Genomic DNA, 41912 nt, shown 5'->3' on the forward strand with positions numbered 1-41912 from the left:
GAGAAGATCTAGTTGAAAACTTAAATGAAAGTAATGTGAGCAATCGTTGTGCAGAATGGTTGCGATGGCTTTCTTTCGAAGCGCTTAGGTTTCGTTCGAGTACAGTGGGCTGGTTTTGGTATGCGAACCCCCACTTTCCAATTGTGAACGAAGAGAATCCGTGGTCCGGTGGCATGGTGCCAAAATTCCCTGAAATGATCGTCCGTCCGTCCACGCCGCTACCTAGTTGGGAAGGTGAACCATTGCCATTGAGTGGAGACCAATACCTCGATCACAGTTGAGCGAGTGATTTAGCGGCGGTTCCACCGGCTGATTTTCGAGCGACGATCACATATCCTCATTCGACTGTCACCAAGAAGATGAACAATCCACAGCAGTTGCTCATTGCGATCGAAGAGTGGATACCGACGCACCCGGCTTTCATACCATGTGTGGAAACCATCTGATTGAGACGTCCGCCACAATAAAAGGCATGCCCACGCAAGCGAGAGCATGGCACCCCCACAATAATGTGATCAGGGATGTACCTATGTGTGACAGATTTACCTCGATTTAGTATTGAAGCATACCAGGCTTCTGCGTCTCTTTTGAGAAAGAATCTGCTCATGGAACGATCGCCGAATCAAGCGATTGATATCATCGTTGACATATACCGTGAACTAAATGGAGGTCAATTCAACCTTGAGAAAATCTTGAAGAGTCTCATCGATGATTTTGGTGTCGATGGAGAAGAACTTACTGCAGTAGAACTCAAGAATGCCTTGCAAGGAAGCATGAATGCGAAATGGTTCGATATCAACTTTGCATGCGAATCAGCTTTAGCGACTTACAGCGTGTCTGAATGCTCCAACGACGAGTTTATTCGATCCATCGCGGCAATGTGTTTGCTGGCGAACTGTATCCAGAGAAATGTCGGGGAGCTTGAATTTTTTCTCGATTATGTACTTACGATTCTTCTAGAAAACAGAACGAAATCCTCCTTCTCCGTTCGAGAACGAGTGATGAGACTTCTTTTATGCAATAGACACAAACAAGAAGAAAAGTAGTCCATCCTCCATCACTGGATGTCACCCTGAATGGCGGAGAGGAACTGGTGTTTGAAGCGACCGTATCCAGCGGTGAAGAGCCAATGGGCACGTTGGCACTGAGATGTTGTTCTTTTTTACGCTACCTGCCAAGTCTCGTTGTCGCGACGCATCCGGTTTGCGGGTGGCCGGAGCACGCATTCAGCGGCGAGGGCTTTTGAGACTGCTGCCCCCCTGTGTGTACGTCGAACACCACTTCGAGTAGGCGGGACGGAGAACTCCGAGAGAATGGCGGGTTCCCTTTGAGCAGCCAGCCAGAGGCTGTTTGAAGCGTGCCACTTCTAAGAAGACAACGCGAAGCTCTGTCAAGAAGTGAGCGAAGCGGAGAGGGGGGGATTCGAACCCCCGGTCCCTTGCAGGACACTGGTTTTCGAGACCAGCACAATCGGCCACTCTGTCACCTCTCCGGGGCCACGAACATATCGCCCGCGCGGGATGGTGTCAAATCCCTGATCGGCCATCACACTGAAATTGAGGAGTCGTGACCAGTTCTCCCGGTTGAAAGGGGGCGATTGGATTGGATTTTTCAACAAAACCTTGCTGTCATCCAAACATCGGAACTCTTCGTGATCGTCAAAATTTTGCAGCGTGTTTGGATCTTCGGAAGTCATTTCGTTTTCTCTGTTTCCGGCTGGGTGCTCGCGAAATCTGAGAAATGATGACTCGATCTGATGGAGCCTGTTGCGGCGATTTGCTAGCTTGTGCCGCTTCCTCAGAACGCATGAATGAAACGCTACACTCTCGATTTGACCGTTCCACATCAACGATGATTGCTGCTTCGCTCCCGTCCTGACATTCTGTCAGCGGAGGGTCGTGAGAATCTGGAACGGCCAGCGGTGCGGAACGAATTCTCACTGCTCTGCGATTGTGGACAAATATGGTGGCAGACACAAAAGATGGACCTTTCGCACCTCAACCCATCACAACTCGATGCAGTCAAAACCCTCCAAGGGCCGGTTCTGGTGCTGGCAGGGGCTGGGACTGGTAAGACGCGTGTCATTACCTATCGGATCGCTCAATTGATTCGATCTGGTGTCGCTCCCGAGAGAATTCTGTCTGTGACCTTCACGAACAAAGCTGCGAAGGAGATGTTGCAGCGAACAAAGCCGTTGCTGGGCCAAAGCAAAGTGCGCCCCTGGATCTCGACATTCCATTCGCTGTGCGTTGACATTTTGCGATCCGACATTGAAGCACTCGGATATCCTGCGAAGTTTTCGATTCTCGATCGCGGGGATCAAGAGTCGATGGCCCGCAAAGTTCTTCGTGATATTCGTGTCACTGAAAAGTCTTTGCGACCGGGAGATTTGTTGTCGATCATCAGTCGCTGGAAGACGATCGGGATCTCGCCGGAGCGAGCTGGAGAAGTGGTCGAGGATGACCAGGAATATCTGGGCAGCCTTGCCTATCGCCGCTATCAACAGAATCTAAAAGCTCAGGGTTCCGTTGATTTTGATGACTTGTTGTTACTCACCGTTAAATTGTTCCAATCTCATCCGGAGGTTCTGGACAAACATCAGAAGCGTTTTTCTCACGTTCAGATCGATGAGTATCAAGATACAAACGGAATTCAGTTTCGAATCGTCGAAGCACTCGTTAGAAATCACAACAACCTGCTTGTGGTTGGCGACGATGATCAGTCGATTTACGGCTGGCGAGGTGCGGAACTGAAACACATTCTCGGTTTTTCACAGTACTTCGAAGGGGCGAAGGTAATTCGACTGGAAGAGAATTATCGCTGCACCGATCGCATTCTCGATCTCGCCAATCGTCTCGTCAAACACAATCGGGAACGACATCAAAAGGTTCTGCGAGCGAATAAAACCGCTCGCGAGGAAGTCCGCTTTCTCGACTTGCCAGATGAACAATCCGAAGCGGAGCGGGTGGTCCACGAAATTCGTCATCTGCACGAGAGTCGGCGAATTCCTCTCAAAGATTTCGCGATCCTCTTTCGCACGAATGAACAGCCAAGGATCTTCGAATCCGAATTGCGTCGACGTCAGATCCCCTATGTTTTGATGGGAAGTCAGTCTTTTTATGACCGCAAAGAGATTCGCGATCTGCTCAGCTATCTGAAAGTGATCGCTCGTGAAGACGATGAGCAATCTCTTCTTAGAATTATTAACACGCCCGCCAGAGGAATTGGAACAGGCTCACTCGAAAAGATGATGAGCCGGGCCGTTCGCCAGGGTGTTCCGATTTGGGACGCAGCAACGCATTGCGTCAACGAAGGTGAAATCCCCATCAAGACAGGCGAAGCTGTCATCAGGCTTCACTCTCAGTTTAAGTCATGGCGATCCGCATTCCAGAACTCGCCGCGAGAGTTAGATTCTCTGACTCAGAAGCTGATGAACGAGATTCGTTACGAGTCCGAAATCGAACGTCAATACAAAGATGAACAACAGCAAGTCACCCGCAAGGCGGTTCTCGAAGAGTACATTAACTCGATCGCTGAATATGTCTCCCGCTCGTCTTCTCCAACTTTGGAAGATTACCTCGATAGTATTGCCCTCGAGCGTCGCGACGAAGAACCAGATAAAGAAGCGATGGCGAACGTGGATGCCGTCAAACTGATGACCTTGCACAGCGCGAAAGGGCTGGAATTCCCACGAGTCTATATGGTGGGAATGGAAGAAGGACTTCTTCCACATAAAAGAACAATCGACGGCACAGAAGCAGAAATCGCCGAGGAACGTCGCCTGGCTTACGTTGGTGTTACTCGGGCTCAGGAGACATTGACGCTGACGCGGGCTGCCAGTCGGCGAAAATGGGGTAAGCCGCGACCATCTCTGCCGTCACGATTCTTGTTCGAAATGCGAGCGAAAAGCGAGTAACTTCAAAGAGTTCGTATTAAAACACGATTGAACCGGACTTAAAAATAGTCCAGTACACGTCCAGCTCTAAGCATGTTCATTTAAGTCGACGATCACTTCTGGGACATTCTGCAGTGCATTTTGCAACCGATCGCCCGCACCCTTCCTTTTCACCTGATGATTGTCATCTCCGGCGTGATCCTCTTGCGGAGATGGCTTCCAGAAGTGCGGGCGAAAGTCACGCATCGGACCGATCTGGGCGGGAGTTCTGGAGCGGTCGTCGGTATATCGACCTCGGGTTTGCTCAGCTGCGGGATTGCCAACTTGTGAGTGAATGTGAGCGACCGCAGCATCGACCGTCATCGTCGGGAAGCTGTCATTCAGTCGACTACCGGGTGTGACACTGATCAGTTCGAGCCCAGCCAGTGACATTGCGCGACGTGAGAGACGAAGATACTGAGCAACGCGAAAATAATGAAAGTCGGTCTGAATAGCCGCTCGAAGCGGTTTAGCTTCGTCGAAATGATACTGATCAGTCACCGTCAGATCATCAAGCTCCGCTTCTGTTGCACCGGCCTCCCGACAGCGCTTTACAAAGTCACCGAGCAGTTCCTTTTCTTGATAAGCGATGCCGTAGTCATCACCGAGTTTCAAAAGCGCGGCGTCCGGCGCAATCAACATTTCACAACCAACGAGAAACAGCTTCCGAAATCCGAGTTGATATGCGATATCAATCAACTGGATGAGAGAGTCCTGCCAATCAGCAACATCACCATCGACCGTAGTCGTTGTGGTCGGGAAGTCTGTAAATCCAGGTTCCTGGCTTTTGTCAACAAACAGAGTGGCGGGCGCATCACAGACTTTGAATGTTGTTTCAGGAATGAGATCCATAGCTCGAGATCGGTGAACGAACTTCGTGACCGACGCATCAAGATAAATCGAGCGGTGAAATCTTGCTGTCGGATCGTAACTCGTCCAGAAGTCCGGTCGAATCAAACCGCTGCCAGCCAGATTCATGGAAAAAACCGGAGCTGGTGAGTCATTGACGAGTTCAATCGACTCTTCGCGCAACGAGGGTCCGCCTCCCACCACCCAACAAACACCACTCATCGGCCCAGCATAGAATGAGCGAAGATCGACGCTCTGTTTTCTTCCATCGGTTGTCAGGCGGTAAAACATGTCCCGATACTTTCCGTAATTAAAATTCGACACAGCTCAACATTTTGCACATAACGAATGATGCAGACGTAAACGTCGGTTGCATTAAAAACCGTTGGAAGAGTGTTACGCCCACTCCCCAAATTTGGTCGCATCCAAAAACAGATTACGGCAGCGTCTTAAGACATCGAGTGTGAACTCTGGGAAAGATTCGAACTCACGGGAGGAATTACCTCCTCTGAAGAATTTGAGCCGTCTGACAGATTTGATCCGTCCGACAGATTCGAACCGCCTGACAGATTCGAACCGCCTGACAGATTCGAACCGCCTGACAGATTCGAGCCGCCTGACAGATTCGAGCCGCCTGACAGATTCGAGCCGCCTGACAGATTCGAGCCGCCTGACAGATTCGAGCCGCCTGACAGATTCGAGCCGCCTGACAGATTCGAACTTTGAGAGAACCTCGAACTCCCAGTGGAGTTTGGAATCGAAGCTGCGCTGGAAGGAGCAGAACCGGAATGGTTCGGAGACGATGTCACAAACGATGTCGAACTGTCAAACAGGGAATCTGTTGAGTGCAATTCAGAACTGCCACTGGAAAAGTCACTGGCATCGAATTCAGATGTCAAAGCGGAACTCGTTGAACCAACAATACCGGAGGAACCGTGTGACAGTAGCGAAGATAATAGTTCCGAGAATGACGAGTCAGTCGCAGTTCCGGTCACCTCCTGCCCGGAACTGCTTGACTGTGAACCAAGTGTGCCCGAATCTGAACCGCTCGACGACTCTGAACTGCCACCTCCCCCACCGCCACCTCCTCCATTCGATCCTCCATTCGATCCTCCGTCCGAAGGAAGAGAGGTCGGCAGGCTGACTTCACCGCCCGCAGAAGGCACATTCTCAGGGATCTCCCACCGTTCATCATGTGGAGGTTCCGGCCACAGTTCTCTGGGATCCAGTGGTCCCAGTTCGAGACGCAAAGTCGGTGCCTGGTCAAACTGAACTCGAACTGACTCCGCATGCGCCGTCAACAACTCCTGCCCTGACTGATCACAAAGTCTGAATTGCCCGAGCCACGGTTTGAAAATCGCATTCTGCGGAGTCGTTTCAATGATGTATCGATTGAGTGGCTGCGAATATGTTCGAAAGAATTCTCTGGCAAACGCCACAGCATCACGCTGCGAGCGAATCCAGGGAATCCAGAGTCTGAGACGACGCTCTCCATGCTGACCCTGACTGATCGGTTCCAGAAAATTTCCACGCCACCGAAACGATCTTCGGGCGATCATGTCGGAGCGTTCTCGTCGATCGTAAACGTAGTCGCCGGTGAGTAGCAGACGATTGAACAACAATTCTCGATCTCGCTGTTCGCGAAATGACGTCAAATTTTTCCCAATCTCAAATGTTGCGAGCGACTCAAGTCGATTCTGCATGAAGAAAAAAGTTCCCGTTTCATCGACGCCCCACGATGCAGACTGGGCTCGCACCGCAAGATCTTTCAAGATGCTCCGAACTGATTCCTCTCCCCGAAATTTGATCGATTCGACAGGAGCCGACAAAACCGGCGTTTCAATTTTCGATGGATCAACCGCAATGTGCGAACTCGTCGAAAGATACTGATCGAGCAGAATCGACAACATTTCTGACACATCGGAAATTGAATCAAAGGTCTCGATGCTGCGATCTGGATCGTGCGTAAACTGATCAGTCCGAGCATACCGATGTGGTGCCTGCCCGTCCGCTGAGGCACCGAATCCGCCGGGAAAAATCTCATTCAGTTCGATCGACATCCCCTCCAGACGCAACCGAACCTCCCCCGTGTGAGAAGTCATACGCTCTTCGACACGGCCCAGATACCACCGGTCGCCAGCCGAGCCTTCGATGCTGATCCAGTCACCGATATCAACTTGTGTCCGGTTTTGAAATTGCTCCGCGAGCGTCACATTTCCGCTGCCGCATCCTCCCTGCCGATGCAGATGGAACCAGCAGTCCCTGATTGTTTTCCAGGAAAGCAAGACTGGAGTCCCATCCGGAGACGGTCCGTGATGCAGAACTCTCCGTTCAAATGCCATGTTCTGCAACTTCCCTTAACTGATGCCTGAGCGTAAACACTCCGTCGCTGGTCTACGAAGACCGCTCGCGAAAATTAACTTCTAAGTGACAGCGTCAGAAAAAACGATTACAAGAGATTTTCATGGAGACGCGGGTTCGCGGCATAGATCGAAATCGAATACGCGTAGAGAGAATGATTCGATAGATCAAACTCGAATCGTGTCGTGGAACAGTCTTCGAAATAACGGTATGTCCCACTCGATTGATCCCGGAACAAGACAAACCGAAACAGTCCCGTCTCCGCGTTCACGTCGAGGACGTTTCGAGTTTCATCGAGGCTGGTGAGCATGTCCGATTCAGACAAGCGCGGCTGGCCGGAATGCATTCCGATCTGCCCTTCAATGATAATGTTCGTCCCATCTCGGGAATGTCCCTGTACATGCTCTCCATCTTGGAGCGGTACTTTCAGCTTTTGGTAGTCCCACGAATCTGAAATGCGAAAGGTCACCACTGGCCGTGGCAGTTCGGTCAGTGTTCCGGAGCGATAGACCGCAGGAAAAAACGTGAACACAACACACCTCAACCCAATTGATGAACATCAGAATAATGGAGAATCATCTTCATCGTTGATTCCAATCCGACCTTGAGGAACAAACACAAGGGCTCTAGCCCCGACGATTCAGTTGTTCCAGTCCCTGATCTCTCAGCGATCTCATCAGACTCTCGGTGTCCATACGATCTCGCACTTGAATCGTGATTCCGCCGAAGTGATTCGCGATTGAATGCGAAGCTCGCTGCTCGAAACTCGCCAACTGCCCTGCTCTCGCGAACTGCTTCGGAGTGGCTGCCTGTTCCGGAGAAAGGACTCGCGATGGCATTCCCAAGACCGATTGAGGCTCGAATTGAGGGCGAATCGAACCTCCCAGCGATTGTTGAGACCCATTCAGATTTCTCGAAGAATTCAACCGTTCGAGAAACCCAACTCCCAGACTCGCAACAATTTCACGACGCAGAACGAACTCACCCGCGCTGAGCTGGGTTGGAACTCGATCGGTCCCAGTCGGTCCCACCACGAGTCCTCCGCGAGAGTATCGCTGTCGCGGTCCTACAGGATGATGGGGAGGAACGACTGCAGGAGTCGAAGGTTGAACCATTCCGGAGCCTTCTCCAACTGGAATCGATGGAATCAGCTGTATCTGTGTTGCTGCCTGCATGGCTGCCATCGACAACTGCTGCAACGCTTGAAGAGCTGGCGAGACGTTCAGAGTGACCGGAGTTTGACCGATTGAGCGAAGTTGTTGACGAACCTCTCCCAGCAAACTGCCAATCTGTTTGAGCGGACTGACTGCTCCCGACAGGCGCGAAAACGCTTGGGAGAGATTGCGAGCAGCCCCTCCGGACTCTGTTAGTCGTTCTTGAAGCTCATCCAAATTTCGAAGGACTTGTTCCAGTTCCCGCTGCAACTCAGAACTGTCACCAAGAATACGAACCGTCAACGACTCACTGAACGACACGACAATTCCTCAAAAGGCGGAGGTCAATACTGTAACCGCGAAATCAACCGCTCTCGACGATTGCTAAAGTCGCTCGATCAGCGGAGATGTCTGAAAGGCGCGTCCATTAAAAGAGATGAGGTTCGCCTGCTCCCCCTCCGACATCGTCAACGTTTCTCGGTAGACCTTGTGAAACGTGACTCGCTCGCTCGCCTCCCCGGCGGGATCAATCACATTAAACTCGAATGTCAAAGTCTGCTGTTCTCCCTGCGGAGAAGTGCTCTCCACACCAGCTCCCGGCTGAAATGTCAGAAATTCATAAAGCTGACGAGGATCCACGGATGCCACTGAGTACCCCACAAGCTGTGTCCACTTTGCCGTGAAACTCAATGTGACAGATTCATCGTCACCATTACGGGTGTGGCCTCCAGCGATAGAACCGCGATCCTTAATCTCGATTGTATTTCGACGTTCAGTCCAGGTGAGATCTCCTTCGTCCAGCAAGACCGTAATCGCCCCGGCAGCACCATCGTCGCGAATAGTCAATTCGCCATCGCGGAGGTTACGTGTGATATTAGAAATTGCCATGTCGACCTCCAATTAAACAAAGAACTCAAAACAGAGATAACACATCCAGTAAAGAGATGTTCAGAACAGTCAGCACCTTTTATTCACTCGTCGATTGACTGAGGCGTGCCGCTGTCCAAAGCGACTGCGGCGATTGACAGTAAAAGATGTTGAGAGGAATGCGATTGCCCAACTGACTCCGCGCGAGTTAAGTCCATTAAGTTCGGTTCTTTCATCCGCAGAGTGCCAATCTGCTGATCATCATCCAGAGAATTGATATTCACCACTTTTGAACCGAGTGTCTCCCCGGCAACATCTGCTAGCACATAAACAGCTCGTGGATCTTCCGATTCCGAGAAAAGATGGACATCAATCGAACACTCAAACGAACGTGGACTGGACCATCGTTGCAGTGGCTCATTAATCCGTGTCACCCAAAACTCAAGCCACATTTTCTCTGCAGAGACGTCCTTGATCGCCCCGGGAAATACAGTCGCAACGTCAGCTGGACCATTCAACGACCAGAAACGTTGAAGCCCGGATACAATCTCGATGAAATCCATGAACCGTTCCGTACTTAGACCAATTTAACTATCGAATCAGCGCAGCCACAGATGTCATCAATAACGCAAATGTATTAAGCCATATCTCAAACACATGTTTTACCCGGCTCGCAAACGGTTTCACGTGTTTCCAGCTAGCGCAGTTCGAAAAGAGAGGCAATGCGGCCTGCGACTCTAGAAAGTGACTTGCGAACCATCGCAACTGGAGCTGTCTTTGAAGTCCCGTATTCCAGAAAAACCACATACGGCACAGAGTTGGTCATTGAAACTTCTGTCGCCTGTGATGTGTGACTCACAGTGAATGAGCCCTCACTTCCTCCATCTTCCCCAGCAGGGCCAGGTGCAACCCAACCAGCCCTGCTTCTTCCAGTCCTGACCGGATTTGTCGACTTTGTTTCCTGAATGACCGCAGAGGCCAGCCGTTCAACGAATTCTCTTCTAGCGACGGAAGTGCGTTCATCCTTCAGCCTCCGGAGAGATTCACGCAGCGACCGACCTTGTTGAATTTCGATCTTCATCGATCCCCCATCTACCTGAAGCTGGCACGAAATTAAAGAGACGCGACAAGAGCATGCGAAGCCTGTCTAGCAACAAAATTCACAGGCAAAGGCCATTGCCTCAGACAGTTCGCGACTCACACTGCAAGACCACCGTCCCTGTCACGAAGGAAGAATCGACGGAAGCGATTCGATAGCTACGCTCCTCAATCGTGATCTCCGCAGTTAATAGGTTCCACCCCTCAGGCAGTTCATCACTTCGAACCAGAAACGATCGAGAAGTCGCCCTCTTCACCCCCACTGTCACTTCGTCTCGACGAACAATGTCCGGTCCCGAAATGACGTGAATTGCAACCGATTCGAGATATGTTTCGAGACTTCCATCGTTGGGATCGAACGCTTGAAGACGTTGCTGTAAAACGGCAGGAGTACTCCAGTCGAGGAAGATTTGCTGCGAATCCGCGTTCAGAATTTCGTTCATGTCAAGACAGCCTTCTCGAATACTAAACCCAATGCGATCATTCTGAATCCCCAGCACGGTCAAGCGTCAGAGCTATCATTGCGGATGGGCCACTCACAAACGATGAGAAACGCCTAGAGAAGAAATCGCTCAACAAGCTCAGTTGAAATCACTCCCAGCAAGAACGTCGCTGCAATGAGCACAGGGCTCAAGTGGTGCTTCCAACGTTCAACGCGTCTTAACCTCAATTCATGGTCTGCACGATCCTCAATCAATCCCGACATCGTGACTCGCAAACCCTCAAGATGAACATTGATCGCACACAAAGATTCCATAATTCGGTCAAGGGTCTCATCTGTCATCAGTAGTTCTTTCAGCTGAATTCAACAGGCAGAAGCTAAGTTGCCCTGACCTTCGCTGTGGCGATTCAACAGTCTCTTGCCCTCACTTCTCAGACGAACATCTCAATTGCCCGGATAGATCGAAAGGCATTCCGCCAACTAGTATCCTCATTGGTGATTTCAGCCGGAAACTAATCCAAACTGGCCTGTGAGACCTGAAAAGCTGGAAGATCGTTCAGCAGAGATTGATAGTATTGACGTGCTGTCAGAAGAGCCTGAAGATTGGCTGCACGGTTTGTGGTGACACCACTGTCACCCGCAACCGCATAGTTAATTGCGGCCAGCTTTCCGTCTCGCACGAGATTCGTAATGTCGAGATCGATTTGATTCAAAATGCCACGAATCTGGACGGGATTTAGTTCGTCTCCCGAAACCTGACTAAGATCGGAAAGGTCAGACATTGTATGACTCGCGGTTAAATCTTGTTTCGAGTGACGTCTCGTGATAATTCCCTCACTGAGACACGCAGTAGAAGTTCAGGAACTCCGATAGAACGCAATTAGAGAAAACACTAAGAGCGGTTTAAGTACGCGATTGTTCTTCCATCGATCGCACTGCATTAAATGCCAACAACTGCACCTGCTCTTCATACGGAAGTTGATTGTATTCGTTGACCGACATCGAGAACCGTTCACACGTGCGAAGAATCCAGAAATACACGTTTCTCGGTAGATGAAGCGACTCGCTCAACTGGAACCGTTCGCAATTGACTCCGAAAAATTTGCCTGCTCTCGCATCAGATCCTGATTCAGAAGGTTGCTGATACGACAGACTTCATCACAGATCGCAACCAAATCCCCAGTCGTGAGTCCCGCCGACTCAAATTCGTCGAAGACCGCATCAGCGAATGGAGCCCATCCTTCCGGCGACTCTTCGCTGAGTTTTGCTTCGAACTCAATATTTGGGTCATCCTTCAAAGATTCAATAATCGCCAGGACTGCCACTCGCTGGTGATAAAGTTCCGACAGTTCAATGAACTTGGGATCGGAGGTATCGGATTGTGTCAACGCCTGACCACTCTGGTCACGAAGCGGTTTTCCCGATGAATCACGCAGAATTCTGGACGGAGGAACTGGGGGAAAAATAGACCGCTGGCGAAGTTGCTTTTGAAACCCGAGTGGAAGTGGCTTCATCTGCAATGTCAACGAAGGTCGTTGAAAACGCTGAAGCGTGAAAGAATGCAATGGTTGATGCTCAAGATTCAGTCCGTTGAACTTCATGATGACCTGTGCGTTCTTAGTATTGGAGGGCGTCCAGTTACCCCTTCCGACACGGTTGCGCGCAGCGAAAAGTTCAGCTCTCAATCGAAAGTCTAACTTCGACGCCAACGACCACAGAAATCGGTGCCCCTGCCGAGAATGAGCGCTTCGGGAAGCGATGAAGAATTGCCACTGACTGAAATCAGTTCCCGCAACTTAACCGATCAGTGCGACTGCGTTGGCTGTCGTTTCAACCACGAAGAGAGTGCTAGAAACAGAATCCCACAGGCCAGATAACCAATCGCGATATCATTCGCCCGATAAATGCTCGCCCCATCAATCGGGGCAACGAACCGGAAGAGAAAATCGAATGCCATTCCATGATGCACTTGATAAGCATGCATCGCTCCGAGCCAAGTCAACACCGAAGCAGCCAACATCCACATCCCAGCTGCGACAAACTTTCGATCGATCAGGCAAGCACACGTCGCTGACAAAATCATACAGGTGAAGATGTATCCTCGCTCCATCAGCAACAGTCCATGAACAAGAAAACCGTTCACTTCAGCGCTTGGGTGACCAACATCAATCACTGTCTTCACCGGAACATCAACAGTGACTTCATCGACAAGTTGATCGACTTCTTCAATCGTCCCACCTGCGCTAGCAAGATCTGTTTCTAGGCTTTCTTCTGGAGTTTCAGGGCTTTCTGTAACTGCTTCCTCCTCCACGATCGAAGGAACGGGAGGATTGATAATCTCTGCAAGCGAACGACCATTCGACACGAGAACGGTTCCCAGCATCACCGTCGCTCCCCACGCAGCGATGGCTGGAAAGAGCCCCACAGCAACTGCTGGAGCATGATTTTCAGGGACAGCGCGAAAAGCTTGAGCGGTGATAATAATTCCAATCCACAAGACGATCGCCGCACCAGCTTCCAAGGGCACAATGGCTGCGCAAAGACCAACTAGTCCACTCAGGCAAAACGCGACGATTACAACCCCGTTCAGGGTTGAATAGCCCGCCCTCGCCCCCAGTTCTTTCCAGCCTGGGTGACCAATATAGATGGTTGTGGGAAAGCAACTCCCAAACAGAGCTGCAATGATGGTTCCCACCCCATTCGCCACCATACTCGGCGCAGTTGGATACGAGTCCCCCGCTGCTTCTGCAGACTCAATATTCTGAAGACTTCCGATGACATTGAAGAGCCCCATCGGAACAATCACAGAAAGAAACGGCAGCCATTGAGAGTAGTCCATTAGGATCGGGCGAATTTGTTCCCAGCCCCAGACGGGCACTACCCAACCAACTTGTTGATATGCACTTCGTGCCAGTTCCAGATTACCTGCCCCATAAGTCACCCACTCCGGAAGTCCATTTACGGATCCCTTCACAACAGTCAGCAGCCACGCCGATGCCGTTCCTATAAGCACCGCAAGAAAGCCGCTCGGCAGACCAAGTGGAAGACGAATCTGAGAAAACAAGCCGATCAAGACAATTGCCAGTGGAAGCATGGCCACGAACGGTTTGTTGAAAATCTGAAGGGCAAACGTCATCGAGATGAACCCGATTGCAATTCCGGCCAACGTCGATAGTAGTGCAGCCCGTGGAGTGCATTTTCTCAGCGTCCCAGCGACGAATGCTCCCAAAAGCTCGATCACTCCGCTTCCCAGGCAGGCGATCAAACCCATCTTCCATGCCAGCGTCGCATCACCAGTTTCATCATACACCGGTTTGATGACGAAGAAGACAAAGACAATCAATGACGGTGTATTAATTCCATACGGCAACGCCGTCACATCGTCTCGACCAGTCTTCATGGCCAGTCGGTGAGCTTGCCAAGCGTAAAATACGTTCCCAAGGAGAATGCTGACTGCCGCACCGGGAAGGATGTATTGGTACAGCAGCGCACTCTTTTCGCCGGTCATCCCGCAAAGCGCGGTGCAGAACGAAATGATGATCAACAGCTGGACGAGGTTATCAACGAACAGCCCGAAGAAACCATCGAGATCGCGTTTGACGAAATACTTCATGTGTTATGAAAGGTTCGTTTCTGGTGACGCTGATTCGTCGAGCTTACCCTCAGCGATCTCTTCTTCTGTTCGGACCTTGTCGTGGAACAACAAGATGAACAGAACCATAATCACGGCTGCGAAAATCGCAGGCTTTGCCCACAACGGTTTCCATTCGATCGCTTGCAGTTCCTGCTTTCTCAGGGCTGCCTTCTCGCCTTGGAGAGTTGCGATTTCATCCTCTGGAGCTTCTCGATCTTCCGCTGCCTGGATTTCATTCCCTTTGGCAACGACCAGTTCTTTCAACTTCTGAGACTGTTCCGTCGTGTGCTGACCTTCAATCACCCCGGCCGTTTGGGCACCAATCAACATTCCGACCCCAAGTGTCAGCATCACGAGCAATCCCTGAGCCTGAGCCCGGATCGGCTGTGGAGCTTTTCGGTCGGTATAGATCTGTCCGGTGACAAAGAAGAAGTCGTAGCAAATCCCGTGTAGGACAATCCCGATCAGAATCATCCAGTGAACTTCGGTCGGTGCTCCCAATGCAAACAACGCATAGCGAGCGACCCATGCCAACATTCCGAATGCCAGCATCCACTTGACGCCCAGACGAACGAAGAAGAACGGCATCACGAGCATGAAGAAGATTTCGGAGACCTGACCAAGCGCCATTGTCGCTCCGATCACATCGCCCATCTGCATCATGTTCTGGATCGTCTGAATGAATCCGAACTGGCTGAAATCGACCATCTCCACAACCCGACTCGCGATCTGGTAGTAGAACGCGAGAGGGATACAGATCAGCATCGATGAAACCACGAAGATCAGATAGTTACGATCTTTCAACAGAACGAGTGCATCCAGGCCAAAGATCTCACGAAGCGTCGGAGCCCCCTTGGTTTCTGGTGGTGTGTTTGGAAGAAGGAAACTGAAGATTCCCAAAATCGCAGCCGCTCCCGCTGCCAGATAGAACATCTGAATCTGAGTTCCCCAACCCTGGACGCTCAACAGAAAACCTGCGGCAATCCATCCGATCGTTCCGAACACACGGATGTACGGAAACTCCTTTTCAGGATCGGTCATGTTCCGCATCGCAACAGTGTTGGACAACGCAAGCGTTGGATAGTAAGCGAGCATGTGACCGAAGAAGAGGAAGTTAATGATCCCGGGTGAGGGATCTTCCACGATCATCTGCGTCGTCGCGAAATACATGAGTGCTGCACCGGCGAGATGCATCACCCCCAGCACTTTCTGAGCAGAGAAGAACCTGTCCGCCACCATTCCGACGAGCAGTGGAGTAATAATTCCCGCGATCGGTCCGACGGAATAGGTCCATCCAAAAGCGCTGGAATCAAATCCGATCGTTCCCAGATAGTTTGGAGCCGTCACATACCACGCTCCCCAGACGAAAAACTGGAGAAACATCATGATCGAGAGACGGACGAAGTTGAAGCTGTTCATAGATGTCAATTTCTGGCTGGATTCCGCAATCAGAGATCTTTCGCCTCAACCACACGTCATTCGGCGGGAGACGCTTTCTTCATCAATGTTCCCATGACTGCGGCTGCAACAAATCCACCGAGTGCGATGAATCCGATCGTCGGGTACTTACTTGAGTAAATACTATAAAGGCTGCCGAAGGTTGCGAGTCCAGCAGCAATGAGCATTAAGACATTCCACCGAATTCTGGCAAATCCTTTCGGAATATCTTCTCCAAGCAGACTCCGTGAGTTCATCATGAAGAAGAAGGTCCAATAGGCAATCGGCAGGAGAACCATGCCAAACATTGAAGTTGGAACGACAAGCCACACGGCAGCTTTGCTCCAGAAAAATGGTCCCAGCGAGCCAACAAGGCCAGCGGCGAGAGCACCAAACCGGAAAGTCCAGCCTTTCGGTTCGACACCAAAAATCTCACAAATCGCGAACCCATTAATGAGCATCAGAATAATGATCGTTGATATCGCCATGCCCAGCACTCCGATCCCGAAGACCTTCTGGGCTGTCGTCGCTCCAACTAATCCTTCCAGAGAATTGGCGAGATTAAACGCGTCCCGATTGACCAGCGACGCAGCCATCTGAAGATCGGCCGTCGGAAGTTCAGCTCGAAGCTCGGCAAGCCGATCGTTGATCTCGGCTTTTCGTTCGTCGTTTGTGGATTCTGCGGAGCGTTCTTTGAGCAGAGTTTTCACCTCGTCAGCATGTTCCCCCTGAGCCAGTCGCTGATCGAGAATATCATTGAAGCCTCCCACAAGATTCGCCGCAGGCGCCGGAGCATTCTCAGTTGGACGATACAGTTCAACCAGCCCACTCTCAGGTTTCGCATGAAACTGACTCGCCGATGCGATCACAACACAACCCGTCGCCAGCATAAACGGAATGAGAAGGCCAGTGCTCAAATCGAAGATCGCCAGCCCCCGGAAATCGTGATCCCACCCGCGCTGAAGCATCGAATAAGGTAGCAGGAAGGTCATGTTGATTCCGACTGCGGTTGCAGCGGCGGTGATCATGACTTGTTGCTGATTGCTGACGATTCGATTCGTCCAGAACTCGCGGAACTCTCCCGTTGCAGCGAGCATCGACTCAAAACCTGCACTCGGTTGGGTAAGGATTTTGACATTCGGAACAAATCCAGAAAGGATTGTTCCCCAGTCGAGTAGCCCTTCCAGCGTCATCTTGATGACCACTCCGAAGAAGCTGAGGACCACCACTCCGACCAGACACTTCAGGAGAATCTCAAACAGCCGAATCCCCCAACCGCCTGAGCCGTAAAACAAAACGACAATCGAAGCGCTGACAAACAAAAACGTCGCACAATAGAGATTGTTGGACAACTTCTCACGATTCGTGATCACTTCAATTTCTTTGGCATCGGTCGTTCCACCTTCGGCAATCTTCGCGTCAATCGCATCCTTCCCCAGAACTTGAGGCATCAGATTCTGCTGGATGGCTGCCGTTCCTAGCGTGTATTGCGGCATACACCAGACGAAGTTGGCCATCACCGTCGCGAGAATCCATCCCCATCCCAAGACAGGACTAACGTGTCGATTGATGGATCGAAAAGGCTTTTCCTTCGTGGACAACGCCACGTATCCAATCGCACTCAGCATGATGATACCGAGCGCCATCGCGAGCGGTTGAAGCCACATCAAGCTGTATCCGGCCAGCACACCGAGATACAAACTTCCTCCGAGAGAGCCGCCCCCCAGCGTGATCGCACTCTGCAACCAACCAGGTCCGGAAAGCTTCGTGAAAGCCCAAAACAGTGGGCCAGTCCCTCTGGATCGAGCCTCATTAATCATGGCCCGATCTTTTTCGACCTGGGGGATACTACTATCAGAGCCATCAGCTGGAGCGGGATTCGTCATGAATCGTGTCTCGTCTTGAAAGACAGGAAGGAGGGTAGATCAATTGATCAAAATGCACCGATCTACAAGGCGGATGGTCAACGTATCGGGCATTTCGACTGGACGCAAGCAATTGCGAAATCGGACTCGCTGAAAAAGATGAAACTGCACACGGATTAACGACGGACAATTGCCGCTTTGCTGATGAGAATCCCTAGCTGGGGCCGTCGATGTGCATCATCTCACGCGTGGCATGACAGGCCGGACTGTTCAACTCGAAATTTCGACACGCTTGCGGGCGATACTCGTAGTGGCGGCAAACCTTTCGTTCGACATCAAACCACATGCAGAAATCTGGGGGAAGATAGAGCCGAAGATCCCAGACTGCCAAAACTTCCTGCAGCAGCTCCTCCGGAACCCCGATCGTCACAGCTTCATGTGTTCCATTTTGCATGACAAACGGAGGAACTGGCACGACAGAACAGCAGGCTCCGCAGCCATCACAATTTTCCACAATCGGCAGTTCGGTCATTTCGAAAAGACAGATCTGATTCCCACAGCCTACTCATTCTATTTCCATCATCGCACATTGCTCGTCTGGGAATCTCCAATCCCGATCGACTCGCAGAAACAATGACTTTCGACCAGAATAGAAAGTCCCCATGAGGATTCAAAACGTCTCGACCATAATCGAAAAGACACATTCGCTCTCTCAACTCGCTTCTCGACTGAGAACAGGCTGTGGCGAATGTCGGGTCTTCAATGTTTCGGAAAGCCGAAGCAGTGGCAGTCTGTTCGAATGGTCACTAATCTTCATGGAACAACTCGAACGATCGGAATGGTTCTCACTCTCTCATGCTCGCCATTGAAGCAAAAAATCTTTCTAAGACTTACCGCGTGTACCAAAAACACGAGGGAATCCTGGCCTCACTCCGTGGACTCTTCCAGCGAGAATACAAAACCGTTCGCGCCGTTCGAGACGTCAGCTTCCAAATCGAAACTGGAGAAATGATCGCGTTTCTCGGTCCGAACGGAGCGGGAAAAACGACCACTCTAAAGTTGCTGTCCGGACTGATCGTCCCCACGTCCGGCGATGCACAGGTCCTCGGCTTCACTCCATGGGAACGCGCAAACACATTCCGGCGGCGGTTTTCTCTGGTCATGGGTCAGAAGAATCAGCTCTGGTGGGATCTCCCTGCTCAAGAGTCCTTTCAACTCCATAAAGAAATCTACCGCATAGAACCTGTCGCTTTTCAGAATCGACTTTCCGAGTTGACCGAACTCCTCGAAGTTCAGGATCTCGTTGGCCAACCAGTCCGGGAACTCTCACTCGGCGAGCGGATGCGAATGGAATTGATCGCAGCATTGCTTCACAGCCCGGAAGTGCTGCTGCTCGACGAACCAACAATCGGGCTGGATGTCGTTTCGCAACGCAAAGTCCAGGAATTCTTGCGCTACTATCAGGCCGAGCAGAAAATCACAGTCATTCTGACCAGTCATTACATGAAAGATGTGGAAGCCCTCTGTTCACGGGCAGTCATCATCAATGACGGAGAAATCAAACACGACGGATCACTGGCTGGCATTGTCGATCAATTTAGCAAGCACAAAGTCATCCAACTTCAGTTTGCAGCGGGACAGGTCGCGTCTGACCTCGCAAGATTCGGAACAGTCCTCGAACAGAACGGTCCGCGCGTTCGAATTGAAGTCGACCGCCAGCGTGTCCCAACAGTTCTTTCGACACTCTTGACGGAGTATCGAATCGAGGATGTCGGTGTCCAGGACCGACCGCTCGAAGAAGTCATCGCGGAAGTCTTTTCAGCGACCGATTCAAATGCTCCGGTCGGAGTCAGTCAAACCTGAGATCTTATCCCCTGATGTGGTGACAGCGAGACTCATGATGAAAATCCTATCATTTCTGGTCAGAGTGCTCCTTCACCGACAACTCGCCGCCACCGCGGTCTTCTTCTTTTTCATTCTGGCAACCTCCCTTCGATTGTTCGCCGTTGATCTCGATGACCCAGCTTGGGAAGTCTTGAGCCGCGCCGCACAGTTGCAGGAAGACGGGAAACCTGAGAAAGCAATCTCTGAACTCGAGAAACTGCTCTCGACGCCCGATCTCGATCACTCCATCGAACTTTCGACGCGCTATTACCTCGTCACTCTCTACTCCTCAAGTGGAGACGATCTGCGCGCTCTGAAAGAGATTGACATTCTCCTCAAGCAAGAAGAAGAAACCGGGGTCAAAGTTTGGCTTCTGTTGGAGCAGGCCAAGTGTTACGAAAACCGGGGCCAATTCGACCTTGCCAATGAGGCACGTGAAGAAGTTGTTCGCATTCAGAATGATTCGGCACTGACAATTCAATTGCTTCCCGAATCGACGATATTTTCACTGCTCAACATCCAGAACATGAAAACCTCGTTCGAGCAATTCATGGAAAAACGATTGTCGTTCGGCCTCACACTGATCGGATCGTGTCTGCTGTGGTTTGCCGCCGCCTTCGGACTCAACACCTGGATTGGAAACCGGCAGCGAAAAGAAGGACTGGGAACGTGGAAGCAACTTCTCGTCGCTGCACTCGGACTGGCAATTTTTCAGGTCCTGCCATTCGTCGCGGGTGTGGGCATTCTCTGGCAGTTCGGAAGTGATATCGATTACGCACGCGTGTTCGGAACAACGATCGTCTCGTCGATTTTGGCCTTTATGTGGTCGTCGTTGTATTTACTGCCCCCAACTCGATGGGTCGGTTCCGCGGAGGCAATGCCCATCATCGACGATGCAGAGTTTCAGCAGAGACTCAAGCTAATCAGCGAGGAAATGGAAATCGCCACTCCGGTCGCCCGCCTCATTCCATCTCCGAATGGAAACCTTGCATTTCAAGGGTTTGCTGGCGGATTGCCGAAACCGTCTCTCACGATTAGCGACGGGATCCTGATGCGTTTGTCGGGCGAAGAGAGAGACGCAATTGTCGCTCACGAACTCGGCCACATCGCCAGCGGCTCGCTATGGTATTATCCAGCAACCGTTTGCTTGTGCTGGGCTCTCGCCGTGATCTCATCGATCTGGTGGGGATTTCTTTCTGCGATGCTTTTCATGATGGCTGTCTACATGGGTCTGGGACGCGTCGTCAGTCGCTACTTCGAATTCGATAGCGATCGCCGAGCAGCAGAAATCGTCGGTCCGGAAGCTTCCATTTCCGCACTCGACAAAATCCATCATGGCTCAATGCTGAGGAACACAGGTTGGGCATCTTTCCTGGCTTATTCTATGGCCACACACCCTTCGCACGAGGAACGTCTGCAAGCGATCTCGGATGAATCGCAACTCGACGAACACCCAACCGTTTCCTGGTCCGAACGCACTGCCAGACTTCGGCGAAATGGAGCACGGATTGCCTTCGCATGCTGGATCGCTGTGATGGCGACGATCACAGTGCTTCCACTGACCGGTGTCGGCAGCATCGTGCGCGCGATTGTTTTGCTCGCAGTCGTGCTCACACCGATCATGACACTCAATTTTGCACTCCGAAAGGACGTCAAAGCGGAGCATCATCGCAGACAAAACGGCACAGGATGGAAACGACAGCCATGGACAGTACGCCTCATTCTGTTTTGCGTTTTCGGACTCGTCGGCCTCATGTTCCTTCAAGATTCAGTGGACGAATTCAGTATCGGCCCCAGCCTGATCCTGTGGGTCACAGTCGTCTTCTTCGCATATCTGCTCCTGTCAGCCTGGAAAGGCAAACACTCCAAAGCATCGAAGATCCGTCTGGCCATGCACCAACGTCGCTGGGACGACGCCATCGCTTTGGGGGAAAAATCGGCGAAAGCGATTCGCGAAGATGCTGCGCTCAGGCACGATCTCATCCTCGCTCTCTGGATGTCCGGGAAGAAAGACGAAGCCATTTCGAAGATGACAGCTTTGCGGGCCGAATTTCCGAAATTCAAGCATCCTTGGGTCACGCAATCGATGATGTATCTCGATCGCGGAGAATTCGACCGAGCATTGGAACTCCTTGATGAAGTTCTTGACGACCTGCGGAAAGACGTCTCAACTAAAGCGATTGCCGCGAGGTGTTATCGCCTTCAGGGCAAGGTTGAGTTGGTCGACGAATGCTCACGAGAGATTGAGAAACTCATGCCCGACTCTCCGTCGGTCTTCGCTCTCGACTGCGCCGCTGCGATGGATCGAGGTGAACCGGAACTCGCACGGGAGAAATGGAAACAGGCCGATCGACTCGCCCCGGGAGATGCGTTTCTGACGCTGCTCAAAGCGGAACTTGAATATCGCTTCGGCGACCCAATCCTTGGCTCTGAAACGTTGATCGAAGCCAAAAAGCGGATCAATGCAGCGACGTACTCTTTTCTCGCAGCGGAGACGAGACACGTCGAGAAAATCGCCAGAGAGGTTGAAGAAGCACCTTCAATCCCCGGCGATGCCACAGACGAATCGGGAGAAGTCCTCACCTCGGATTCCGCGAGTTGGTATGACGACTCGCAGGAACCCGAGTAAGACTTATCCCTGTCAATTAAGCACTCAACGTTGCCACAACTTTCTGGGCTGCGTCGGTGAGATCTGTAGCAGTAATGATCTTCTTGCCAGAATCGGCCAGCATCTTGCGGGCGACTTCCACGTTGGTTCCTTCAAGCCGAACGACCAGCGGAACCGTGATTCCGATATTGTCATAAGCGGCCAGGAGTGCTTCAACAATCGTGTCACACTTCATGATTCCGCCGAAGATGTTCACGAGAACAGCTTTGACGTTCTCATCCGACAGAATGATCCGGAACGCTTCGGTCACTTGTTCGACATTTGCTCCGCCACCGACATCCAGAAAGTTAGCTGGTTCCCCGCCGTGAAGCTTGATGAGGTCCATGGTGCTCATCGCGAGACCAGCTCCGTTCACCAGACAACCAATGTTGCCTTCCAGCTTCACATAGCTCAAACCTGCGTCCTGAGCTTTCACCTCATTCGGTTCTTCTTCGCTTAAATCACGCAGTTCATCGAAGTTCTTGTGACGGAACATCGCGTTGTCATCGAACGAAACCTTCGCGTCCAAAGCAAGAAGGTCTCCGCTACCTGTGACGACGAGCGGATTAATTTCGACCATGCTGCAATCGTTTTCAGCGAAGAACGCACACAGCTTCGGGAAGAAGGTCATCGCTGACTTCTGAGCCGCTTTGTCGAGATCAAGTGCGTATGCAAGCTTTCGGACCTGAAACGCCTGCAATCCCTCAGCGGGGTCATACTGAATTCGAATGATTTTCTCAGGATGCTCTTCGGCCAACTCTTCGATTGCCATTCCCCCTTCTGCCGAGGCAATGATGCAAGGCAATCCGGTTTCGCGATCGACAACAATCCCGAAGTAAAGTTCACGGGCGATGTCGAGCCCCTGTTCCACATAGAGGGTGTTGACCTGCTTTCCCTCTTCTCCGGTCTGAATCGTCACCAGTGTCGAACCGAGCATGCGCTCCGCGTTGGCAATCGCTTCTTCACGAGACTTGACCAACACGACACCAGCTTGATCGGGGTGTTGCTTGAATCGTCCCTTGCCGCGTCCCCCCGCATGGATTTGCGACTTCACAACAGCGACAGGAGTTCCCAGTTCGTCGAAGGCCTTGCCTGCATCTTCAGGCGATGTGACGACTACTCCCTGAGGAACCGGAACATCGGCGGTTGCAAAAAGCTGTTTGGCCTGGAACTCGTGAATCTTCATGGTTTCAATTTCCTTTAAGCAGCCGAATCGTGCCGGTCCTGATGTTGTCTCTGATTCGATGAAGACTTCAAAACAGTATCAATTGGGATGTTCGAATCACTTCCTGTGTTTCCCCAGACGAGTTTTCCTGACCCCTCAAGGACAAACATCGGATTGACAGATCAAATCGTTCAGACGGATGCACAGGAGAGAGCAACTTGCCCTCTTCGACCAGTTTTTAGAGATCTTTCTTACACACACAGACTGAGCGAACATCTGCGGTTGCGGATCATAGCGGACGAAATTCTGCTGTGCCAGCAGTCACGCTGAGGCGAGTAAACGAAAACGTCCGGAATCGACAATTCGAACGAGCACCCCGAAGCGACAATCGATCCCAGCCGCCGGTCCATTCATCATCCTTGAATCAGAGGCAATCGGACCTTCTCTCAATCTGAACCGATTGCTACCATCGATAGAGAACCGTTGTAGACTAAAATATCCCCTCAACGAGTTGACTGAGGGCAAAAACTTCTGGGGAAGGCTGTGGGATCACCGTCCAGGAAACGAAGTTGGCGAGCGGGAGCGACATCAAACAAGAACTCCCGAGCACGACCGAGCGCAGCGATTCCGATTGCTGCCCTCGTTGGTCTGTTTGCCCTTGTGATCTGGCTTTGCCTGCCCAAACCCCAAACCCAAGTCGATTTTTTGATCATCGGTCAGTCCGGGTCCATTGACGATGACGTTCTCAACTTGCCGATTAATCGCGACCTCAAAGAGCTGACCGAAGTTTTCGAACGCGTGGCTGATGCTTCGCCAGACTTCCACTTCCATCCGGTCGCAGGCGCGGACGATCTCGAGACGCTTACATCATCCGATGACCTCCATCCGAATGGAATTCTGATCGCCTTCGTCACCGGACATCAAGTGGCGATGAATGGAGCCAGCGGCGAATCAGAGCTTGGGATTCGTTTTTCCAACAGCCCAAACCAAATGCCGTTTCATGAGTTGATCGATCAACTCGCAACTCTCAAGACGGAACGCATCGTCCTGCTGATGGACCTGGCTCATCAGTTTCCCGATCTGCGAAACGCCTCAGAGACCAACTTCGCGGTCGAACTGATTCAGCCCGTTTTGGACTCTGCGCAGGAACGTTTCCCGGACTTCAAATTAACCTTGCTGACGTCGACATCTCCAGGACAAATCAGCTTGCCAACGGTTGTCGAAGATCAAGCCCAACCGAATCAAACGGACTGTCCCCAATTCGGCGGGACACTCTTCGCTTACCAGGTCGCCGAAGCATTCCGGACCGGAAAAGTCGAATCGGTCTCTGAACTTGTCGACTTTGTCACCGAGGAAGTAGCGAAGTCAGCCAGGTCTTCAGGAGCACAGCAAACGGTCGAGGTGTTCCAAGTTTCCAGCGACGATCCGACTTCCGATTCGCAAGACCTTCTGACTCACTCGTATGAATATCCTTCCGACGAAAGTGAAGGCACTGAAGAAGAGTCAGATTCCACCGAACAAAAACCAGCACCCATCGCGGAAGGTGCAAGTGCTGAAGAGAGTGAGCCAAGTTTTGTCGAACGTCTTTCTTCCCTCGAACAAGAACTGCGAAATCTCATCATATTCGACCGCTCAAAGTCGCTGACCGTCGGCACCTGGCGAACAGCAGATCAGCTCATTCGAGATGCCCAATACATCCTCAGGCACAACACCGACGCGAATCCGGAATACAAAGAAGTCGTCGCCCGGAAAATCGATCAGCTGAATCGACTCGTCCAACAAGTCAGTCCATCGCAGGCTGAGCAAAACAAAAGCCCCTTCCCCGGCTGGGTTCCCATCCTCAACCTTCAAGAACCGGAACCTTCGAGTACGTTCCAAACGGTGCTGGAGCAAGTCATCGACGAAGGACAGGGCGACGGTCGCAACCAGCAACTGTTCGAACAATTCGACGATGACAACGCTCGCACCGCTCTTGTTTCATCACTGTTGAACTACTGTGACTCGCTGGAAGCGTTGGAAACGGCGCGGACTCCGGAAGAACTTCAAGAACTCGTTAATCTGCAAGCCAAGCTGCGATCGTTCTTTTCCCGATTCGGCGGAAAGACCGGTTGGAGAGCAAGAGAGTGGCCGCATCAGTTCCTCTTTCTGGACGAGGTTCTCAAGAACTCGCAGGAGAATTGGACTCCCGAGCAATTCGCAGCCATTCTCGACGTGTTGAAGATGCGAACTCAGCTTTTACAGGCTTCCATTGGGTTCGTTCCAGAAGACGGCAAGCCTCTTCATCAAAGCATCCATTCAAGCATTGAACCGCAGCTCAGCCAGGCGCTGCGATCTCTCACAGCTGCAGAACGCTGGTTGATCCTCGGAAGAGAAAACTTCCCAGTCGTGGCGACACTCACGCAACGCGAAGTTGAGCGAACTCGACGCATGCTGACCGAGATCGACAATCAACTTCAAACTCAATTGTCGAAGAGATTGGGAGAGGCCAAACAACGGTCGGAGATGCTCACCCTCAGCCTCTTGCTGGCTGCCAACTACGACGAGATGCTTTCCGAGTCTGGGAGTGTGTCACCCTTGGCGAGACTCTCCAATTTCGATGGCTTCACTGAAGACATTTTGACTCAGGCAACCGGATCACGTGTCTCGCGTGAGGATGCTCAGGAATTCCTCGACCTCTTGGATGGAGTCGACCGACAGCGAGTCCGTTCAAGTGTCCGCTCAGAAGTCGCAAGGCGATTGCCCCGCATCAATGCCTGCTTGCCGTTCGAACTGCGCGTGCGCGACCAATACTCAACGACAACTTCAGCACGTCCTGTGATCTCGAGCTTCGCTGCAATTCGAATTCTCGGTGAACTCGGACTCGCTCCGGAATCGGTGTCGAAGCTCAAGCAAACCTGGAAAGAGTTTGTTGACGCTATCGCAGATGCAGCTCCGTCATCGCAATTGCTCACAATCGAAGCCAGGCTTTTCGAAGGTATCCGAAATGGGTTCTCCGAGATCGAAGACAACCAGCTTTGGTCATTCGAAGGTGCCTCACCCTCACTCGTGCAGAAGATCGTCGATGACGACCTACGTAGACACGTGCGGTTGGCCCCCACGTTGTACGGTGTCGTCTACCGCGACAATTTCCCCAACTCGCGAATCTCCGAACAACCCTTCCAATGGAGCGTCTCCGACCAGATCGTCATTGGAGACGATAAAATCGCACGGATTCAAGTCGATGCTGCTCCCGAAAGTCGCGTCCTTGTTTACTCGAATGAGCTGTCGCTAAACGTTCCCGGAGTCGAAGTTGTCGCCTCGGAACCGTGGAACGAACTCTCGAATCGCGAAGAAGAGGTGACACTCCGTGCGGACCCCAACCAGTTCGACGGAGAAGCTTCTCCCATCGTCGCTCTCGTTTCTCCAGAAGGAATCGTCTACGGGCTGCAGGCAGTTTCGACACGAGCCGGGTTCACCCCCTCGGGATGGAAGTTGAGAATCTCCGCAAATGGTGTCCAACTCAATTACGTCGACCTCAGCGATTCACGGAAACTCGTCGACTTCCCACCAAACACCGGGAAAGAGCCGCTGGTCGTTCAACTCGAATTGGAGAAGCCGGGCAACTCATTCGATGAAAACGTCAACGTCATGATGTTCTCGCTTGATGAATCTCTCAAACCACAGACAGCATTGTGGACCCAGCAACTCGCTCTGCAGTTCCCATCAGGTGAAAATCGTGTGGCTGTTCCACTCGTTCTTCCAGTAGAAGGTGAAGCTCCCGTACCCGAATCCGAGATTGATCTGACGCGAGGTTTCGCCGTCGAAGTTCGACCACAGAGATCCTCGTCCAACGACAGCGATGAATCCGTGTGGCTATCGATCGTTCCGCGCTTCATTGACCCGGTTGATGTTCGTGATGGGGAATCGGGCGGTTATGTCGAAATTGGAGAACCAAGCTACGATCGCCGCTTGCATCGATTGCAAATTCCCATCCGACGCAAACGCGATATCGCTCCGAATCTCTTTCCTCCCAAAGCAATTCCGGTTCAGCTCGATCTCTCCACGGGTCTGCGCAGCTATCTCCTGAAAGAACCTCCAGCCCTCCCCACCGTGCCTGAGGAGGGATATACACTCGTCGCGGACTTTGGGCCGGAAGTCGAGCAATTCATCGAAACAACTGACGAACAAGACTTGGAATTCGGGCTCAACATCGCTGGGCTGAACCATCTCGTTCGCTGGCGGGTTTCGCGATCAGGAGGACTCGTCCAACTCGGCAGCCTCAATAACCGCCCGGAGATTCGGACTGCCCTCTCATTTCAGACTCCTGAAGGAAGTCAAACTCGCATGGAAGTCGTGGACGGAACGAACGTCATCGTCCTGTCGGGTGCGAATGGAGAGAAGCAATCGGTGCTCTTCGTTCTGGAACCTTCGATCTGGTACCAGCCCTTCACAGCCGACACACTTCTTCCCTCGGAACGAAAAGTCAATTACAGCATCCGGCTCGTTCCCGAGGGCCAAAACAGTCTGCCTCTGCGAAGTTTTTCGCTGACTGATCGCTTCGCAAGAACAGTCACCGCAGCCCCAGGTCCAGAATCCACTTGGCTCGTCAAAACAACTTCCGCAAATGTCGAACTCATCACACCCGTTCTGAATGATTTTGGTCTTGGCGAAGGACTGTACGAGTTTCAATCCACACTCACCCCTGTCAATGGCGATGCTCCCATCGCAAGCACGACGTCCCGGTTGATTGTGGATGCCACTGGCCCTGAAATCACCTGGGATAACGCCCCCGAAGAATTCGACGTTCAGCAGGGTGTACGAGGTGTTTTGCGAGTTTCTGATCCTCAAACAGGCATCGAGACCGTCACGATTCAGACCTCTCCCGAAGTGTCAGTACCCGCCCGACTGCGGCCTCGGGGAAACTCATCCGGCAACGAACAGCTCGCCGAGTTTGTGATTCCAACCAGCCTTCTCCCTGAAATCCCTCCATCGACGCGAATTCAGCGGAAGCCACTCAAGCTGAAGATCATCGCCACCAACAGGGTCGGAACGAGTTCCACTCTCGACCAGCAAGTCACACTGGTTCAAAGGTCAATGAAAGCCAAGGAACCGGACAATTCTCCGAAGTTCCGTGACCTGACAATCGCAATTTCAAGCAATAGTTTCTTCGATGTGACCCTCACTGGCCCCGATGGAGCACCAATCGGAACGAAGGCCAAACAGAAGAAATCGGTCACCTTCCGGAAACTGAAAGAAGGTACCTATCAGATCACCTGGACCAACAATCTCTCGTCATCGAAGAATCCCGGAGGACAGAAGGAAGTGGACGTCAAAGTTCCCGGCCCAGATTTACCACCACAAACAGTAACGATTCCCTGACCGAACCTCAGATGAGCGCGGTCAGTAGCCCCCCTCACAAGAAGCGAACATTCCCCAAGTTGGATAATTGAGATGTTTTCGAGGTTGCTTTCATGGTTTCGATGGATCTTCGGAGTGGTCCCGAAATCCGCTGTCGGATCAGTCGTCATCTTTCGAATTGTGCACTACACGCTCGTCGTGCTCATTGCACTCATTCTCGGCTGGTTCACACCCCAGATCCAGCAATGGACTCAATTGCCCGTCATGGGCCACGGCAAACTCGAGTGGGTCAACGACTACTGGTGCGGAATCGTATTCCTGCTTGGATACGCAATCGTTCGAGTCATCCTCTACCTGCTTGAAATTCTCGGAATCGAAGAAGAGGGCGAGTTTTCCGACATCGAACGCCCTTGGCGAGAAGCAATCGCTGAGCTCGAAGCAGAAGGTCTCCCCATCGATGAGCTTCCCCTGTTCATTATCAATGGACTGACTCCACAACAGGAACGAAGCGTTTTCCTGGAAGCATCCGGAATTGACTGGCAAGTCATTTCGCCATCGCAAAACGAATCAAAATCCCCGCTCCGCGTCTACGCGTATTCGGAAGGAATTTTCGTTTCATGCGTGGGAGTCGGTGCGGTGAGCTGTCAGCAGGGAAAAGTGGTTCCCGTCTCCGAAGGCGGGAGCCCAGCCGCTGCTCCTCCGTCGAACATCGGAAACCGAACGATCGTCGCAGGCGAAATCTCCAATATCATGGATCAGGCCAAAGCAGGCACCGGAACTGCGAAGTCTGTTGGACAAGCTCCACCATCGATTCCGACCGGCACTGCACCCAGCGGAAGGATGCCAAGCGCAGCCATGCAGCCTCCAGCACGCACAGGCGGAACACTCCGATCGATTGGATCAGCCCTGGCCAAAGCCACGATGACTCCTGGAGGAATGAGAGCAGCCATGCAATCTTTCTCAGGGGGCGCAGCGGAACGCAAGGGCTACGGCAAGAAACAAGTCGCTCCGATCGACGCTGTCGAATCAGAAGTCGCTCAGCGTCGTCTGGACTTCTTCTGCGAACTCATCAATGAATCTCGCTTTCCATATTGTCCGATCAATGGACTGTTGCAGGTGATCCCAATCTCCTGGACCACTTCGACTGATCAGGCTCGCAAGCTCGCACCAGCAGTCCGTATCGATCTCGAAACAATTCACGAATCGCTTCACCTGCAGTTTCCCGTCACAGTCGCTTTCTCCGAACTCGACTCCCTGCCGGGCCTGAAGGAATACATGATTCGCGTGGAACGGATTCAACCTGGAATTCGACAATCTCGAGCCGGCTCCCGCTTCGCCACAGGAGCAGTGATTGATGCCAGCAGCATGGACTGGTTGCTTGATCGCTCCATGAACTGGTTCCGGGGCTGGACATACACCGCGTTTTCCGCAGATATCAACGCGAAAGACAATCTTAAGCTGTTCCACATGTTGTGCTCGATCCGCGAACGCCGAGATGCAATGACTGTGCTCCTTCGAGAGAGTTTCGCACAGCTGACCGAGCCTGAATGCAGGCTGGCGGGGTGTTACTTCTTCGCAACCGGTGAAGGCGCAACCGAGCAGGGTTTCATCCGTGGCGTGCTTGACCGCATGGTCGAAACGGAAGGTGACGTCGCTTGGTCTCCCGATCTGGCCCACACCATCAGCCGCAAAAAAACTTACTCAAACCTGTTGATTGCTGCGTCAGTCGTGATGGGGGCAGTCAACGCATTCCTCGTTTATCGACTGCTTGGAGATTAGGGCAGTCTTCGAAATTGACATCGCAATGTCGTCTCGGGTGAGTGACACTCAGCTTCACGATGAGCAACGAGTGTCCTTGAATGATCGAGAAATCTGAAGCGGCAGGCTGATTGCTGGAATCACGGTAGAAGGAAAGGTTCACGATGAGTTCTTCCGGAAAGCGTAATTGGCGAGGCGGAAAACCCTCATCGTCTCCTCCTCCTGCTTCCCCTGCCTCTCCCAGTTCTCCACGAAGCTGGAGATCACAAATGACGCCGCGCACGGATCGAAAGAAGACGACCAACAAGCGATTGCCGCGACTCATCGGCGCGAGTGTCGTTTTGTTGGCTCTTTTCGTCCTCGCCGTTCTGTTATGGAGACGTGCAGAACGAGTCCACACGCACTTCACAGTGATCGAGCCCATCGACAACCAGATCGAAGAATCTTCAGTAGCGATCGAATTCCCAGACAACCAATCGGAAACCAATTACCTCACACTCGAAAACCACTTCGCAAAACGTGTCCGATCAGTGCTCGATCTACTTCCAATGGAAGAAGCGGGAAAATGGACACAGGAAGTCGCGGTCATCTATTTACGTCCAACTTCCGCGAGACTCGACGGCTTGGATCCATTCCGATCGGACGAAGCCATTCGAGATCTGATGACTCAGCTGGCTGAGTTTCAGGACGATCATCTCAAGCTGGTCTTCATCGACTACAACAGCATTGAATCCGACTGGAGATGGGGATTCTTTGGGGAATCACCCCGCGAAGAAGAGTTTTCATGGGTTGCTGACATTCCAAACACAATCGTCGTCGTTTCGACGAGAGCCACGGAACAAAGCTGGCCTGCCAGCCTCCCTGATTGGGCAGGAACAATTTTCGAACGAATCGTCGAACAGGCGTTTTCATCAGCTGCGGACTCCAACCAAGACAGACGGCTGACTGTGAATGAAGTCCTCGAATTCATCTCAGCTCAAACAAGCAGCCTCGTTTCCAATCGCCGCGATTTCACCGGACAGACCGTCCAGATATTTCCATCGATCGAAGCCATCAATTCCGGCGATGAAAGCCAGGGAACTCCTCTCGGAGAACTTGTCGTTCTCAAGTCTCCGCCTCCTCCGATTCCTCGAGAGGCCAGTCCAGAGGACCTGCAGGAAGTCTCCAAAGTTCAGCAGCAGATCGGCGAATTATGGGATCGCCTGACAAAGGTCTCTGGCCAGCAATTAGTTGATCCGATTCGCTGGCAATCAACTATCGCTCAGATCCGACAAGTCGAGACGCTCCTGCAAACCGGTCATGTCCACGACCTTCAGGAAAGATTCGATCGCATTTTCGATTCCCTTCAGGCACTGGAAACGAACGCGACATCCCAACCGTCGTTGAAGCTGGAACTTCCTCGGAAAGATTTGCTCTCAGAGAATTCCACTGTTGACGATTGGTCATCGATCTGGGCTTTCACTGAATTGACTGATCTCAATGCCACCGAAGTCGCAGCAGAATCGATCGTACAGAAGACTTTGGAACAGTACCCGTTCCAGGCCACATCCACGACAAGCCCGACTGCTTCTGAACAACAACAAATCGTCAATGCCCGGCGGCAAGTCGAGCAGGTCGCTGCTCTGACATTCAGCTGTCAGGAAGATCTCTCCAAGCTGGTGTTGTCGGTCCAACGCATGCTCCTCGAATCAGAAGATCTCATTTTCCTAAAAGAAGTGAACGGCAGTTCGACGCTGTCGACACGCAAAGAAACACGCGATCGCGCACTTCTTCTGAATCAACAAATCGAAGAATATGTTAGATGGTCCGTTCGAGCCTCCCGGTTGGAACGAGAAGTTCTAAATGAAGTCGACAACTACGCACACTGGGCAGCGACGGCCCCCGGAACACAACCTGCTAACCAAGCCAGGTTGATTGCTGCAATTCTGGACCGTGATGGATCACCAAGCCTCGAAGCTCCGAACGATACAGAACGTTTTCAAGCGGCGTGCGTTGAACTCTTCTCCCGTTTAGAAAGTCTGCTGACCTTACACCTGCAACTCACCAACAGTTCATTTTCAGACTTGCAAGAACTGTCGACTGCCGCACAAAAGTTGCAGACAGCGTACGAAGAACTTCGACGTGCTCGTGAAGCTGTTCAGGCAACATCGAAGGGATTGCTTTCTCAGCCGGCACCGGGAAGTTACGCCGAAAAATGGCAACAGGCTCGCAGCCTTCGTTGGGCTCCGGTTCTCGAAAGTTCGCTTCGAACGAAGATCTTCGAGATGGGATTCGATCCGATTTCAGAGTTGCATGACCCTGAGCAATTGAAAAAAAACAAACCCAGCGACAGCAGCGGGAATGTCTCACAATGGAAGAAAGACGTTCTCTGGGAATCAGTTTGGGCCTTGCGAGTTCACGACTGCTTAGCAGCAGTCCTTCCGAAGGACGACGCTGCTGAAACCGAACCGGCAAAAGTTCGATCTGCCTGGATTGCCTTCCAGAATGAAGACCCTCAATCCGCAATTCCTCGACGCCTGGATGACCTCAGCTTGGCAGTTATCGACCATTGGGCAGAGTGTCGAGAGTTTGTTCGAATCGCGCATTCGCGTTCGAACGAAACTATGGATCAATACACGCACAAGCTGTTGCAGGCGGATCTCGCTTCAAGGCTTCTATCGGACAGCGACTACGATCTCATCGATCTGCACCGTCAGATCACGCAGCAGTTGGCGACTGTCTCTGGGCTGAAAACAGCGCTTCTGCAGGCAGATCGAGCCATTCTTAGCCAGTGGATTTTTCAAGATTCACTTGGCAAAGAATGGATCGATCCGAGTCGGGTCACCATCCGAAATCAGGACAAATGGTTTCATCGTACCGCAGAATTCTGGATCGAAGAGTCCGAACGTCTCCTCAAACTGGCAGGCATGCAAGACATGAACGCGATCGTTCAAGAACGAAGCGATCGCCTGAAAGCGTGTCACGGATGGTCAATTGCTGAGAATCTCAACGGTCTCGGATCGTTGCGTTTTCCATACCAACAGAATGAGATTACATCAACTTGGGAGATCAGTGTTCAAAACCCACCTCCCGGGGAGGGGACGATGACCGTCAACCTCATGACAGTCGCTCAAACTGCTGAAGATCTTGAACTCGTCCCATCACAACTCGCTCTGGATTTGAAGTCTCCGTCGGTCACCAGTCCCCTTGAGATTCGACGCCAACAACAGGAAGCCAGTGACGATTGTCAGTCGCTCGGATATCTCACAGGTGTCTTTTATCGAGGGACAGCTTTCCAAACTCCGTCGTTGACCATCGATCCGTGTCCTGCGAGAGAAACGTCTCAGGAGTACATCGCCCAACTGGCTCCTCCCACGCTGCGAGTGACCGGCGAAGATGTTCGTCCGGTGATGTTCGTTCTCGACTGGTCATTTAGTATGCGTGAGAAAAATCGCCATTCAGCCGCCCTAAACGCTCTGCAGGGAATTATCACCCAATCGCATGTAACGAGTGATCAAATCATCTCTGATCAGGCGAAAGTGGGGCTGGTTGTATACGGACATCGAATCAAGACGGACAGTGTCAATGGAAGCTATGTCAACTTTGCTGCCCGATTTCGAAACCAGACAGTCGAAGAGGTATCTCAAACTCTCTCAAAAGTCCTCGATCCACTCGACGATGCCCGGGCGGAACTTGCTCCAAGACGACTCGAAGTCGGCCGGGATGATTTTCTCCAACTCATTCGACAGTTTCGCGATATTCCTCCCTTCGGATCGACTCCGCTCGGACAGGGAATCGTCGAAGCCGCCAAAGAACTTGAAAAACTTGGAGATGAAGGTGGACTGGTCTGCGTGATCACAGATGGAGCTCCTCGTGATTTGGGCAAAGTCGAGAACATCCTCTCCGCCTCGCAGTTGAACAGTTGGACTCCCAGACAAGTTCGCGACCTGCAAAACAAACTCGACGACAGAGCCACCAGCGTCAGGAATTACCTGTCGAACGATCACATCAGTGCAGTGATTCTGGCCTTGGACTTCCAGGAAGGGGCTGAAGAGTTTCAAACACTGGAGAACATCTTCGGTCCGGAAGGGCTGAACGTGCGTATCGAAAACGTCTCCAGTCAGGCAGACCCCCGCGTCCGGCAGTTGCAGGAAGTCATCGCTTCCGAACTGAAGCCGCGACAGTTCACTGTCGAAACTTCTCAAGGTGTCGCAGTCGGAAGTTTCGAACTCGGAGAGACGGTCCGAAACCTCGAAATCGACAAAGAATACGTTGTCAGATTTGGACAATTTGAGCCCCAGCGTTTCCGAGTCTCGCCCGGCGATCAGTTGGAGTTCAGCCTGAACTGGGAGACTCAAAAGCTCGATGTCGAACGAGACTTCGATCGCTCCAGCCGTTCACCAGCGATCGTTCTGGATCGAAGTCTTCCTCGCACCTTGCCGACAATATTGCGGGCCGATGCGTCTATGGTTGGTGCTCAATCGAACGGACAAGTTCGCTGCGAAGTTCAAATCATGCTCGACCATGCTGAACGCGAACTCGTGGTCCAGCGTCCTGAGGAAATCGAATTCGAATTTCAGGCCATCGGAGCAAGCGGATACACGCCTGAACGAATACGACTCGAGTCGAATTCCCAATTCGGAGCACCCGGATGGACTGCGCTCCTCGATACCTGGCCCAGTAACCGCGGAATTGATATTCAAAGCTGGTGGAAGATGTCCCGGACACCGCCGGACCAGATCCTCAGCCTGTCGAGCCTGTCACAAGCGTCGTCAGCCAACCAGACGATTGTGATCGGCGACGGAGGCGTACCTGAGTGCCGCTTCTGGAATGCTTACACCGTGCAGGATGGCCGGCAGATTTACGAGGTTCATCTGGAACCGGTCGACGCCAGCCAATTCGAAGCAGTCAAAGACCTTCGAGTTGAAATCGGAACCGCGAGAATCTTAAACGATCGCAATTCTTTCGTTCCGGAGAGAGTCGACCACGAGATCACCACCGTCGAATCGGGCATCGTCGTGCACTCATTCCTGTACCCGCGAAACGCGAACCCCGTGTTTGATGAGAAGGTCCTCGCCATCACGACAGCGAAGTCACTGAGGGACAACGCTTTCTCAGCAACGGTCAAAGTGACACGCCTTCACTGATCTCGAACTTCGAGTCGACAAGAATTGGAAAAACCCACGAATGAGTCCCAGAAAAAGGGCTCAGCTTGGGACGTGACATTTCACCAGTGAGCGTTCCAATGATCAATCCTCTGGCGACACTAGATGCCAGAGGATTCTTGTTGATCAAAGAGCAAACTCAGTTCTGAAATCGTGAGACCGCGTAAGTGAGTGCACAAGAGAGTGCAACTTGCTCTAGTTCGCAGGTTCAGGAGGCTGATCGGTGGACTGTTCCTCGTCAGAAGCCATTTCTGGAAGAATCGGTCGTCGCTCAGGATGAGCATGGAAGATCGGGAACTCAGCCTGGACTTCACGAATTCCCAGTACCAATCCGCCTTTACTCGAGACCACAATGCGGTCTGTTCGTTCATTCACAATCCGATTCGGGAAGTCTCGCATCGCGACTTTCCCAATCACGGTTCCGTCTTCGCGATTCAGAATCAGAAGGTTCCCATTGAAGTCAGAAGCGTAAACTCGAGTGTCGCTGGCACTGATGAACTGAGTTGCCTGCGGCTGATTCCAGAGTACCCGACCGCTTTCCAGGTAGAGTGCAAACATCCCTTTTCGATTGGGAATGATATAAACATGATTGCCCACTGCAGTCGGTCGCTGATTCATGACAGAGCCGCTTGAGAATGTCCATCGTGTCCGCCCGTTTGACTGGTTCAAGCAGAACAAACGGGAGTTCTCATCAGCCACGAGAACATACTCATCAATGCTTCCCAGCGGAGTGGTGATTCGTGCGTCGGTCTCAAACTGAAATTTCAGCTCTTTGTTCAGATCCGACAATCCGTAAACAGTTCCCCGTTCACTTGCGAAAAGAACAGTGTTTCCCGAGTGAATCGGTGGAGAGATGATTCTCTTCGGAGTCTTGAATCGCCACTCACGAGACATCAGTGACCAGCGTGGAAGCATGTTCTCCTGATGCAGCTCGCGAACCTTTCGCAAATTGAACGCATACACGCTCCCTTCGACGGTTCCAATGAAGACTTGAGTATCACTGACCGTCGGAGAAGCGGAAGGAAACTGCGGAGCTTTCAATTCCCACAACAGTTCTCCGTTGAGTTTGTCGTAAGAGTGAACATTCATTCCACTCGCAACGAGCAATTCGCGTTCATTCGATTCGGCGGCAAATGCCCGCTGATCTGCGACACCAACTAAAGTCGACCAGAGTCTGCGACCAGTTTCTCCATTGAAGGTCGTCAGAATCCCCGAGGTAGACTGCAGGTACACATTCTGTTCATCGGAGTTGATGTGAAGAATCGTGTCCCGTCGGGCGTCATTGATCGCCTGTCCCCACCACGACAGCGTCAAGCCGTAGCGGTTCAACTCTGTTTCCTTTGGCATCCCTTCGAGGGTCTGTGCGTTCAGGGAGTTTCCGCCGAGGAGCAGAACGGCGACCAGAAGTACCTGTCGCGTAAGCTTCGTCATTGTGGAGGCCTTAGGTGTGATTCAACGAAATGCAATGAACGGTCAGAATCAATATCCATCCCAGAATAGGATTCTTGATTGGAACGTTGAATGTCGCCTGAGGTCAGAAGCCTTCCAGATTCGCAGGCAGACAACCAATCAGGCTGAGGCTCCGGACAGTCACCAGAGAACGCTCATCAACGCTGATTGTTGAATAATGTAACAGCTGACTCGAAGCAAAAGCACGAGAGATCCGCCATTCTTTCGCTCTAATCGTCGAAAGTTCGGTGTCCACATCGATTTGTTTACCCCAGCCGGAAGAGCTTCGCTCAAGTGATGTGGATGTCTCCGGGAGAATCGATTCTACAAGCATCGTACAAACGGAATACTCGGATCGATCTGAACAACCGCACTCAGATGTACTCGTGATCCGCCGTTCAACGGAAGGGCTTCTAGCTTGCGATTCCTGCCGAGACTGTTTCTATTCGACCCCAATTCCATAAAATCGGCATCTCCGAAAGACTTATCAACTCGCAACCAGACGATTGCGAATCGTCACAGAGGAATGAAAGCACAGGCGGCACTCATGAAAGCGGCAGTCATTCAGCAACCTGGATCACCGGATGTTTTTCAGATCAGCGAAGTCCCCAGCCCGTCCTGTGGCCCCACTGAAGTCGTCGTCAAGATCGCCGTCTCCGCCGTGAATCCCATCGACACCTACTTTCGCAGTGGCGCGATCGAAGTTCCCGGTCCGTTCCCACTCATTCTCGGCTGCGATTTCGCTGGAACTGTCGAGGAAGTCGGGCCGGACGTTTCCAAGTTTCAGGTCGGAGATCGGGTCTGGGGCAGCAACCAGGGGTTATTCGGACAACCTGGAACACTCGCAGAAAAGATTGCCGTCGACGAGAAGTGGGCCTATCACACCCCTGAAAACATGAGTGATCAAGACGCTGCCGCCGGAGCGCTAACCGGCATCACTGCCCAGCTCGGGTTGTTCCTGCATGGCCGTTTACAGTCGGGCGAAACCGTCTTCGTGAACGGCGGAACGGGCGGAGTCGGTTCGATGGTGGTTCAGTTTGCCAAAGCTGCTGGAGCGAAAGTTGTCACAACGGCGGGAGCTGAAGAGAAACAACAACTCGCACGTGAACTCGGGGCTGATGATGTCCTCGACTATCGATCCGAGAACCTTGAGAACGAATTGCGTGACGCAGCAGCATCATCCGGTGGTTTCGATATCTGGTGGGAAACCCAACGGGAACCAAACTTGCCACTCGCAATTCCAACAATGAAGAAGCGAGGTCGAATCATTCTGATGGCCGGCCGTGAAGCGCAACCCCAATTTCCGTTAGGGCCATTCTACGTCAACGACCTGCAGATGCTGGGATTCGCGATGTTCAATGCCAGTGCTGACGAACAGCGAGACTGCGCGGAGAGAATGAACTCGATGTGGTCGGCAGGCAAATGGAAGCCTGTCATCGGTCAGACTTTTTCACTCGACAATGTTGCGAGTGCGCATCAGCTGCAGGAAGACAATACGCTGGGCAAAGCTCACACCGTCACCGGGAAAATTCTGGTCGAGATTTGAAGTCTCCGCTGACTCAAATTTTTCCTTGCGGTCTTTGCATCTTCTCGACTCGCTGAAAATGAAACACTTCAACTGATCCGGTACAGGATCACCCATCACGTCTACTGAAAAGACCTTTACTGAAAAGAAATCAAAGTCATGACTGTCCCTGAATTCATGCGTGCGAAGTCTCAGGGCCGAAAGCTTTCTGTGCTGACGGCCTACGATTCTCTTTGGGCAACGATCCTGGAGGAATCGGGAATCGACGCCATTCTCGTTGGCGACACTCTCGGAATGGTTGTTCAAGGAAAACGAACCACGCTGCCCGTCACTCTCGAGCAGATCATCTACCACGGAGAAATCGTGGCGAGGTGTGCGCCCAAGACTCTTGTCATCGTCGACCTCCCGTTCATGAGCTATCAGGTCAGCTCACGACAAGCAGTGCGCAACGCAGGAAGAATTTTGAAAGAAACCGGTGCACAGGCAGTGAAACTTGAAGGCGGCATCAATCAGTCGAAGACCATTTCCCGACTCGCTGATTGTGATCTGTCAGTGATGGCTCATGTCGGCATGCGTCCTCAATCGGTTCACAAGCTCGGGAAAATGTCTGCGATCCAGAGAGACGCCAAAGCATTGCTGGCAGATGCCAAAGCTGCTGAAGACTCGGGAGCTTTCTCTGTCGTTCTGGAACTTGTGCCTGCCGAAATCGCCCAGGAAATTACAGACACCCTTTCGATTCCAACGATCGGAATTGGAGCGGGAGTCGGCTGCGATGGTCAAGTGCTAGTCACGCCTGACATGTTCGGTCTCTCCGGCTTTCAGCCGAAGTTCGTCAAGAAGTACGTCGACCTGAAGAAGCTCGCCGTTGAAGCAACCAAACAGTACATGACCGAAGTTCAGGAAGGTCAGTTTCCGGACGAAGCTCACAGCCACAAATAGAATGATAAGCACGTTCAAACATCCCTCCCCCACTCCCTTTGAGAGTCTGATATGAAGAAACTCTGGACCAGCGCCGCTCCGCTCATACTCAGTCTGATTGTCCTGACAAGTTGGGCATCGAAACATGTCGTCGCCCAGGAACGACCGAACATTCTCTGGATCTTCGTCGACGATCAGTCTCGGCATTACGGGTTCAACGGGGAATCGCTCGTCGATACTCCCACCATGGACCGACTTGCCGCAGAGGGAACACTCTTCACCAATACAGTTGTCACTGCCCCAGTCTGTTCGACCTCGCGTTCCTCACTGATCACCGGAATGTGTCAGACTTCCATCGGCGCGCATCATCACCGCAGCGGGCGAGGAACTGAGAAAATCAGGCTTCCCGATCACATTAGAATGATCCCGGAATACCTCAAAGAGGCCGGCTACTTTACATCACTTGGAACAGCCACAACCGCCGCTACGTCGACTGCCGCCAGACGCCTTGGGAAGTCGGACTACAACTTCGAATGGAGCGAAGACGTTTACGATTCGAGCGACTGGAGCGGTCGTGAACCGGGACAACCTTTCTTCGCGCAGGTGATGCTCCTCGGTGGAAAAGCGAGACCGCAGGCACGCAAGTCAAACAAAATTCCCCACGTCAATGTCGACGATGTCGTCCTCCCACCGTACTACCCGGATCATCCAGTCATCCGGGAAGACTGGGCTGCTTATCTCGACACATTCACGCTGGTCGATCGAGAAGTTGAAGCGATCGTTGATCGTCTGGCCAAAGATGGAGACTTGGAGAACACCATTATCTTCTTTTTGACCGATCACGGAGTGAGCCATGCACGCGGCAAGCAGTACTGCACCGACGAAGGCATCATGGTTCCCTTCTTCGTCTACGGCCCTGGTCGAATCGACGCTGGTATCGAACGTGATGAAATGGTCGCACACATTGACGTGGCTGCCTCGACTCTGTTTTTCGCTGGCCTTTCGATCCCTGATTACATGGAAGCTCGAACACTCTTCGGTCCCGATGCCAGCCCTCGTGATTACGTCGTCTCAGCACGCGATCGATGTGACGAAACCTACGATCGAATCCGAAGCGTCCGTACCCAAACGGTCAAATACATCCGCAACGGTTATCCCGAGCGACCACACCTGCTCCCTAACGTTTACAAAGATCAGAAAGAGATTTATCAAGCACTGCGGGAATGGCATCGAGCAGGCAAGCTGAATGATCTGCAGGAGACTCTCTTGTTCTCGAAAACTCGACCGGAAGAAGAGTTGTACGATCTTGAGAACGACCCTTGGGAACTCAACAACCTTGCAGATTCCGCAGAGTATCAACCGCAGCTGCGTGAGATGAGCCAATTGCTCGATCAGTGGATCGAAGAGACCGGCGACCAGGGTCAGAACGTGGAACCGATGGAAATGTACGACAGCGACATGGCTGTCTACCTGCAGTCGATGACAAGCAAGAAACCGGAACGACTTCCACTCATTCAGAAAAACATCGACCAGATGAAACGCTGGTGGCGGGAAGGAAAGTAGCATCTCTTAGATGCTGCTCTCCGCAGCCACTCAACGGTTTCTTTAACTGAGTCTCACTTCTTCGACCCCTGTTCGGAAAGTCGTCGCTGGAAGGACTCTCCTTCGAGCCGATACTCCGGCGGAACAGGTCGATTCGAACTACCGAACCCTTGGGCGGCATCACGCTCGTGATCGCCGCCATCTCTTCTTTCGCCCGAAGATTGGTAATCGATACCTCTCAACAGGGTTTCGAATTGTCTCCGCTGTGCTTGAGAATCAGGAGACTGATCGGTCCCCGGATCCGCGAGGCGTTGTTCCAGGCGATCCAAAAAACGATCCAGTTCTTCTGGCGTGAACTGCGTGTTCTCCAGCAATTCCTCAGGCGTTTCTCCCCTTGAGAGACGTTCTCTGAGTTTCTTCAGTGCCAGTTCCGTGGCCCGTTTGCGGTTTTCCAATTCAGCTTGTTCAGGAGTCAAAGACTCCGGAGAAGCTTCTCCCTGCTGACCATAGTCACCAGTACGTGGGCCCGCTTGAGTTCCTCCACCACCTCGCGACGCACCATCTTGAGAACCGGAACCGAGTTCACTGCTCTGACTCGAATCTCCCCCTTCGGTACTCTGCCCAGACTGTCCTTCTCCAGACTGTCCTTCTCCAGACTGTCCTTCACCAGACTGACCTTCTCCGGGCTGTCCTTCACCAGACTGACCTTCTCCGGGCTGTCCTTCTCCGGGCTGTCCTTCAGATGGTTGTCCTTCAGATGGTTGTCCTTCAGATGGTTGTCCTTCAGATGGTTGTCCTTCAGATGGTTGTCCCTCAGATGGTTGTCCCTCAGATGGTTGTCCTTCAGATGGTTGTCCCTCAGATGGTTGTCCCTCAGATGGTTGTCCCTCAGATGGTTGTCC

At 52.1% G+C, this 41912-nt stretch carries 28 protein-coding genes, 1 tRNA gene and 1 pseudogene; 12 read left to right on the forward strand and 18 right to left on the reverse strand.

All coding sequences use genetic code 11. The features are described from left to right. Positions 1 to 281 (forward strand): hypothetical protein (locus AB1L42_RS23005; RefSeq protein ID WP_367062273.1); only part of this gene is annotated, 281 nt, incomplete at its 5' end. A gap of 324 nt (positions 282 to 605) precedes the next feature. After that, positions 606 to 1046: a hypothetical protein gene (locus tag AB1L42_RS23010; RefSeq protein WP_367062276.1), complete on the forward strand. Its 441-nt coding sequence runs from the start codon at positions 606 to 608 to the stop codon at positions 1044 to 1046. Positions 1047 to 1407: 361 nt separating this feature from the next. Here the strand turns inward: AB1L42_RS23010 and AB1L42_RS23015 are convergent. After that, positions 1408 to 1492: transfer RNA gene (locus AB1L42_RS23015), tRNA-Ser, on the reverse strand. Positions 1493 to 1981: 489 nt separating this feature from the next. Between AB1L42_RS23015 and AB1L42_RS23020 the strand changes: the two genes are divergently transcribed. Next, entirely contained in the window at positions 1982 to 3916 is a 1935-nt protein-coding gene (locus AB1L42_RS23020; protein ID WP_367062279.1) for a UvrD-helicase domain-containing protein, read from the forward strand. A 66-nt stretch (positions 3917 to 3982) separates the two neighbouring features. Here AB1L42_RS23020 and AB1L42_RS23025 read toward each other — a convergent pair whose 3' ends face one another. The 15 genes from AB1L42_RS23025 to AB1L42_RS23095 all read right to left on the reverse strand — a co-directional run bounded on the left by AB1L42_RS23025 (position 3983) and on the right by AB1L42_RS23095 (position 18173). Further along, positions 3983 to 5074 carry a hypothetical protein gene (locus AB1L42_RS23025; protein WP_367062282.1) on the reverse strand — a complete coding sequence of 364 codons (1092 nt, stop codon included), beginning with the start codon at positions 5072 to 5074 and terminating at the stop codon, positions 3983 to 3985. Between the two features lie 158 nt (positions 5075 to 5232). Then, complete coding sequence (locus tag AB1L42_RS23030; RefSeq protein ID WP_367062285.1) at positions 5233 to 7125, reverse strand: hypothetical protein; 1893 nt, start codon at positions 7123 to 7125, stop codon at positions 5233 to 5235. Positions 7126 to 7232: 107 nt separating this feature from the next. Beyond that, positions 7233 to 7676 (reverse strand): hypothetical protein, encoded by a 444-nt coding sequence (locus AB1L42_RS23035; RefSeq protein ID WP_367062288.1) that lies wholly within the window; start codon positions 7674 to 7676, stop codon positions 7233 to 7235. 94 nt (positions 7677 to 7770) lie between these two features. Next, a complete protein-coding gene (locus tag AB1L42_RS23040) occupies positions 7771 to 8619 on the reverse strand; it encodes a hypothetical protein (RefSeq protein ID WP_367062291.1) in 849 nt (282 codons plus the stop codon). 63 nt (positions 8620 to 8682) lie between these two features. Continuing rightward, positions 8683 to 9186 carry a hypothetical protein gene (locus AB1L42_RS23045; protein ID WP_367062294.1) on the reverse strand — a complete coding sequence of 168 codons (504 nt, stop codon included), beginning with the start codon at positions 9184 to 9186 and terminating at the stop codon, positions 8683 to 8685. An 83-nt stretch (positions 9187 to 9269) separates the two neighbouring features. Beyond that, positions 9270 to 9728 carry a hypothetical protein gene (locus tag AB1L42_RS23050; RefSeq protein WP_367062297.1) on the reverse strand — a complete coding sequence of 153 codons (459 nt, stop codon included), beginning with the start codon at positions 9726 to 9728 and terminating at the stop codon, positions 9270 to 9272. Positions 9729 to 9862: 134 nt separating this feature from the next. Then, a complete protein-coding gene (locus AB1L42_RS23055) occupies positions 9863 to 10246 on the reverse strand; it encodes an HK97 gp10 family phage protein (RefSeq protein WP_367062301.1) in 384 nt (127 codons plus the stop codon). Between the two features lie 100 nt (positions 10247 to 10346). Next, positions 10347 to 10706 (reverse strand): hypothetical protein, encoded by a 360-nt coding sequence (locus AB1L42_RS23060; RefSeq protein WP_367062304.1) that lies wholly within the window; start codon positions 10704 to 10706, stop codon positions 10347 to 10349. 113 nt (positions 10707 to 10819) lie between these two features. Further along, entirely contained in the window at positions 10820 to 11047 is a 228-nt protein-coding gene (locus AB1L42_RS23065) for a hypothetical protein (protein WP_367062307.1), read from the reverse strand. Positions 11048 to 11217: 170 nt separating this feature from the next. Next, a complete protein-coding gene (locus AB1L42_RS23070; RefSeq protein WP_367062310.1) occupies positions 11218 to 11487 on the reverse strand; it encodes a hypothetical protein in 270 nt (89 codons plus the stop codon). A 285-nt stretch (positions 11488 to 11772) separates the two neighbouring features. Further along, a complete protein-coding gene (locus AB1L42_RS23075; RefSeq protein WP_367062313.1) occupies positions 11773 to 12219 on the reverse strand; it encodes a hypothetical protein in 447 nt (148 codons plus the stop codon). Between the two features lie 290 nt (positions 12220 to 12509). Continuing rightward, entirely contained in the window at positions 12510 to 14318 is a 1809-nt protein-coding gene (locus tag AB1L42_RS23080; protein WP_367062316.1) for an NCS2 family permease, read from the reverse strand. A gap of 3 nt (positions 14319 to 14321) precedes the next feature. After that, the gene (locus tag AB1L42_RS23085) at positions 14322 to 15758 is read right to left on the reverse strand and encodes an MFS transporter (protein ID WP_367062319.1); all 1437 of its coding nucleotides are present in this window, start codon (positions 15756 to 15758) and stop codon (positions 14322 to 14324) included. A gap of 56 nt (positions 15759 to 15814) precedes the next feature. After that, complete coding sequence (locus AB1L42_RS23090) at positions 15815 to 17662, reverse strand: divalent metal cation transporter (protein WP_367062322.1); 1848 nt, start codon at positions 17660 to 17662, stop codon at positions 15815 to 15817. 193 nt (positions 17663 to 17855) lie between these two features. Continuing rightward, positions 17856 to 18173: a YkgJ family cysteine cluster protein gene (locus tag AB1L42_RS23095; protein WP_367062325.1), complete on the reverse strand. Its 318-nt coding sequence runs from the start codon at positions 18171 to 18173 to the stop codon at positions 17856 to 17858. 323 nt (positions 18174 to 18496) lie between these two features. On the opposite strand from AB1L42_RS23095, the gene AB1L42_RS23100 reads away from it, so the two are divergent. Both AB1L42_RS23100 and AB1L42_RS23105 read left to right on the forward strand, forming a co-directional pair. Then, complete coding sequence (locus tag AB1L42_RS23100; RefSeq protein ID WP_367062328.1) at positions 18497 to 19504, forward strand: ABC transporter ATP-binding protein; 1008 nt, start codon at positions 18497 to 18499, stop codon at positions 19502 to 19504. 34 nt (positions 19505 to 19538) lie between these two features. After that, positions 19539 to 22154, forward strand: coding sequence for a M48 family metalloprotease (locus AB1L42_RS23105; protein WP_367062331.1), 2616 nt, complete (start codon positions 19539 to 19541; stop codon positions 22152 to 22154). Positions 22155 to 22170: 16 nt separating this feature from the next. Here AB1L42_RS23105 and sucC read toward each other — a convergent pair whose 3' ends face one another. After that, positions 22171 to 23358, reverse strand: coding sequence for an ADP-forming succinate--CoA ligase subunit beta (sucC, locus tag AB1L42_RS23110; protein ID WP_367062334.1), 1188 nt, complete (start codon positions 23356 to 23358; stop codon positions 22171 to 22173). A 522-nt stretch (positions 23359 to 23880) separates the two neighbouring features. Between sucC and AB1L42_RS23115 the strand changes: the two genes are divergently transcribed. From AB1L42_RS23115 to AB1L42_RS23125, 3 genes are all read left to right on the forward strand, one after another. Then, positions 23881 to 28695 carry a hypothetical protein gene (locus AB1L42_RS23115; RefSeq protein ID WP_367062337.1) on the forward strand — a complete coding sequence of 1605 codons (4815 nt, stop codon included), beginning with the start codon at positions 23881 to 23883 and terminating at the stop codon, positions 28693 to 28695. A 72-nt stretch (positions 28696 to 28767) separates the two neighbouring features. Further along, the gene (locus AB1L42_RS23120) at positions 28768 to 30453 is read left to right on the forward strand and encodes a type VI secretion protein IcmF/TssM N-terminal domain-containing protein (RefSeq protein WP_367062340.1); all 1686 of its coding nucleotides are present in this window, start codon (positions 28768 to 28770) and stop codon (positions 30451 to 30453) included. 143 nt (positions 30454 to 30596) lie between these two features. Beyond that, positions 30597 to 35558, forward strand: coding sequence for a VWA domain-containing protein (locus AB1L42_RS23125; RefSeq protein WP_367062343.1), 4962 nt, complete (start codon positions 30597 to 30599; stop codon positions 35556 to 35558). Positions 35559 to 35771: 213 nt separating this feature from the next. On the opposite strand, the gene AB1L42_RS23130 is transcribed toward AB1L42_RS23125, so the two are convergent. Then, positions 35772 to 37007 carry a PQQ-binding-like beta-propeller repeat protein gene (locus AB1L42_RS23130; protein ID WP_367062346.1) on the reverse strand — a complete coding sequence of 412 codons (1236 nt, stop codon included), beginning with the start codon at positions 37005 to 37007 and terminating at the stop codon, positions 35772 to 35774. A 544-nt stretch (positions 37008 to 37551) separates the two neighbouring features. Between AB1L42_RS23130 and AB1L42_RS23135 the strand changes: the two genes are divergently transcribed. The 4 genes and pseudogenes from AB1L42_RS23135 to AB1L42_RS23150 all read left to right on the forward strand — a co-directional run. Continuing rightward, complete coding sequence (locus tag AB1L42_RS23135) at positions 37552 to 38571, forward strand: NADPH:quinone reductase (RefSeq protein ID WP_367062349.1); 1020 nt, start codon at positions 37552 to 37554, stop codon at positions 38569 to 38571. Positions 38572 to 38709: 138 nt separating this feature from the next. Further along, complete coding sequence (gene panB, locus AB1L42_RS23140) at positions 38710 to 39489, forward strand: 3-methyl-2-oxobutanoate hydroxymethyltransferase (RefSeq protein ID WP_367062353.1); 780 nt, start codon at positions 38710 to 38712, stop codon at positions 39487 to 39489. A 51-nt stretch (positions 39490 to 39540) separates the two neighbouring features. Then, a complete protein-coding gene (locus AB1L42_RS23145; protein WP_367062356.1) occupies positions 39541 to 41031 on the forward strand; it encodes a sulfatase in 1491 nt (496 codons plus the stop codon). Positions 41032 to 41832: 801 nt separating this feature from the next. Continuing rightward, positions 41833 to 41912 (forward strand): annotated as a pseudogene (locus AB1L42_RS23150) (hypothetical protein); the annotation flags it as partial.

Origin of the sequence: Thalassoglobus sp. JC818, assembly GCF_040717535.1 — a bacterium.
GTDB lineage: Bacteria > Planctomycetota > Planctomycetia > Planctomycetales > Planctomycetaceae > Thalassoglobus.

Excerpts from the sequence above, each read along its gene's own strand:
- AB1L42_RS23010 (WP_367062276.1), top strand. The coding sequence starts at position 606 with ATGGAACGATCGCCGAATCAAGCGATTGATATCATCGTTGACATATAC.
- AB1L42_RS23020 (WP_367062279.1), top strand. The coding sequence starts at position 1,982 with ATGGACCTTTCGCACCTCAACCCATCACAACTCGATGCAGTCAAAACC.
- AB1L42_RS23025 (WP_367062282.1), bottom strand. The coding sequence starts at position 5,074 with ATGTTTTACCGCCTGACAACCGATGGAAGAAAACAGAGCGTCGATCTT.
- AB1L42_RS23030 (WP_367062285.1), bottom strand. The coding sequence starts at position 7,125 with ATGGCATTTGAACGGAGAGTTCTGCATCACGGACCGTCTCCGGATGGG.
- AB1L42_RS23045 (WP_367062294.1), bottom strand. The coding sequence starts at position 9,186 with ATGGCAATTTCTAATATCACACGTAACCTCCGCGATGGCGAATTGACT.
- AB1L42_RS23050 (WP_367062297.1), bottom strand. The coding sequence starts at position 9,728 with ATGGATTTCATCGAGATTGTATCCGGGCTTCAACGTTTCTGGTCGTTG.
- AB1L42_RS23055 (WP_367062301.1), bottom strand. The coding sequence starts at position 10,246 with ATGAAGATCGAAATTCAACAAGGTCGGTCGCTGCGTGAATCTCTCCGG.
- AB1L42_RS23060 (WP_367062304.1), bottom strand. The coding sequence starts at position 10,706 with ATGAACGAAATTCTGAACGCGGATTCGCAGCAAATCTTCCTCGACTGG.
- AB1L42_RS23065 (WP_367062307.1), bottom strand. The coding sequence starts at position 11,047 with ATGACAGATGAGACCCTTGACCGAATTATGGAATCTTTGTGTGCGATC.
- AB1L42_RS23070 (WP_367062310.1), bottom strand. The coding sequence starts at position 11,487 with ATGTCTGACCTTTCCGATCTTAGTCAGGTTTCGGGAGACGAACTAAAT.
- AB1L42_RS23075 (WP_367062313.1), bottom strand. The coding sequence starts at position 12,219 with ATGAAGCCACTTCCACTCGGGTTTCAAAAGCAACTTCGCCAGCGGTCT.
- AB1L42_RS23080 (WP_367062316.1), bottom strand. The coding sequence starts at position 14,318 with ATGAAGTATTTCGTCAAACGCGATCTCGATGGTTTCTTCGGGCTGTTC.
- AB1L42_RS23085 (WP_367062319.1), bottom strand. The coding sequence starts at position 15,758 with ATGAACAGCTTCAACTTCGTCCGTCTCTCGATCATGATGTTTCTCCAG.
- AB1L42_RS23090 (WP_367062322.1), bottom strand. The coding sequence starts at position 17,662 with ATGACGAATCCCGCTCCAGCTGATGGCTCTGATAGTAGTATCCCCCAG.
- AB1L42_RS23095 (WP_367062325.1), bottom strand. The coding sequence starts at position 18,173 with ATGACCGAACTGCCGATTGTGGAAAATTGTGATGGCTGCGGAGCCTGC.
- AB1L42_RS23100 (WP_367062328.1), top strand. The coding sequence starts at position 18,497 with ATGCTCGCCATTGAAGCAAAAAATCTTTCTAAGACTTACCGCGTGTAC.
- AB1L42_RS23105 (WP_367062331.1), top strand. The coding sequence starts at position 19,539 with ATGATGAAAATCCTATCATTTCTGGTCAGAGTGCTCCTTCACCGACAA.
- sucC (WP_367062334.1), bottom strand. The coding sequence starts at position 23,358 with ATGAAGATTCACGAGTTCCAGGCCAAACAGCTTTTTGCAACCGCCGAT.
- AB1L42_RS23120 (WP_367062340.1), top strand. The coding sequence starts at position 28,768 with ATGTTTTCGAGGTTGCTTTCATGGTTTCGATGGATCTTCGGAGTGGTC.
- AB1L42_RS23125 (WP_367062343.1), top strand. The coding sequence starts at position 30,597 with ATGAGTTCTTCCGGAAAGCGTAATTGGCGAGGCGGAAAACCCTCATCG.
- AB1L42_RS23130 (WP_367062346.1), bottom strand. The coding sequence starts at position 37,007 with ATGACGAAGCTTACGCGACAGGTACTTCTGGTCGCCGTTCTGCTCCTC.
- AB1L42_RS23135 (WP_367062349.1), top strand. The coding sequence starts at position 37,552 with ATGAAAGCACAGGCGGCACTCATGAAAGCGGCAGTCATTCAGCAACCT.
- panB (WP_367062353.1), top strand. The coding sequence starts at position 38,710 with ATGACTGTCCCTGAATTCATGCGTGCGAAGTCTCAGGGCCGAAAGCTT.
- AB1L42_RS23145 (WP_367062356.1), top strand. The coding sequence starts at position 39,541 with ATGAAGAAACTCTGGACCAGCGCCGCTCCGCTCATACTCAGTCTGATT.